The organism is Noviherbaspirillum sp. (assembly GCF_035254685.1).
GTDB lineage: Bacteria > Pseudomonadota > Gammaproteobacteria > Burkholderiales > Burkholderiaceae_D > Noviherbaspirillum.
The window spans coordinates 1-54,681 of record NZ_DATFAI010000043.1 but is presented as its reverse complement, the minus strand read 5'-3'; the positions used below and the strand labels follow the sequence as shown (position 1 = coordinate 54,681).

Here is a 54,681-nt window from a genome sequence, read left to right as displayed (position 1 = left end):
AGGCGCAAGGCTTCATCCGCTTCCGCATCCAGAGCGGCACGCATCCGGCGCGCATCTATGAAGTGGACGACCTGCCGAAGCTGAAGAAGACCGAGAAGCACACCATTGACGTGGTCGTCGATCGCCTCAAGATCAAGGCTGACGTAAAGCAGCGCCTTGCGGAGAGTTTCGAGACCGCCCTGCGCCTGGCAGAGGGCCGCGCAATCGCGCTCGAAATGGATAGCGGCAAGGAGCACCTGTTCTCCAACAAGTTCGCCTGCCCAACCTGCGGCTATGCGCTGCAAGAACTCGAGCCACGCCTGTTCTCCTTCAACAATCCGATGGGCGCCTGCCCCGAATGCGACGGCCTGGGCCACATCGAATTCTTCGACCCGAAGCGCATTGTCGCCTTCCCCAATCTCTCGCTCGCCAGCGGCGCAATCAAGGGTTGGGACCGCCGCAATCAGTTCTACTTCCAGATGCTGTCGAACCTGGCGGAGCACTATGGCTTTGACCTTGACACCCCCTTCGAAAAGCTGCCTGAACAGGCGCAGCATGCGGTGCTGTACGGATCGGGCCGCCAGGCGATTCCGTTCACCTATATCAATGAACGCGGCCGCGCCGTGGTGCGCGAGCATACCTTCGAAGGCGTGGTGAACAACCTGCAGCGGCGCTACCGCGAGACCGATTCGATTGCGGTCAAGGAAGAACTGGCAAAGTTCATCAACCAGAAGGAATGCCCGTCCTGCAAGGGTGCGCGCCTGCGCATCGAGGCGCGCTATGTGAAGGTCGGCAGCGGCAAGCAGCAGCGTGCGATCTTCGAGGTTGCGGCGACGCCCCTGCGCGACACGCTCGAATTCTTCGAGAAGCTGAAGCTGACCGGCGCGAAGAAAGAAATCGCCGACCGCATCATCAAGGAAATCGTGTCGCGCCTGAAGTTCCTGAACAACGTCGGCCTCGACTACCTATCTCTTGAGCGCAGCGCCGATACGCTGTCCGGCGGCGAGGCGCAACGCATCCGCCTCGCCTCGCAGATCGGCTCCGGCCTCACCGGCGTGATGTATGTGCTGGACGAGCCGTCGATCGGCCTGCACCAGCGCGACAACGACCGCCTGATCAATACGCTCAAGCACCTGCGCGACATCGGCAACAGCGTGCTGGTGGTCGAGCATGACGAAGATGCGATCCGCTGCGCCGACTTCATCGTGGACATGGGCATCGGCGCAGGCGTGCATGGCGGCGAAGTGATCGCCAAGGGCCCGCTCAACGATATCCTGAAGAACAAGAAATCGCTGACGGCGAAATACTTGAACGGCACACTCACCATCCACATGCCGAAGAAGCGCACGCCGCCCGATCCCGAACGGCAACTCGTGATCACCGGCGCTGCGGGCAACAACCTGAAGAACGTGACACTTGATTTGCCGGTCGGCCTGCTGACCTGCATCACCGGCGTCTCCGGCTCAGGCAAGTCGACCCTGATCAATGACACGCTCTATAACGCTGCCGCGCGGCACCTGTATGGCTCGCAGACGGAACCTGCGACCTATGAATCCATCAGCGGGCTGGAGCATTTCGACAAGGTGATTGCGGTCGACCAGGCGCCGATCGGACGCACGCCGCGCTCCAATCCGGCGACCTACACCGGCGTGTTCACGCCGATCCGGGATTTGTTCGCCACCGTGCCGACCGCGAAGGAGCGCGGCTACAGCGCCGGCCGCTTCTCGTTCAACGTCAAGGGCGGCCGCTGCGAAGCTTGCCAGGGCGACGGCGTGATCAAGGTCGAGATGCATTTCTTGCCGGATGTGTACGTGCCCTGCGACGTTTGCCATGGCAAACGCTACAACCGCGAGACGCTCGAAGTGCAATACAAGGGCAAGAACATCCACGAAGTGCTGGACATGACCGTCGAAGATGCGCATGAATTCTTCAAGCCGGTCCCGGTCGTGGCGCGCAAGCTGCAGACACTGCTTGATGTGGGCCTCGGCTACATTCGCCTCGGCCAGAGCGCAACCACGCTCTCGGGCGGCGAGGCGCAGCGCGTAAAGCTGTCGCTGGAACTGTCGAAGCGCGACACCGGTCGCACGCTCTATATCCTGGACGAACCGACCACCGGCCTGCACTTCCATGACATCGACATGTTGCTGAAAGTGATACATCGCCTGCGCGACCAGGGCAACACGGTCGTGATCATCGAGCACAACCTCGATGTGATCAAGACGGCGGACTGGATCGTCGATCTCGGCCCCGAGGGCGGTGCGGGCGGTGGCCAGATCATCGCCGCCGGCACGCCGGAAGATGTCGCGAAGAGCCCAGTCAGCTTCACCGGCCAGTATCTCGCGCCGATGCTGAAGAAGAAATAAGCCCGGGAGGCAACATGGCCAGACATCTGCGAATCATCGGACTGGTGCAGGGTGTGGGCTATCGCGCCTCCTTCGAGCGTCAGGCGCGGGCATTGAATCTGTCGGGCTGGGTGCGCAACCGCACCGATGGCTCGGTGGAAGCGATGGTGAATGGCAGCCCGGACGCAATCGAGAAAATCATTGCCTGGGCCGGCCGCGGCCCCGCGGTTGCGCAGGTGCGGGAAGTCGTCGTCAACGATGCTGATGATGGCGACGTGGTGGACGGCTACTTCGAAGTGCGCTCCACGGTCTAGCGCAAGCCCATCCACAGCCCGGCCGGCACGAAGGCCAGTGCCGCAAGATTGCCCAGCAGGACGATCGACGCCACCTTGTCGGGCTCCTGCTTGTACTGCTCCGCCACCATGAAGCACAGCACCGCTGGCGGCAGTGCAGCGAAGAGATACATCTGTCCGCGCTGCATCGGCGTCAGAGTCAGAACGCCATCGAGCAGCCAGGCGACCGCGAGGCCCGATACCGGGCAGATGATGGCGCCGGCCAGGCCAATGTGCCAGCTCTTGAAATTCACGTCGAGCATGCGCACGCCAAGCGCAAACAGCATGATGGGAATGCAGGCATCGCCGAGCATTTTCAGCGCCTGCATCAGCGGCCCTGGCACGCCGATGTGGAAGATGGCGAACAGCATACCGAGCATCATCGACAGCATCATCGGGCTGACCAGGAAGCGCCACATCGGCGTATGCTGGCTGCGCCCGCTTTCGATGATCTTGATGCCCACCGAAAAGTAGATCAGCGTGCTGGCCATGAACAGGGCCACGGCCGCCGGCAGCGCCGTGCTACCGAATGCCAGCACCGCAAGCGGCAGCCCCATGTTGCCGCAGTTGTTATACATCATCGGCGGAAGAAAGCTGCGCGCATCGTATCCGAGCAGGCGCGCGACCGGCCACGCGAGCAGTCCGGAGCCGAGCGAAATCAGCACACCGGCCAGGATCAGGGTTGCGTTCTGCACGACATCAAAATCCTTCGATGCCAGCGCGGTAAACACCAGCAACGGGCACAGCACATCCATGCTGACACGATTGACCGCGCCCATGTCCGTCTTGACGCGTTCGCCGCGCAAGCGTGCATATCCGTAACCAAGGCCGATGATGATGAATACCGGCAAGATGATGCCGAGGATGCGTTCAAACACTTGCATGGGGGATTACTTTCGGGAGATGCGTGCCTGCAGCATTGTAGCGAGTAATGCGCAATCGCGTTTTCCGGGCGGGAAAGCATGGCGAACCGAGGGTTTGCCAGTGCCGCGGCAGCCCGCCACCGACTGCAGCGATGTCACTTCAGCAAACGCTCCTCCGCACGCACCACGCTTTCGCTGGCGCCGCGCAGCACCACGATATCGCCGGGCTGCATGACCGTCTCCGGCATGACCTCGATGCGCCGCTTGCCACGCCGTACGATGGTCACCTCTGCGCCGAGGTCGCCCAGCTTGAGGGCGCCAAGCGTCTTGCCGATTGCCTTCGCGCCGTCGGGCAAGGTCACGGAATGCAGGCGCACGTGCATGTGCTCGGCATCCTCCGGCGCGTCGCTGGCGCCATGGAAATAGCCGCGCAGCGAAGCATAGCGTTCGTCGCGTGCCGCCTGTACCCGATACACGACGCGCCGCAGCGGCACGCCCAGCATGACCAGCGCATGCGAGGCCAGCATCAGGCTGCCTTCAATCGCTTCCGGCACCACCTCGGCCGCCCCGGCTTCGCGCAGCTTGTCGAGGTCGGAATCATCATGGCTGCGCACGATGACCGGCAGCGTTGGCGCCAGCTCATGCGCAAAGTGCAACACCTTCAATGCAGATGGCGTGCTTGCATAGGTGATCACCAGTACGGCCGCGCGATGGATGCCGGCAGCCACCAGGCTTTCCCGGCGCGCGGCGTCACCGAATGACACATGCGCCCCCGCCGCCTGCGCCTCGCGCACGCGGTCGGGATCGAGGTCCAGTGCGTGGTAAGGAATGTGCTCCTCTTCCAGCAACTTCGCCAGGCTTTGCCCGGTACGACCGAAACCGGCGATCAGCACATGCTTCTGCGTGCTCATGGTGCGCGATGCGATCTGCGTCAGCGTGAGCGACTGCATCATCCACTCGTTGGCCGACAGCTTGAGCACGATGGCATCGGACTTGGCGATGATGAAGGGCGCGGCCAGCATCGACAGCACCATCGAAGCCAGGATCAGCTGGATCAGCAAAGGATCCATCAGTTTCAGCGCTCCGGCCTGGTTCAGCAGGACGAAACCGAATTCGCCAGCCTGCGCGAGCGCGAGACCAGTGCGCAAGGCCACGCCGGTGGACTGGCCGAACAGCTTTGTCAGCATTGCGATCAGGCTGAATTTCAGCAGCACAGGGCCAACCAGCAATAGCAGCACCAGCCACCAGTTCTCCTGGACCAGGCGGACATTGAGCAGCATGCCGACCGTAATGAAAAACAGGCCGAGCAGGACATCGCGGAACGGCTTGATGTCTTCCTCCACCTGGTGCTTGTATTCGGTTTCGGAAATCAGCATGCCGGCCACGAAGGCGCCGAGTGCAAGCGAGAGGCCGGCCTGCTCCGTGATCCATGCCGAACCGAGCGTGATCAGCAGCAGGTTGAGCATGAACAATTCCTGCGAGCGGCGCTTGACGACCACATGGAACCAGCTGCGCATCAGACGCTGCCCGATCACCAGCAGCAGGACCAGCACAACGGCCGCTTTCATTCCAGCCAGCGCCAGTTCGGCAAGCATGTCCTCGGCATTGCGCGCCAGCGCCGGCACGAGGATCAGCAGCGGCACCACGGCAAGGTCCTGGAACAGCAGGATGCCCACGATCTGCCGGCCGTGCTGGCTGTCCAGCTCCAGCCGCTCGGTGAGCAGTTTCGAAACAATGGCGGTGGAAGACATCGCCAGGGCGCCGCCAAGCGCGAAGGCGGCGCGCCAGCTGATGTTCGATAATTGTGGCAGCAGGTGCGCGGTGAGCCAGCCGAAGACCATGGTTGCCGCCAGCGTCAGCAGCACCTGCGCCATGCCGAGGCCGAAGACCGTCTTGCGCATGGAAGACAGTTTGGGCAGCGAGAATTCCAGGCCGATCGAAAACATCAGGAACACAACACCGAACTCCGCCAGCCTGTTGGTGGTCTCGTTTTCATGGACGATGCCGAAGCCGTACGGTCCGACCACCACGCCGACCAGCAGGTAGCCGAGCATGGGCGGAAGGTGCAACATGCGAAATGCCACCACGCCGAACACGGCGGCGGCCAGCAGGATGAGCGTAAGTTCGAGAGCGGAGAACATTTATGAGCAGGGCATCGAATTGCCGCGCACGCTTGCCGTTTTGACAGGCAAGGCGCAGATTTTTGTTATGACTGGCAGGTTTTTTGCTTTCACAATTCGTTTATACTTCCCGCATGAGTGTAACCGATGCAAAATCCCCGCCGAAAGCTTTTGATATAAAAAGTGCACAACGTGCGCTGGATCTGGCTTGCGAAACGCTGCAGATCGAAGCGGACGCCATCCTGGCACTGAAAGATCGGCTTTCCGGCAAACCGGGCGACGTCTTTGCGCAAGCCGTCGCGTTATTGTTGCAATGCAACGGGCGTGTCGTGGTATCCGGTATCGGCAAGTCCGGCCATATCGCGCGCAAGATTGCCGCCACACTGGCCTCGACCGGCACCCCCGCCCTCTTTGTGCATGCCGCGGAAGCCCTGCATGGCGACCTCGGCATGATCACGCAGAACGATGTACTGATCGCCATTTCCAACTCCGGCGAAGCGGCCGAGTTCATCGCCATCATCCCCATCATCCGGCGCATGGGCGCCAAGCTGATTGCCATTACCGGCAACGAGGCATCGCGCCTCGCGCAGCTTGCCGACATCCATCTGGATGCGCGCGTCGAAAAGGAAGCCTGCCCGCTGAATCTCGCGCCGACCGCGAGCACCACCGTCACGCTCGCACTCGGCGATGCGCTCGCCGTGGCCTTGCTGGACGCGCGCGGTTTCCGTGAAGAAGACTTTGCCCTTTCGCATCCCGGCGGCGCGCTCGGCCGGCGCCTGCTCACGCATGTACGCGACGTGATGCGCAGCGGCGACGCCGTTCCTTCTGTCACGCCTGACATTTCCCTGCCGGCCGCCTTGCTCGAAATCACCAAGAAGGGCATGGCGATGACTGCCGTGGTGGACGACGCGGACAAGGTCATCGGCGTGTTCACCGACGGCGACTTGCGGCGCCTGATCGAAAACGTGCAGGACTTCGGCAAGCTGAAGATGTCGGACGTGATGCACCACAATCCGCGCACCATCGGCCCGGACCAGCTGGCAGTGGAGGCCGTCGAAGTCATGGAGCAGTTCCGCATCAACCAGCTGCTGGTGGCGGATACCGATGGAAAACTGGTCGGCGCGCTGCACATCCACGACCTGACCCGGGCCAAGGTGATCTGATGCGAGACGATGCGGTCGCGAGAGCCGCGCGCATACGGCTCATGATTTTCGATGTTGACGGCATCCTCACCGACGGCAGCCTGCATTACGGCCCGAGCGGTGAAGTGATCAAGACCTTCAACGTGCTCGACGGACACGGCATCAAGCTGCTGCAGCGCTCCGGTGTGGCGACGGCGATCATCAGTGCACGCAAATCGGATATCGTCGAAAAGCGCGCCGCCGACCTTGGCATCCAGCATGTTTACCAGGGCGTGCACAACAAGCGCGCCGCGTTCGAGAAATTGCTGGCCGACACCGGCACGCCGCAGGAGTCTTGCGGGTTCATCGGCGACGACGTAATCGACCTGCCCATCCTGCTGCGCTGCGGCTTTGCTGCGAGCGTGCCGAACGGGCATGCAGAAGTGCGCGCCCGCGTCCATCTTGTCACCCAGGCTGGCGGCGGACGCGGCGCAGCGCGCGAACTCTGCGATTTCATCCTGCGTGCGCAGGGCAACTACGAGGCGGTGCTTGCGCCGTACCTGGAATGATGAGCGGACGCACGGGAATCCGCTTTCGCGTGCTGGCCATCGCTCTGCCAGTCATCGCGCTGGCGCTCGGCAGCTTCTGGCTGCTGGAAGCAATGCGCCGGTCCGCCAGCGATTACATTCCCGACCGGCAGCGCAGCGAGCCAGACTTTTACGTCGAGAAATTCAGCTACGTGAAACTGGGAAAGACGGGCAAGGTGCAATACCACTTTTCCGGCGCAAAGCTGACGCACAATCCGCTCGATGATTCGTATGACATCACGCTGCCTGTCATCAACAGCATCGGCGAAGCGCAGGTGCCGATGACGATGCGCGCCGAGCGCGCACACGTCAACAGCGACAACAGTCGGGTGCAACTGTTCGACAACGTGCAGCTCGATCGTCCGGAATCACCCACGACGCAGCACCTGCACGCGACATCCAATTACATGCTGGTGCTGCCCGACGACGAAATCATGAAGACCGACAAGCCGGTGGAGATCCGCCTCGGGTCTTCGACGCTCAATGGCGTCGGCATGTTCGTTGATAACGCGAAGCGCGAATTCCGCCTGACCAGCAATGTTCATGGCACGTATCAAGCTCCGCTACGATAAATCCGGATATAACTGACGCACCACTTTCGAGACCATTCATGAAACAGATTTTCTCCTTGCTACTGTTGACACTCATGGCAACTGTCGCAGGCGGCGCCCATGCGGAGAAAGCGGATTCCGAGAAACCGACCAACGTCGAAGCCGACCAGATGCTCTACGACGACGTCAAGCAGGTCAACACATTCATCGGCAATGTGGTGCTAACGCGCGGCACGCTTGTCATGCATGCCAACAAGCTGATCGTTTCGCAAGATCCGGCCGGTTACCAGCATGCAACGCTGCTGGCACCGCCGGGCGGCTTGGCGACCTTCCGGCAGAAACGCGATGCCGGCCCCAACCAGTGGGTGGAAGGACAGGCGGAGCGTATCGAGTACGACGGCAAGACGGAGATGGTGAAACTGTTTTCGAAGGCGAAGATGCGCAGGCTGGAAGGAACGAAGCCGACCGATGAGGTCGAAGGTGAATTCATTTCGTACGACAGCCGCGCCGAGTTTTTCACGGTCAACAACACACCCTCCGGCGAGAACAAGCCGGGCGGCGGGCGCATCAAAGCTGTAATCCAGCCACGCACGGAATCAAAGGAAAAATGACGATGGCAAGTACTTTGGTCGTCCGCGGTCTGCAGAAAAGTTATGGTGCGCGCCAGGTGGTTAGCGACGTCTCGCTGGAAGTGGAGAGCGGTGAAGTGGTAGGACTGCTCGGCCCGAACGGCGCCGGCAAAACCACATCGTTCTACATGATCGTGGGCCTGGTGCCGTCCGATGCCGGCGAGATCGATCTGAACGGCGTCGGGATTTCCCGCCTGCCGATCCATCGCCGTGCGGTGCTCGGTCTGTCATACTTACCGCAGGAAGCATCAGTATTCCGCAAGCTGAGCGTGGAAGATAATATCCGCGCCGTGCTGGAATTGCAGCGCGTCAATGACAAGCCGCTGTCGCGGGCTGAAATCGAAAAGCGGCTGAATACACTGCTCGCCGATTTGCAGATCGAGCGCTTGCGCGAAAACCAAGCGCTCTCCCTGTCGGGCGGCGAACGGCGGCGCGTCGAGATTGCGCGCGCGCTGGCGACCAATCCGCGCTTCGTGCTGCTGGACGAACCATTCGCCGGCGTCGATCCGATCGCGGTGATCGAGATCCAGCGCATCGTGCGTTTCCTGAAGGAGCGCGGCATCGGCGTGCTGATCACGGACCACAACGTGCGCGAAACGCTTGGCATCTGTGATCGCGCGTATATCATCAACCAGGGTTCCGTACTCGCCAGCGGCCGGCCGGACGACATCATCGCCAACGAGTCGGTGCGGCGGGTCTACCTTGGCGAACACTTCCGGATGTAAGGGAAGCTTGGCAAACAAATGAAACAGACTCTCCAACTTCGAATCTCGCAACATCTTGCGCTGACGCCCCAGCTGCAGCAATCGATCCGACTGCTGCAGCTGTCGACGCTCGAGCTGCACCAGGAGCTGGAACAGATCCTTTCCGATAACCCGATGCTTGAACGCATCGATGATCCGCTCGACAATTCCGTCCGCCTGCTGGCGGACGGCGCCATCAGCGCGACGCCGGCGGCATCAAGCGCAAGCACTACGGAAACGCCGGCCGCCGAGGCAGGATCATCATCCGGTCCGGAAGAATCCGAAGGCGGATTTGAAGGCGGCGACAGCGGCGATGGCGCCTCGTCCGGCGAAAGCGACTGGAGCTTTGACGACGTGGCCCGGACATCCAAGGCGCCGGAAGACGATGACTCGCGTCCGCAACTCGAAGCGCACGAAACGACGCTGCGCGAGCATCTGCTGGAACAGATGCGCCTGACCGTGCATGAGGCGCGCGACCGGGCGCTCGTCGAATTGATCATCGACGCCTTGAATGACAACGGTTACCTGGACGAGCCGCTGGAAGAAATCCATGCGCGGCTCCCGGAAGAACTTGAAATCGACATCGAGGAGTTGCGCGTCGCGCTGAAATTGCTGCAGAGTTTCGATCCTGCCGGCGTCGCCGCGCGCAATGCGTCGGAATGCCTGTCGATCCAGATCAGGCGCTTTCCGAAGGTGCCGCTCGTCACACGCCGGCGCGCGCTCGACATCGTCGAGAATCACCTCGCGCTGTTCGCGCAACGTGACTTCAACAAGCTGAAGAAAATCCTGGATTGCGACGATGAAGACCTGCGCGAGGCACAACACGTGATCAAGCGCTGCAATCCGCATCCCGGCGCGCTGTTCGCCTCCGACACATCGGATTTCGTCGTGCCCGATGTCATTGTCAAGAAAACAAAGAACGGCTGGCAGGTGATGCTCAATCACGATGTCATGCCGCGGCTGCGCGTGAATGCGATGTATGCCAACATCCTCAAGCAGAGCAAGGGTGAGGGATCGCTCACTTCTCAGCTGCAGGAGGCCAAATGGCTCATCAAGAACATGCGGCAGCGCTTCGACACGATCTTGCGCGTTGCACAAGCCATTGTCGATCGGCAACGCAACTTTTTCTCGCACGGCGCGGTCGCCATGCGCCCTCTTGTGCTGCGTGAAATTGCTGATACACTTGGTTTACACGAGAGCACTATTTCTCGTGTAACAACTCAAAAATACATGCTCACTCCTCACGGCATGTTCGAGTTGAAGTACTTTTTCGGTAGCCATGTCGCCACCGAAGCGGGAGGAGAAGCGTCTTCGACGGCGATACGTGCACTGATCAAACAGTTGATAGGAGCAGAAGACCCCAAGAATCCATTTTCAGACAGCAAAATCGCGGATATGTTGGGGGAACAGGGCATGGTCGTGGCACGGCGCACAGTCGCGAAGTATCGCGAGGCTCTGAAAATCCCTCCAGTGAATCTGCGCAAATCCCTGTAGTTCTTGTGTTGTAGTGTTGTCTTCGTTGCTGTGTTCCGGCGTACCCTGCTACGCGAATGCAGGCATGTTGGGAACCTCCGGCGACACCAATCTTAGGAGCGCGTATGAATCTCACAATCAGTGGACATCATCTCGAATTGACCCCCTCCATTCGTGAGTATGTGCAGACGAAGCTGGAGAGGATCAAACGCCATTTCGATCATGTCATTGATGTAGCGGTCATCCTGGCCGTGGAAAAGCTCCCCGAAAAAGAAAAGAGACAGAAAGCCGAAATCAACGTACGTCTGCGAGGAAATGTCATTCACGTGGAAAGCATCTCGGAAGACCTCTATGCCGCGATCGACACGCTGATCGACAAGCTGGACCGCCAGGTCCTCAGACATAAAGCCAGACTTCAGGATCATCAGCACGCAGCGATCAAGCGCATGCCGGAGACGCAGCCGGCAGCCTAGATTTGCCGCCTCCTCCGTCGGGCAAGCCGGCGGAAATGATGAAGGGCGCACATGCAAAGGGTGCGCCCTTTTTTATTGGCCTCCTGCCTCGCGATCTGCACACGGCGGGCTTCGTGCTGCGGACGAATGTCGGCGCAGTGACTGAAACGTTTTTGCAATGCCGCTAAAATACGACGACCATTCACCATCAATGCCGTCATGACTGAATTCGTCCGCTTCGCCGTCACCAACAACATCGGCTTCATCACCCTTGATCGCCCCAAGGCACTCAATTCTCTCTCGCTCGACATGATCCGTACGATCACGGCCACGTTGCTGGCATGGCGCAGCGACGAAGGGGTACGTACAGTTCTGATCCACGGCAGCAGCGAAAGGGCATTCTGCGCCGGTGGCGATATCCGCTTCTTTCATGACGCAGGCCGCAGCACGCCGCAGGGCGGCAGCGCGCTCCTCGAAGACTTCTTCACGGAAGAATACGCGCTCAACCATCTCATCCATCACTATCCGAAGCCGTACATCGCGCTGATGGACGGCATCGTGATGGGCGGTGGGATGGGCGTCGCGCAGGGCGGGGCCAGTAATCGCCTGCGCATAGTCACCGAGCGTACGAAGATGGCGATGCCGGAAGTGAATATCGGCTTGTTCCCGGATGTCGGCGGCAGCTACTTCCTTTCGCGCGCACCCGGTCAGCTCGGCGCTTATCTCGGGGTCAGCGGCGAAGTGGTCGGCGCAGCGGACGCGCTTTACGCGGACCTGGCCGATGTCTATGTCCCCTCTGCGCAGCTTCCCGCGCTCGTCGCCATGCTGCAGACAACGCAGGCGCCGGACGTGCGCGCGGCGGTTCGCGCATTCGCGGCGGAATTCACGGAACAGGCTGATCCTGCGCGCAGCATGCTTGCACAGGAACGCGCCGCCATTGACCGGCACTTCGCGCATGATGCGGTCACCGCGATTGCCGCCTCGCTCGCGACCGACGCGAGCGACTTCGCGCAGAAAACGCTCGAGACGATGAAGAAGCGCTCGCCGCTGATGATGTGCGCGACGCTAGCCCAGGTGCGCCGCGGCGCAACCATGAGCGTGGCGGAGTGCCTGCGCATGGAACGCACGATGGTCCGCCGCTGCTTTGAACAGGGCGAAGTGCTGGAAGGTATCCGCTCGGTGGTCATCGACAAGGACAACGCACCGAAATGGTCGCCCGCGACCTGGGCGGAAGTCACGGCAGACATGATCGAGCGCTTCTTTGAACCGGCATGGCCGGCTCACGCGCACCCGTTGCGCGAGCTCGCTTGACCAAGTCAGATCTCGTCGATCCGGAATAGTCGCCGGTGTTCGCGGATCGCGTAACGATCCGTCATGCCGGCGATGTAATCAGCCACTTTGCGGGCCTGCGCGCGGGCCTTGTCCTCACCATCACCCACCACAACCTGGTAGTCGGGCGGCAGCAGGCGCGGCTCCTGCATGAATGCATCGAACATCTCGTGCACGATGCGGCGGGCCTTGCTGGTCATGCGGTTCACCATGTAATGGCGATACAGGTTCTCACGCAGAAATCGCTTCAATTGCGCCGCCTGCGCCTGCATGTCGTCGGAGAACGTGATCAGGGCGGGCGAATTGCGCACATCGTCCACCGTCTTCAATCCGGCCTCCTGGATGCGCGCCTGCGATGCATTGATCAGGTCGACGATCAGCGCATTGATCATGCGCCGGATGGTTTCATGGATCGCGCGCCGTCCGCTGATGCCGGGATACACTGTCTCCACCTCCCTGCGATGCTGCGCGTAGAATTCGATTTCATCGAGCTGCGCGGTGGTCAGCAGGCCTGAGCGCAATCCGTCGTCGACATCATGGTTGTTGTAGGCGATTTCATCGGCAAGGTTCGCTAGCTGCGCTTCCAGCGTCGGCTGCTTGCGCTGGAGGAAGCGCAGGCCGATGTCGCCGAGCTGCGAGGCATTCGCATGCGAGCAGTGCTTGAGGACGCCCTCGCGCGTTTCGAACATCAGATTCAGGCCGTCGAACGCGCCGTAATGCTCCTCCAGTTCATCGACCACGCGCAGGCTTTGCAGGTTGTGCTCGAAACCACCGTAGTCCTTCATGGCGGCATTGAGCGCTTCCTGACCAGCGTGGCCGAAGGGCGTGTGCCCCAGGTCGTGGGCGAGCGAGATTGCTTCGACCAGGTCTTCATTCAGGCGCAGGTTCCGCGCGATGGAGCGTCCGATCTGCGCGACTTCAATGCTGTGCGTCAGGCGCGTGCGGAACAGGTCGCCCTCGTGATTGACGAACACCTGCGTTTTGTATTCGAGCCGCCTGAATGCCGTGGAGTGGATGATGCGGTCGCGATCGCGCTGGAATTCGCTGCGGGATGCGGGCGGCGGTTCGGGGAAACGCCGTCCCCGCGATGCCTCTGGCCGAGCGGCGTAAGGTGCGAGGTTGGCGTCGTGTTTCATCTATCTGACACAGGCATCCAGGGTTGCCAGCAGCACGTCCTGCGGCGCCGGCATGATGACCGACGAACCGAGAGGCTTGAGCAGGATGAACTTGATCTGTCCGCCTTCATTCTTCTTGTCGACCTGCATGAGTTCCAGCCACCGCTCCTTGCCGAGATCCGGCGCCACGACGGGCAGGCCGGCGGCCTTGACCAGCGCGGCCACACGCTCTTTCGTGGATGCATCGATAAAGCCAAGGCGGTGCGACAGATCAGCGGCCATCACCATGCCGCAACCGACCGCCTCGCCATGCAGCCATTCGCCATAACCAAGGCCTGCCTCGATGGCGTGACCGAAAGTGTGGCCGAAATTAAGGATGGCGCGCAGCCCTCCTTCACGTTCGTCCTGCCGCACGACATCGGCCTTGAGCTCGCAGGAACGCTTGATGGCGTATGCCAATGCATCCGCATCCCTGCCAGCCAGCTTCGCGATGTTTGCTTCGATCCAGTCGAAAAACGCCACATCAATGATGGCGCCATACTTGATGACTTCGGCCAGGCCGGCGGACAGCTCGCGCGGCGGCAAGGTATCCAGCGTCGACGTATCCGCAATCACCGCGCGCGGCTGGTAGAACGCGCCGATCATGTTCTTGCCCAGCGGATGGTTGATGCCGGTCTTGCCGCCGACGGAAGAATCGACCTGCGACAGCAAGGTGGTCGGTACCTGGATGAAGGGCACGCCGCGCATGTAAGTGGCCGCGGCAAAACCGGTCAGGTCGCCGATGACGCCGCCGCCCAGCGCCACGAGGGTGGTCTTGCGGTCGCATTTTTCCTGGAGAAGCACATCGAAGACACGCATCAGGCTGGGCCAGTTTTTCTCCTCTTCGCCGTCGGGCAAGACGATCGTCGTGACCTGCTTGCCTGCGTTGGAAAGCTCGCGCACCACCTTGTCGAGGTAGAGCGGACCAACCGTGGTGTTGGTCACAATCGCAGCACGCTTGCCTGCGACATGGCGGCTGATGAAGTCAGAATCGGACAAAAGCGATTGTCCGATGAAAATCGGATAGCTGCGATCCCCGAGGTCGACATGCAAGGTAATCGGGGAAGCGTGTTGCGTCATCATCAAAAAGTGTCAGGAAGTTGGGTTCGTCTTATCCTCGCCCCGGCCCTTGGTCACCGTTTCCAGCTGGGTCAGGATGGTCTGCACCAGTGATTGTACGTTAGGACGGCCGGTATCGATGACAAGATCGGCAACTTCCATGTAATAAGGCTCCCGTTCCCTCGCCAGCTGTTCGAGCCGCTGGCGCGGATCGGCGGTCTGCAGCAAGGGGCGGTTCTTGTCGTGGCTGGTGCGCTGGAGGATGGCGTTGACGCTCGCCCGCAGGTAAATCACGGTCCCGCGTGTTTTCAGGTATTCGCGATTTTCCGGACGCAGGATCGCTCCGCCGCCGGTAGCAAGAACGATATCGTTCAATTGTGTCAACTCGCGGATCACTTCCGATTCGCGCTGGCGAAAACCGGCTTCCCCCTCGATTTCGAAAATCAATGGAATGGCAGCGCCGGTGCGCGCCTCTATTTCATGATCGGAATCGATGAAGCGTTTGTCGAGTTTTTTGGCGAGGGCACGGCCGACCGTGGTCTTGCCGGCGCCCATCAAGCCTACGAGAAAAATATTAGACACTAGTACGCCACGTCACATGTACCAATCCCATATGGACTCGGACTGCCCGGCGGGGGAACAGTTTGATTCTGCAGGTCGGAAGCAAGAACCGGCAGGAAATAAGCCTGTGTGCTGTAGGTCGCCTCTGTACCCGCAACACTGCCCCGGACCGTCAGCATTGACTCGGTCCAGTTTCCCCTATCTTTCGGGTACAGGATGGAAACCACTGCAACACCGTTGGCATCGGTTTGACCACTCGATGTGACATTCACCGGCGTCCTCGGGTCGAGGATGCCATTCTGGTTCGTATCCTCGCCCGGGTCCAGGATTCCGTTCAGATTGACATCCTCATTGGCGCAGGTGGATGTATTTACCACGCCCCACCCTGCCTGGCTTACCAGCCCGGCGGTAACGTCGTCCGTCGTGTAATAGTGGTATTGACCCTTGCGATACCTGGTCACGCGAATCGATGCGGTAACAGTAACATTAGGCACAGGATTGCCTGAGGCATCCGTCACGAATACCGAATAGTCTTGCCTGTAGGTCGTCGAACTCGGTGCTTCGAGTAAATTGCCTGTGCCTGCAGTAATGAACAGGGATTTCCTGGACACAGTCAGCGTAGCCGTCGCAAGCTTGCTCGTGCCCTGGATTTTTGCCTGGATCTGGACACCATTTGTCTCCGTGGTGGCAGAGCCGGCAATGAAGTCGACCGTTGCGGTGCCGTCGCTTGCCGTAGTAGCCACCGGGTTGGACAGACTGCCGCCGCTGCCATCCTTGACGATGGTAAATTCGATAACTGCATCCTTTACCAGGTTGTTATACGCAGTACCGTCCCGCACGACTGCAGTCAAGCGGCTCCGCTCGCTCTGGGTAGTTGCATTGGTTCCGATGACTGCGGGATCGGCCTGCAGGGTAATCGTTGCGGTCGACGTCAGCGGGGCGGCAAATTCCAGGGTCGTTTGTGCCGTCGGGCCATTGACGATCGTGGCAATAATGGTTGCAACACCGGCCGTCTCCGATTTGATATACGCCTCTGCACTGCCTGCAGTCACAGGTACTCCGCTGCTCGACAGTACCGAGGAGCAGGCGCTGTCCGAATACAGGGTGCCACGGGAAGCGGTGATATTGACCGTGCCGGATTGCGGTACGCCGGCATTGGCATAGCTTGTCACAAGCTTGGTGCAGATCCCGGTGCTGGTTTGTGCATTGCCGCTGCTGTTTACAGTCGTTCCAACTGTGGCGACGGTCAGGCTGACCGAATTTACGGTAAAGGACAGTGATTTCGTTGCGCCTTGAGAGGCAATCGACAGCGTATCAGTGCCAGCTTGCGAACCAGAAACACGGATGGCTACTTGCCCCAGCGAGCTGGTAAGTGGCGCAGAGGTACTTCCGCCACCCGAAGAGGTGATTGCAATCGCATTTCCCTTCGCGGAAGAAATCGTCACAGGAACATTGGCCACTGCGACGCCGGCCGAGTCCTTCACGGAAATCACGAAATCGCCTGTGCCGCCACCAGTGACCGTTGTCGGCCCAGTCGCCGTAACGGCGGTTCCGCTGACGGTCACGGTTCCGGTCGTGGAAACATTTCCGGCCTTCGCAGTAACCGTTATGGTGCGATTGGTCTTGTCACCCGAAGTGCCAAGCGTTGCTGTCGCCTTTCCGCTCGTATCGGTCGAACTCGACACATTGCTCAAAGCGCCAGAAGAAGCGGAGAAGGTAACCGGGGTCGAGGCAATCGTATTGTTGCTCGCATTCTTTACCACTGCCGTCACGGTCACTTCCGTACCGCTCGCGCCGGACGAAGGAAGTTCGGGCGTGCTGAACAGCAGGGAAACCGACGTCGGCGTTGTATTCGTGGATCCGCTGCTGCCGGCAACGGTTCCTGGTGATCCTCCGCCCCCTCCACAAGATACGAGCATGAACGCCGCAAACCCGGTCACTCCCATGCGGGCTGCATTTCTGAAGACGCTTGTTATCGAGCCAAATGTCATTTTTCTTCCCTGATTTTATTTATTGGATCTTGTTGTTCTATTGGATATTGTCGTCAATCACCGCGTCGCAAGGCGGTCGTTCACGATCTTCGGCGTGATGAATATCAGCAACTCTGTCTTGTCGTTTGTGCGAGTGGTTGTCTTGAAGAGATGTCCTAGCACCGGCACATCGCCCAGCAAAGGCACTTTCGCTTCGGAATCACGTTGGGTCTGCTGGAAGATACCACCAAGCACGACCGTTCCGCCGTTTTCGACCAGCACCTGTGTCTTGACGTGCTTGGTGTCAATGGCGAAGCCCGCACGGGTTTCGACACCGACGCTATCCTTGTTCACATCCACGTCGAGGATGATGTTTCCGTCGGGCGTGATCTGCGGGGTCACTTCAAGCTTCAGGTTCGCTTTGCGGAAGGCAATGGATGTTGCGCCACTCGACGTAGCCACCTGATAGGGCAGTTCAGTGCCTTGCTCGATGAGCGCTTTCAGCTGGTCCGCCGTGACAACGCGCGGGCTGGAAATGATCTTTCCTTTGCCATCCGCTTCGAGTGCCGACAGTTCCAGGTTCAGGAACCGGTTGGCGGCCGCAGAGAAAAGGCTGACCGCAAGGCTCGGAGCCGTCAATCCATTAATGCCGGCTGCCGGGAGATTCACGAACTGCGTGTTGTTGAAAGCGCTTCCCGAATCCTGCGCCTGGCCGGTCTGTTCACCGATACCGATGTAGTTCCCCGTCACGGCAGCCCGCGTATTGCCATTGAGCTGGTACCCCGCATCCCCACCGCGGAGATTGCGCATGTCATTGAAGCCGAGTTTCGCGCCAAGGTTCTTGCTGAACTTGTCATCGGCTTCAACGATCCGCGCCTCGATCAGCACCTGTTTCGACGCAATATCAGTCTTTTGAACGAGCTTTCGTACCTCCTCGAGCTTGGATGCGATGTCGGTCACGAAGAGCTGATTGGTCCGCGGATCGATGACTGCGCTGCCCCTCTTGGAGAGAATGCTCTTCTTGGTGTCACCGCCGGTATCCAGGCCAAACACCTGCTTGAATGCTTCCGCCTTCTGATAGTTGAGCTGGAACGTCTCGGTCCGCAGCGGCTCCAGCTCGGCGATTTGCGATTTCTGCTCCAGTTCCAGCTTTTCCTTGGTCAGCAGTTCATCCTTCGGTGCAATCCAGATCACCGAGCCGTTCTTGCGCATGTCGAGGCCCTTGGCCTGCATCACGATATCCAGGGCCTGATCCCACGGAACGTCCTTCAGGCGCAGGGTAAGGTTGCCACTGACCGAGTCGCTGGTGATGATGTTCAGGCCGGTGAAGTCGGCAATCACTTGCAGGACCGCGCGCACTTCGACATTCTGGAAATTCAGCGAAAGTCGCTCGCCGCGATAGCCCTGTGTCCCCTGTACCAGCTTGTTCGGGTCTTCCTTGATGGGCTTCACTTCCACGACGAGTTGCGTATCGCTTTGATAGGCGCTGTGCTCCCACAGGCCCTTCGGCTCGATCACCATGTGCACGTTCTCGCCCTTCGGCGTAGTCGTAATGGTCTGCACCGGAGTGCCGAAATCGGTCACATCAAGTCGGCGGCGCAATACCTCCGGCAGCGAAGCCTTCAGGAAATCGACGACAATCGCCTGTCCCTGCTGGCGCACGTCGACGGCCACTTGGTTGCTCGGCAGGTCGACGACAATTCGCCCTTCTCCATTCGGTCCACGGCGGAAATCGATATCACGCAGGGCCTGTTTGCCAGTATCCGCAACTTTGGGCGAAATCGGGACGCCGGCCGCATTCACTGGCGTCGCCACGCCGCCTGATCCGTCGATCGTCACGATCACCAAATTGCCTTCCACTGCGGTGGCGTAGTTCAGCGGACGCAGCAGGTTGAACACCAGCCGCGAGCGTTCGCCCGCCTGCACCACATTGACATTGCGCACATCGCCCAGGCCGATGTCCTGCGCAGACTTCCCAGTGGCATTGGCTGTGCCGGCGAAATCCAGCGCAATGCGCGCAGGACTCGTGATCGAAAAACCGATCGGTGGCTTCTTGACCGGGTTCTTCAGCATCACCTTGACGATGACGTTTGCGCCCTGCTGATTCGCGCTGATCGACTCGATGGCATTTTCCTGTGCCAAAGCCGCGCCGCATGCCATCAGCAGGCATGCGAAGACGAATCTCCTCGATGCGCCATTCACAGTTGCGCCCAAGCGTTGGAAGTGTTGTTTGACCGCGTTCATTTTTTATTCTCCTGCAACTCTAACTTGGCTTTGCGCTCGGACCATTCCCCTGCCGCATCGCGGACGATTTCCTTCAGTTCGACTTCCGTTTCCGTGATTTTCGTGATCATCCCAAAATTCTGACCGATGTAATTACCGGCCTTGACCTGGAACACTGATTTGTCGACCTGCAAGAGGGCGTAGCTCAAGCCGGGCTTCTCCAGTGTCCCGACCATCTTGATGCTGTCGAGGGGGAAGTTTTCCAGCGGCTCCTTGCGGCGTTCAAGATCCGGCTTGATCCCGCTGCCTGAACTCGCCTGCATCTTGGCAAGCGCCGTCGAGAGCTTGAGCGGACTGAACGGATCGACCTCATCCTTGGCGTTATAGACGAACGGCGTGAATGTCTTGGGTTCCGGAAGCTTTTGCACAGTGACCGGCGTATGGCGCTGCACGTCTTCCATCCACTGCTTGACTTCCTGCAGGTCGCCGTCGCCGCAACCGGCGAGAATTCCCGTGACGATGAAAGCGGCAAGAGCTGCCCTGACGCGAAGACTTTTCATTTTTTCGCTCCCGCCTTCTTGGCTTTTTCAGCCGCCAGCTTGCGTTGCTCGCTGACTTCGTCCTTGTCCAGGTAGCGGAATGTCTTGGCGACCGCATCCAGCGTCAGGCTGCCGTCCTTGCCCGCAACGAGGTTCATGTTGTTCAGGGTCACGATCCGGGGCAGGTTCGCGATGTCGCTGGTGAAGGAGCCTACGTCGTGATAGTTTCCGGTCACCTTGATATCGATCGGCAGCTCCGCGTAATAATCCTTCACGACGACCTGGCCAGGCTTGAACAACTCGAACTGCAGTCCGCGGCCCAGACCCGCCTGGTTGATGTCGGACAGGAGCGCGTCCATTTCCGCCTTGCTGGGCAACTGCTTCTCGAGCGTCGACACATACTCGCCGACCTGCTCCTTCTGCTTGCGCAGGCTGGCGAGGTTGATCGCCTGCTGCACCTTCAGCTTGTAGTCGTCGCGCAGCTTTACCTCTTCCTGCTTGCCCTGATCGAGTTCGTCCATTTCGCCGTCCAGGTACAGGAACCAGCCAAGCAGCACAACAACCGCCAGCGTGCCGAGTCCGCAGGCCATGCGCGGAATCAGCGGCCACTGGCCCGGATGCCTTCCGTTCAGGCCGCGGAACTGCGCGGCGACCTTGTCACCGATTTGCTTCAGATCTGCCATAGTGAGTCTTTCATGTCAGGGGCGCTTGGGCGCCGCGCCAGCTGCCTTGCCCGAAGCCGCCTGATCCTTCTCGCGGGGGCGCTTGATTCCTACGTTGACAGTGAAATCGAATACCCTCTTCGCGTCCTTGCCCTGGCCAACGTTTGCCGAGCGGATCTCGATCAGGTCCGGACGTTCAAGCCATGGCGAGTTATTGCTGAGGTTGCGCAACAGTTCGGACACGCGCTCATTGGATTGTGCAAATCCGGCCAGCACCACGCGCTGGTTTTCCTGCTTGAAGGAGCGCAGGTAGATCCCTTCCGGCACCTGCTTGACCAGTTCATCCATCAGGTAGACAGGCTGGTTGCGGTCGCTCTGCAGGTCTTCCACCGCCTGCTGGCGTGCCTTCAGGCCGTCGATTTCCTGCTTGAGCGTCGCGATTTCCTTGATCTGCGCATCGAGCTTGGCATTCTCTGCCTTGATGAAGGTGTTGCGCTGGTTCTGGTTGGCGATCTGGGCACCGATAATGCCGCCGACCACGACCACCATGGCAAGCCCCATCAGGCCTGACATGGCCAGCAACCTGTAGAAGCCGATCTTGCGCTGCTTGCGCGCTTCTTCGCGGTGAGGAAGGAGGTTAATGCGAATCATCGGTCGAACCTCCGCATCGCCAGCCCGCAGGCCACGAGATAGGATGGCGCCTCGGCGCGCAACTGCTTTTCACGCACCGAAGACGCCAGTTGCATGCCTTTGAAAGGGCTGACGACGGAAGTGGAAATCTTGGTGCGTTCCGCAACCAGTTCCACCATTCCGGGGATGACCGCGCATCCTCCGGCGAGGAAGATCTGGTCGATATGGGTGTACGGTGTGGACGTAAAGAAGAACTGGATGGCGCGCGTGACTTCGAGCGCAGCGTTTTCCAGGAAAGGCTCGAGCAGTTCGCGCTCGTAGCCATCCGGCAGGTCCGCCGCCTTCTTCTTTGCTTCCGCATCCTCGAACGACAGCCCGTAGGCGCGCACGATATCCTGGGTCAGCTGGTTGCCGCCGAAGGGCTGCTCGCGTTCGTAAATGGTTTGGCCGTCCAGCAGTACCGACACCTGGGTGACCTGTGCGCCGACCTGGAACAGGGCGACGATCTGTCCCTGGCCACCCTTGGGCAGTTGCGCCGTGATGCGATCGATGGCAGTGCGTGCGGCATACGATTCAATGTCCATGACGCTTGGCTTCAATCCGGCCGCTTCCGCCACGGCGACGCGATCCTCCACCTTTTCCTTGCGCGTGGCCGCAATCAGCACCTCGACGTCTTCCGGCGCATTCTGGGCTGGGCCGATAACGTCGAAATCCAGGCTCACTTCATCCAGCGCAAAGGGGATATATTGGTTCGCTTCGCTTTCCACCTGCATTTCCAGCTCGTCCTCGGACAAGCCTGCAGGCAGGATGATTTTCTTGGTGATCACGGAAGCTGGCGGCATGCCTAGCGCAACATGCTTCGCACGCGAGCCGCTTTTTTTCCAGACGCGGCGCACCGCTTCCGTCACTTGTTCGATGTTTTCGATGTTGCCGTCCACGACGGCGCCGCGCGGCAAGGGCTCGCTTGCGAAACGCTCCAGCCGAAGTTCATTTTTGCCCGCTTCAGACAGTTCAACGAGTTTGACGCCCGAAGTGCTGATGTCCAGGCCGATCAGCGGCGGATTCTTCTTTCCCAGTAACAATCCGAGATCAATGGCCAAGGGTAACTCTCCCCAAAATGTGGTTTATTGCGTGAACGCACCACTTATCTGAATGTCGAATGAAGGGATAAAATCATCGACTCACGAAAAACTCGTTTAAAAACCAATATTTAGGTGATAAATATCCAACGTTACATTAAATCCTAGCAATAAGCCTGAACCAGTGTAAAGCGATTTCCTACCAGTAATTTGTAACCGCGTTGCCAAAAGCCCACGTTACCTTTTAGTAATGATTGGTTTTCCATTAATTTCGGACAGCGATGTGCGCCGTTATAATTCTGCGTTCCTGTCCCCACTCGTTTTCTCCGAATGACTCGTCCAAATCCTCCCGGCGACACCCCGAAAGAAGCGGCGCCCAAACGCCGGTACCCACTGTTAGTGCGTCTCACACTCGGCCTCTTTGGAGGAATCGTCGGACTGGCCCTGGTCGGCGTGCTGCTGCTCGGCTTTGCCCTGACCATGGCCTACCCGAATCTGCCGTCGCTGGAGGCCATTACCGACTACCGCCCAAAGATTCCGCTGCGGATCTATTCGGCGGACAACGTGCTGATCGGCGAATTCGGCGAAGAGCGCCGCAATCTCGTACATATCAAGGATGTGCCCGACATCATGAAGAAGGCGGTGCTCGCGATCGAGGATGACCGCTTTTATGATCACGGCGGCGTGGATTACATGGGTATCCTGCGGGCTGCCGTCCACAACCTGACCAGCCACTCGAAGCAGGGCGCATCCACCATTACCCAGCAGGTTGCACGCAACTTCTTCCTCTCCAGCGAGCAGACGCTCAAGCGCAAGATCTACGAGGCGCTGCTGGCATGGAAGATCGAGCAGAACCTGTCGAAGGACCAGATCCTCGAGCTGTACATGAACCAGATTTACCTGGGACAGCGCGCCTATGGCTTCTCTTCGGCGGCGCAGATCTACTTCGGCAAAAAGCTCTCGGACATCACCGTGGCGGAAGCTGCGATGCTGGCCGGCCTGCCCAAGGCGCCTTCGGCCTACAACCCGGTCGCCAACCCCAAGCGAGCCCGCGCGCGGCAGCAGTACATCCTGGAGCGCATGTTCCAGCTCGGCTACATCACGCAGGATCAATACCAGGAAGCCAAGGACCAGGTCCTGAAGATCAAGACCGACAGCAGCGAATTCGGCATCCACGCCGAGTACGTGGCGGAGATGACGCGCCAGCTCGTTTACGACCAGTTCAAGGAAGAGGCATACACGCGCGGGCTGAACGTGTACACAACCATCACCAAGGCCGACCAGGACGCTGCCTACCTGGCATTGCGGCGTGGCGTGCTGGATTATGAAAAGCGGCACGGCTATCGCGGCCCGGAAGGCTACATGGAGATTCCGAACGCGAAAGAGGAAGCCGAAAGCGCCATCGAAACCGAACTCGCCGAACACCCCGACAGCGACGACATCGTCGCGGCCGTGGTACTGGAGGCAGCGCCGAAGAGCGTGAAGGCGGTCCTGTCTTCCGGCGAGGAAATCACGATCACCGGCCCAGGCCTGGCGATTGCGACGAATGCGCTGAGCGAAAAAGCGGCACCAAACCGTCGCATCAAGCGTGGCGCGATCATCCGCGTCACCCAAGAGAACAAGGCGTGGAGCATCACGCAAATGCCGGACGTCGAATCGGCCTTCGTGGCAGCCAACACCACCGACGGTGCGATCCGTGCCTTGGTCGGCGGCTTCGATTTCAACCGCAGCAAATTCAATCACGTCACTCAGGCATGGCGCCAGCCCGGCTCCTCGTTCAAGCCGTTCATCTATTCAGCGTCGCTGGAAAAGGGCTTATCACCATCCACCATCATCAACGACGCGCCGATCAGCTTCGACGCCGGCCAAACCGGCGGGCAGGCGTGGGAACCGAAGAACTACGACGGCAAGTATGAAGGCCCGATGACGATGCGTAAGGGTCTCACCAAGTCGAAGAACATGATTTCGATCCGTATCCTGCACAGGATCGGGGCGAAGTATGGACAGGAATACACCACTCGCTTCGGCTTCGATGCGGACAAGAACCCGCCCTACCTGACACTGGCGCTCGGTGCCGGCGCGGTTACACCGTTGCAGCTGGCCGGGGCCTACGCGGTATTCGCAAACGGTGGCTACAAGATCAGTCCGTACATCATTTCGAAGATTACCGATTCGAATGGCAATGTGCTGTCCGAGGTTACGCCGGACAAGGCAGGCGATGAATCCAATCGTGTGATCGACGAACGCAATGCCTTCCTGATGGACAACATGCTGAAGGACGTGGTCAAGTACGGCACTGCGACCCGTGCGCTGGTGCTGAAGCGCCCGGACATCGCCGGCAAGACTGGCACCACGAACGACTCGGTCGACGCCTGGTTCGCGGGCTACATGCCGAAGATGGTCGGCATCGCCTGGATCGGCTTCGACCAGCCTCGCAATCTCGGCAACCGTGAAACCGGCGGCGGCCTCGCGCTGCCGATCTGGATCAGCTACATGCAGAAGGCGCTCAAGGATGTACCGATCGAAGACCGCCCGGTACCGGAAGGCATCATCCAGGTGAACGGCGAATATTATTACGCCGAGAATCCGCCAGGCACCGGCGTGCACAGCCTGGGACTGGGCGAGAAGCAGGCGACGGATGAAGAGAAGTCCAAGGACGAGGTGAAGAACGAATTGTTCTGACACTCAAGGGAGTTGGCGCTCCGGGGTAAAAGCCAAAGCCGAACCTGCACCTGCGAGTTCGGCTTTTTTCTTTATTTCGCGCCGTGCAGCACCAGCGGTACGCCGCCCTGCTCGCTCACCATGCGCGACAAGGCCGAGAACAACTCGGACTGGTCGCGGGTATTGATCCAGCGCCCGCCCTCATAGCGGTAATGGAAGCCGCCCGAACGTGCTGCCACCCACATCTCCTGCATCGGCGCCTGGCTGTTGACGATGATCTTTGAACCATTGTCAACAAATTCGATTTCCAGCACATTGCCACTGCGGCTGCATTCGACGTCCAGGTCGCTGTCGTCCGCGGCACGCTCGAGTGCGGATTCGATCACGCCTAGCGTCTGCTCGGCCAGTGCCAGGAATTCGGATTCAGTCATGCTACACTCCAATCAATTTTCTTAAACCGTGATTCTAATCGTGAAGTCCGCTTCGGTTCTTGTCGTCGTTACCATGCTTGCGTGTGCCGTGGCCGGATGCGGGCAGAAGGGGCCGCTTTACCTGTCGGCAAAACCCGCGCCGATCCCGACGTCTTCCGCACCGACTTCCCCGGCCCCTGCGGACAATCACGCACCTGCTTCCAAATAGCCTTCCGCCTTCCCATGTCGCATTTCCATTACAAGAACGGCGTGCTGCACGTCGAAAACATCCCGCTGACCGACATCGCCAAACAGTTCGGCAGCCCGACCTACGTCTACTCCAAGGCGGCGCTGGTCGAGAATTTTTCCGCCTATGCCAACGCCTGCAAGGAAAACCGCCGGGACGAAACGACGGCGCTGGTCTGCTACTCGGTGAAATCCAATTCCAACCTCGCCGTGCTGAACCTGCTCAGCCGCATGGGATCAGGATTCGATATCGTATCGGGCGGCGAACTGCGGCGCGTGATTGCCGCCGGCGGCGATCCGCACAAGGTGATCTTTTCCGGCGTGGGCAAGACGCACGAGGAAATGCGGCTTGCGCTGTCGCACGACATCCTCTGCTTCAACGTCGAGTCGACCGCCGAGCTGGCCCGCCTGAATGAAGTCGCCGGCGAAATGGGCAAGCAGGCGCCGATCTCGCTGCGCGTGAACCCGAACGTCGATCCGAAGACCCATCCGTACATCTCGACCGGGCTGAAGGAAAACAAGTTCGGCATTGATTATGACGAAGCGCTGAACGCCTATCGTGTGGCCGCGACGCTTCCCAACATCCGTATCGTCGGCATCGATTGCCATATCGGCTCGCAGCTGCTGGACGATGCGCCGCTGCTCGAAGCGCTCGACCGTCTGATCGAACTGGTCGACCGTCTCGCGCAGGAAGGCATCCGCCTGCATCACCTGGACATCGGCGGCGGCATCGGCATCACTTATGACAAGGACAAGCCTGTCGCGGTAGGCGACTATCTGACGCGGTTGTTTGCAAAAATCGACAAATGGCGTCTGACGAATCACAAGGGTGCGCCCATCCAGGTGATGTTCGAACCCGGACGCTCGATCGTTGGCAATGCCGGCGTGCTCCTGACCGAAGTGGAATACCTGAAGCATGGCGCGGTGAAGAACTTCGCGATCGTCAACGCGGCGATGAACGATCTGATGCGTCCGGCCATGTATGAAGCATGGCACGGCGTGCAAGCCGTGGTGCAGCGCGCTGCATCACCGAAGGTCTACGATGTGGTCGGCCCGGTATGCGAATCGGGCGACTGGCTGGCGCGTGAGCGTGCGCTGGCGATCGAGCAGGGCGACCTGCTGGCGATCATGTCGGCCGGCGCGTACGGCATGACGATGTCATCCAACTACAATACGCGCGGCCGTGCGGCAGAAGTGATGGTGGACGGCGACAAGGTGCACCTCATCCGCAAGCGCGAAACGGCGGGTGACCTGTTCGCGCTGGAATCGCAGCTTCCCTGACCCACTAACCTCCTCAACCAGGCGCCGGCTCCGTCCGGCGCTTTTGCATTCTGGAATTGATTCCGCGCGTCAGAAGCAGCAGGCCGACGATGCTGCCATACAGGATGGGCTGCGCGAAATCATGCTTACCCGCCTTCATCCACCAGAAGTGCAGGATGCCAAGGCTGGCGATCAGATACACGAGGCGATGCAACGACTGCCAGCGCTTGCCGCCAAGACGGCGAATCATGCCGTTCGTGCTGGTAATGGCGAGCGGAAGCAGCAGCAGGAACGCCGTGAAGCCTACCGTGATGAAGGGCCGCTTCGCCACGTCGCGCAGCATTTCGTCGACATCGAAGAAGTGGTCGAACCAGAAAAAAGTGGTGAAGTGCAGCGTCGCGTAAAAGAATGCAAACAGGCCCAGCATGCGCCGCAGCTTGATCAGCCAGTGCCATTTGCTCAGGCGTCGCAAGGGCGTGACCGCGAGCGTAAAACACAGAAAGTACAACGTCCAGTCACCGGTATTGCGCGTGATGAATTCGATCGGATTGGCGCCGAGACGATCGGTGAATGCGAACAGCACGAGGCGCGTGAACGGCAGCAGCGCAGCAACGAAGATTACGGTCTTGATCGACGCGATCTGGCGTGGAGTCGGATTGAACACGGAATTCCCCTGCGTCCTCAGAAAAACTTCTTCAGGTCCATGCCGGAATACAGCGATGCCACGTCGCTGTAGCCGTTGAACATCAGCGTCTTGCGCTTGCGAGCGAAGAATCCGTCTTCCCCGATGCGTCGCTCGGTCGCCTGCGACCAGCGTGGATGATCGACCTCGGGATTAACGTTCGAATAGAACCCGTATTCCTGCGGCGCCGCAATGTTCCACGCGGTCCGCGGCTGGTCCTTGACAAAGCGGATCTTGACGATCGACTTCACCGACTTGAACCCGTACTTCCATGGCACGACCATGCGCAGCGGCGCGCCGTTCTGGTTTGGCAGCACTTCGCCATACATGCCGAACGTCAGCAGCGCCAGCGGATGCTTCGCCTCATCCAGCCGCAAGCCTTCAACATACGGCCATTCCAGCACCGGGCTGCGCACGCCCGGCATCTGCTTCTTGTCGGCGAGCGAAATGAATTCGACAAACTTCGCATTGCCGGTCGGCTCAACTTTTCTGATCAGTTCGGAGAACGAGTAGCCCGTCCATGGAATCACCATCGACCAGCCTTCCACGCAGCGCAGGCGATATACACGTTCTTCCAGCGGCGCCAGCTTCATCAGGCTGTCGATGTCAATCGTCATCGGCTTCTTGACCTCGCCTTCGATCGCAACCGTCCACGGCCGCGTTTTCATGGCGCCGGCGTAGCGCGAAGGATCGGTCTTGTCGGTGCCGAATTCATAGAAGTTGTTGTAGGTGGTGGCGTCCTTGTACGAGGTCGGTTTGTCCATCACGACAAACGCAGTGTCCCTCTTCGCCGCGAGTTTCTGCGCACCTTCTGACTGTGCGAAGGCCTCGCGGGTAAGCATGTCCATGAGCGCGCCGCCGGCAATCGAGCCGACCGCAAGCTGCCGGATGAAGCTGCGGCGAGATTCAAAAATGTGGCGTGGAGTAATTTCAGAACTGAATGGAATGTCGATTCCGTTGGGATTGCGCTTGAACAACATGGCTGCTCCATGATTTCGTCGAGGACTGGGACTTGGTCTTTGCAGCACCTGCCAACCTTACATCAATTTTGAACCGGATGAAGCTGGAGGTAGACCACACGGGCGATATCCAGCAACCTGCGCTTGTCGATGCCGCCGGACAAGGCGTAACCATAGTCGCTGTCGATCCAGTAGAACGCCCTGGTGCCGCCCTGCTCCATTACTTTGAAACCGGTCTCGGGCTGCGGTTGCACAGCGTGGCGCACGGTCAATGTCAGGCGCTCGCCCGTATCCGATTCATACATCAACTGTGCCAGCGGGCCGTCTTTTCCGGGCAACAGACGGCCACCTAGCAGGGAGAAGCCCTGCTCCCGCAGGTTGGGCGCGTGGATCGGCGCGCTCAAGCGTTTGGACAGCCATGCCACCAGGTGCGCTTCCTGCTGCGCCGGAACCTCGACCGGATGGCGCTGCTCGGCCGAGTACAGTACATGCGCGGCCAGCGCCTCTCGAGCAAAGGCACGCGGCTGTTCGATTGGCTGCATCATGCCATGCGCCAGCCAGCCGGCGACGAGTCCGCAACTCAGCCACGCGAATCCCGCGACCAGGCCTTGCGGCCACCGCTTCCGCTGCAAGGCGGCGGAGAAGCGCAGCGGCACCGGCTCGTTGAGTACGGGATCGAACACGTCGTGCAACAACTGATTCTGCGTCCGCCAGGCATGGACTTCGGCGACCGCCTCCGGGTGCGCTGCCAGGTAAGCCTCGACCTCGGCGCGACGCGCCGCATCGAGCTGACCATCGACATAGGCATGCAAATCGATTTCAGTGATCGGTGAGGCGGACATATCACTTGACCCGTGTTAAATGCGTCGACGAGCCGGACGCGGGCTGGCCGGAAAGCAGTTCGCGCAGGTGAGCTCGCGCACGCGCAAGCCGGGACATGACGGTGCCCAGCGGGACGTTCAGCACTTCAGCCACCTCCTGGTATCGCAGTTGCTCGAGGCCGACCAGCACGATGACGGCGCGATGCTCCGGACTCAGGCTGGCCAGCGCGCGCCGCACGTCGAGCTGCTGGCCGGGTTCGCCTGGCGCAACCGCCTCGGGCAATTCCTCGATCGGCACGGCGACAAGTTGACGGCGCGGCGCCTCGTTCAAATACAGGCGGTGCAACATCGTCAACAACCATGCGGTGAGGTTGCTGTTGATCCGGAACAGCCAGCGTCGCTGCAAGGCGCGCTCCAGCGTATCCTGCACCAGGTCATCTGCCCATGACGCATCATGCGTCAACGCGCGCGCATAGCGCCGCAGGCGCGGGATCTGCGATGCGAGCTCGTCGGCGAAATCGGCCATGGACAGATCGGCAGGTCAGGGCTTGGCAGCGTGCCAGACGTTATTGAAACCGTCGCCGGTCTTGTCGCCCGCTTTCTGGTCTTTCTTCCAAGTATAGAGCGGCTTGCCCTTGTAGGCCCACTGCTTGCTGCCGTCATCGCGGGAAATGATGCTGTAGTCGCCGCTGGCCTTGTCGTCGGCCTTGGCCATCAGCGGCGGCCAGTTTGCAGCGCACTGTCCGGTGCAGGCGCTCTTGCCACCCGAATCCTTGTCAAACGTGTACAGAGTCATGCCGGCCGAATCGGTCAGGACACCATCGCTGGTCTTGACCGGTGCCTCTGCGAAGGCCAGGGAAGCGCTGCCGGCCAGAAGGACGGCGAGCAACGACGATGTCAAAGGGATACGGATTTGCATAATGTCCTCGCTAAGCTGGTTAATCAGGCGTGCCCGTGGTGCGCACATGAGGTAAACAGCCGCGACGGATCTTTTATTCCCTCCGCCGGTGCAATTTCTTGATTTTTCTAAAGCGCGCCGTATGAATGCAATCCGGAAGGGAACATATTAACGCCGAGGAAGGCAAGTATCGTCACCGCACTCGCCTGATTCGCCATGGGCTCGTTCTGCTTCGGTGCCACGCAGATCACGGAGGCGATGCCGATCAGTGTCAGGAGGCTGGTCGCGAAGCGCATCGATGAAACCGGCCCAACGAATTCTCCCAGCCGGCATCGCCCGGTGTTCAATCGCCGCCAGGAGGTAGCGCCAGCGCTCATGAGCGTGTTCTACAAAAACAAAGGGGGTGGCATCTGCCACCCCCTTCTTCTGTTTGGGTATCTACCGGAATCTAGTCTGCCGATTACTTCAGTCCGGCAACGTAATCCGCCACAGCCTGGATTTCATCGTCCAGCATGCGCTTGGCAATCGTCGTCATCTGGACGCTGTTGTTACGCGTGCCAGCGCGGAAATTGGTCAGCTGGGCGATGGTGTACTCCTGGTGCTGGCCAGCGAGACGGGGGAATTGCGCCGGAATACCGTTGCCTGTAGCGCCATGGCACCCTGCGCAGGCCGGAACGTTCTTCTCCGGAATACCCCCACGATAGATCTTCTTGCCCAGTTCGACGGTATCCTTGTTCTTCGCCGCGCCCGGGGCCGGCTTCTGGGCACTCAAATAGGCAGCAACGTTCTTCGCATCCACATCCGAAACGGTCTTGGCAATGGCGCTCATCACCGGATTGGTACGCTGCGGCGTCTTGAAGTCGGCGAGCTGCTTGACGATATACTGTTCGACCTGACCAGCGAGTTTCGGATTCTGCACGATGGTGGAATTGCCATTGGGGCCATGGCAGCCGATGCAGGCCATGCTGGTGAACACCGCCTCACCCTTTGCAGGATCAGCTTTTGGCGCTTTGCTCTCTTCAGCTGCATAAGCAACCGAGGAAACTGCCACCATTGCGACGAACAAGGACTTTACATACGGAAGAAAAGCACGGTTCATTCAAACACCCTGGACTTGATATTAAAATTCTGGCCTGGCGGCGATCTTGTTGCGCTGCGCAGCTTTTGCGGCGCAGCAATACATAACCTCTTATTGTACAATAGCTTTTCAGCATTTTCGCTGGTTTTTGCTGCATTTTCTCTCTCTATGTCCCTACTCTGGCAAGCCCGCTTCTTCACCACGGTGAACCATCTTCGCGACTTGCCAAAAACGCAAGTCCCCGAAATCGCCTTCGCTGGCCGGTCGAACGCCGGCAAATCGAGCGCAATCAATATCCTGTGCAACCAGAAAAAGCTGGCCTTCGCCTCGAAGATCCCCGGCCGGACACAGCACATCAATTACTTTTCCATCGGCGGCGCACACGTCGGCCAGCACCGGAACGATCCGACGAGGGTCGACGAAATCCGTGCGATGCTGGTCGACCTGCCGGGTTACGGCTATGCCGAAGTGCCAGGTGAGGCGAAACTGCACTGGAACGAACTGCTCGGCACCTACATCCAAAATCGCAAGCAGCTCGCGGCACTGGTCCTGATCATGGATTCGCGCCGGCCTTTCACCGACCTCGACGTGCAGATGCTGGAATGGTTCGCCCCCACCGGCAAGCCTGTGCACTGCCTGCTGACCAAGGCCGACAAGCTGAACCGAAGCGAATCCACGAATGCGCTGCGCCTGGCGCGCACGGTACTGGGCAGCTATGTGGATGAGCAGGGAAAACCGTTTCCGTTTACGGTGCAGCTATTCTCGGCGCTCAAGCGCATCGGCGTTGATGAGGCAAATCAACGAATCCTTGATTTGCTTGGCTTGTCAGAGGTGCCGCCGGAAGGTAATGATGATATTGATCCGCACTGAAGCAATTCTCCAGGCAAAAAAAACCCTGGAGAAAGGGGAAGATCTCCAGGGCAGTAACGCCTTATCGCTAATGCCACGATAGGCCCCGCTCAGGGAGGAGAAGCGGGAGGTGAGTGATCACCTATTGTTAAGATTGGGCTCGCCCTGAAAAGTTTCAGGAACCTGTCACAATTCTGCTTATTGCGCCCTATTGTCCGTTTATTGCGTTTACTTCATTCATTTACCGCCATGTCCAATTCTCTGCCCGCCTCGCACTTTCCCGCCGTTCGTATGCGCCGCATGCGCAAGGATGCCTTTTCCCGTGCCATGATGCGCGAGAATGTACTCACCGCCGCGGACCTGATCTACCCGGTCTTCATCGTTGACGGCAAGAACCAGCGCGAAAAAGTTGCGTCCATGCCCGGTGTGGAGCGGCTGTCGGTGGACCTGCTGCTCGGTGTGGCCGAAGAGTGCGTTGCTCTCGGGATTCCGGTCATGGCGCTTTTCCCTGTCATCAATCCCTCGATCAAGACACCAGACGGTATCGAAGCCATCAATCCCGAAGGCCTGGTCCCGCGCGCCGTGCGCGAGCTGAAAAAGCGCTTTCCGGAACTTGGCGTCCTGACCGACGTAGCGCTCGATCCTTATACAAGCCACGGACAGGACGGCGTGCTCAACCCGGACGGCTACGTGCTCAACGACGAGACCAGCGCCATCCTGGTGAAGCAGGCGCTGGCCCAAGCGGAAGCGGGTGTCGACATCGTGGCCCCGTCGGACATGATGGATGGCCGCATCGGCGCCATTCGCGCTGCCTTGGAAGCGCGCGGCCACATTTATACGCGCATCATGGCCTATTCCGCGAAATACGCCTCAGCCTACTACGGCCCGTTCCGCGACGCAGTAGGCTCCGCGGCAAACCTCGGCAAGGGCGACAAGTCCACCTACCAGATGGATCCGGCCAACAGCAATGAGGCACTGCGCGAAGTCGCACTCGACCTCGCCGAAGGTGCGGACATGGTCATGGTCAAGCCAGGCATGCCCTACCTCGACATCGTGCGCCGCGTGAAGGACGAATTCAAGGTCCCGACCTTCGCCTACCAGGTCAGCGGGGAGTACGCGATGATCAAGGCAGGCGCGCAAAACGGTTGGCTCGATCATGACAAGGCGATGATGGAAGCCATGCTATCGTTCAAGCGCGCCGGCGCGGATGGCGTGCTGACGTATTTCGCCCGCGATATCGCCCGCCGGTTGAAGCTCGGCTAAGCGTATCGTCCTGGCGCCTGCATCGCCGCGGGCGCCGCCTCTCCCCGCGTGCTTCGCGGCGTCCCGGGCATCTCATCTCCCCGCATATCGGCTACCATTGCCGGATCAAATGCCGGCGTCGTTCCGTTACCGGATCTGCGCACCGTTTCATTTCGCCCGCGGAAGTCCATGGATATCTATCACGTCAATAATGGCCAGGTTGCACCCGTGCCTTCACCAATCGCGCAGGCGCCGACGCAAGGATTCCTGTGGCTGGATGCAACGCATGATGAAGTCGCCGCAGATACCGGCGCGTGGCGCGAGGCCGTGGAACGCACGACCGGTGTGCATATCTACGACCCGCATCTGACGGATGTCACTAACCTGAGCCACCCGTCGTATTTTGATTCCACGCAGGACTATGCGATGGTCGTATTCAGGAAGCTTGCGCTCGACGGCAACGGCGAACCGGAAACGGCGGAGGACATGGTGCGGAAACGCAAGATACCGCCGGCATTGACCAGGCTTGCCACCAGGCCGGTGAGCTTCCTGTTGATGGAGAATGCGCTCGTGACGGTACATGCGACGAACAGCCGCACCATCGAAGCTGCACGCAACCGTCTTCTCGAGCACAGGAACAAGCGTGACGGTGCCCATGCGAGCCGCCCGCCGGGATCTCCCTATGAACTCATGCTGCGCCTGCTGAATGCCATGGTCGATCAATACCTCGCCTTGCGCCAGCCCCTGACCGGCCAGATCGACCGGTGGCAGCGCGCACTGCTCAATCCGCGCAATCCGTTCAATGACTGGTCCGCATTGCTGGATGCGCGCATCGAACTGCGCAAACTCGACCACTTGTGCGAAGGACAGCGCGACGCGATGCAGGAGTTGCGCGACCATTTCGTCGATAGCATCGATGACTCCCCCAACAGTCGCGCGAAGGACCTGATGCTGGTGCGCGTAAACGACATCATGGAGCACATTACGCGCGTGCTCAACCATGCGCAGCGGCTGGAGGCAACCATCGAATCCGCCGTACAGATCCACTTCTCCGCAATGGCCCACCGCACGAGCGAAATCATGCGCACCCTGACGGTGATCACTGCCCTCTTCATGCCGCTCACCCTCATCACAGGCATCTTCGGGATGAACTTCATCGACATGCCCCTCATCAAGGACAAAGCCGGCTTCTGGATCACGATGGGCATGATGGCAGTCATGGTCGTTGTCCTGCTGTTTTTCTTTCGCCGCAAGCGTTATCTTGACGACCAGGGACGCGATGGCGAGCGATAAAAAAAGCGCTCATGATGGTGAGCGCTTCGTGGTTTGACCGTCTTGGCGTTATTTTTCCGGCAGCGTGGCTATGGTCGATGATGCTTGCGCCGTTGCCCGCGCCAGTGACTGCAGGAACCTGTCCGCGTCCTGGTAGCCGATCACGCGCGATCCCTGCACCTCGCGGCCCTGCGCATCGAAGAAGATAATTCCCGGCGGTCCGAAAAGCTGGAAACGCTTCAGCAATGCCTTGTCATCGTCGTTATTGGCAGTCACGTCCGCCTGCAGCAGTACCATATTGGCAAACTGCGCCTGCACACGCCGATCGCTGAAGGTAAGTTTTTCCATTTCCTTGCAGGACACGCACCAATCGGCGTAAAAATCGAGCATCACGGCTTTGCCGCTCGACTTGGCCAGCATGTCATCCAGTTCAGCCGTTGTCTTGACACGCTTGAAATTCGTCTTGTGCACGCCACCAACCAAGTGCGACAAAGGCGACAGCGCATCCGTGCCGCCGGTTGCTGCGCCGACCAGCTGCACGAGCCCCAGGCTCACCACGGAGAGGCCGATTGCCTTGGAAATCCAGCCCCAGCGCTTGCCCCTCATCAGATAGATCCCATAACCAATGCCAAGAGCGGCCCACCCCAGCATCGGCACCCAACCCGGAATCACCGGCGTAACGATCCACAACGCCATGCCGAGCATCACGACGCCGAAGAAGAACTTGACAGATTCCATCCATGCACCTGCGCGCGGCAGCAAGGCGCCCGCGGACACGCCGACCATCAGCAGCGGCAAGCTCATGCCGATTGCCATTGCGAACAGTGCACTGCCGCCAATAACGATATCGCGCGTCTGGCTGATGTAGAGCAGTGCGCCGGCAAGCGGGGCCGCGACGCACGGTCCGACGATCAGTGCAGATATCGCTCCCATCGCGAACACGCCAAACAGCTTCCCGGTGGCCTGGCGTTCCGAAACCATCGTCAGCCTGGTCTGGATCGCCGCCGGCATCTGGATCTGATATACGCCAAACATCGACAGCGACAGCAGCACCATCAGGAGCGCAAATGTCGACAGCACCCAAGGGTTCTGCAAGGCTGCCGCGAGGCCCTCGCCGATCAGGCCAGCGGCGACACCAAGCAAGGTGTAGACGAGCGCCATCCCCAGCGAATACGACGCAGACAAGGTGAAACCCCTGCTGCGGCTGACATGCGTTCCCTCCCCGACAATGATCGAAGACAGGATCGGAACCATCGGTAGGACGCATGGGGTGAACGCCAAGCCAAGGCCGAGCAGTAGGAACAGCGGCAGGATTGCAACTAGCTTTCCGCTGCGAAGCGAGGCCTCGATACGGCCCATTTCAGGATCAGACGAGGAAGCTGCTACGCTGCTGATGCCTGCAGCTGCCCCCCCTCCGACAAGCCCCGTCGGTGCAGCGCTTCCCGCTTCTGCAGGCGACAGCATTGCCACCGATTCCATCGGCGGATAGCATAACCCCTGATCGGCGCACCCCTGCCCCGTAGACTTGAGTGTGAAATTGCCGGACGCCTCGACTGGAATAGTAATGGCGACCGACTTGCGATGGGTCTCAACGTCCTTCTGGAAAGTCTCGTCGAACTTCACCTTGCCTTTGGGGATTGACGGCTGCCCCAGCTTCGCGCCGTCGGCCTTGAAGGCAAAGCGATCGTGGTACATGTAGTACCCTTCCGCGATGTCGTAGGTGACTTCCGCCGTCTTTGCATCCAGCATGCGTGCCGAAAACCGGAATGCTTTCTCAGGCTCGAGAAAATTGTCGCCAGCCTGCGAAAGCGGCGCCACAAAACAGGCGATGGCGGCAAAAATTGCCGTGAGAAGACGGATATGAGCCGTCCTGTCCGCCCACCGCCTTAATAAGCTAAACATTTGTGTCCTTCCTGGTTTCCGATGCAATCCACCCGAGATATGCCGGCAATCCGGCAACGATTGGAAGTGCAATGATTTCCGGCACTTCATATGGGTGCCCTGCTCTGATTTCAGCCTCTAATTCTGGATAACGCGACGGCGTCGTCTTAGCCAGCATCGTCACTTCAACGGCCTCCTCGATCGCACCCTGCCACTGATAGATGGAGCGCACTGCAGGCAGCACATTAACGCAAGCGGCAAGCCGACGCTCCACGAGCCGGTGCGCGAGCGCATGCGCAACGGCTTCATCCGGAATGTTGGTCATGACCAGTAACGTCTCGTGCATAGTCGAAGTCCAGCCAGAAAGCTGACAATCATTTCAACAGCCGGCGGCGCGTCAGTATCGTGGCGACATAAAAGCCACCCACGCAGTAAGTGAGCAGTATGCCAATTTCCCCCCAAGGCGCGGCAGGCAACTCGCCAAGTACCAGCGGGCGGATCAGGCGCACTGCGGCACCGAGCGGAAGTACTTTCGCGAATGCCTGCAGCCATGTCGGCAGCTGTGCAGTAGGATAATACACGCCCGACAGGAAAATCATCGGCGTCAACACCAGCGTGAAGTAGTAGGTAAAGAAATCATATCCGCGCGCCAGCGCATTCACGATCAAACCTATCGATGCAAAAGTCATGCCGATTAGAAACAGCAATGGCGGCACCAGGAGGATATGCGGATGAAGCCCAATCCCGAGCATGAAAATCACCAGCAGGATCGCCATGCCGGAAATCAACGACTTGCTTGCCGCCCATAACATTTCAGCAAAGACGACGTCGTCAAGCGCCAGCGGCGCGTTCAGCAGCGCGTCCCACGTCTTCTGCACGTGCATGCGTGAAAACGCCGAATAGAGCGTTTCGAACGAGGCTGCCATCATGATCGACATGCAGATTGATCCGGACGCCAGGAAATGGATGTAAGGTATTCCATTGACGGTGTGCAGCAGGCTGCCCAATCCGTAGCCGAACGCGACCAGGGTAATCAGTGGGTCCGCAATGTTGCCGAGGATGCTGGCAAACGCGAGCTTTTTCCAGACCAGGAAGTTGCGACGCCAGATCGGGAAAAAGCGGAGGGAAAAACCCGGCAAGGCATACACCGATGCGCTCATGTCAATCCCTCATCTCCCGGCCCGTCAGTTTCAAGAACAAATCCTCCAGGTTCGCCGGTCGATGCAAATAGCGCACTCCGGACATGTCATGCAGGCTCGCCAGCAAGGGCTGAGCATCGTTCGTGTAGCAGAACACCGTCTCGCCGCTGACCTCGATGCGCGCGGATTTCTGCCTTCCTTCGCTGTTACCCCATGTCCGCGCGTTATCGCCATACACTTCGACCACCTCGGCCTCAATATGTTGCCCGATCAGATCACGCGGCGATCCTTCTGCGATCATCTTGCCATGGTCGATCACGGCCAGCCGGTCGCAAAGACGTTCCGCTTCGTCCATGAAGTGCGTCGTCAGCACAATGGTCTTTCCTCCTGCAAGGAGAGTTTTCAATCGATCCCATATCATGTGGCGGGCCTGCGGATCCAGTCCGGTCGTCGGCTCATCCATAAAAATCAGGTCAGGATCGTTGATCAAGGCGCGGGCAAGCGTCAGGCGCCGTTTCATGCCGCCCGACAGTTCGCCGATGTTGGCATCTTTCTTGGCTGTCAGGTTTGCGAACTCAAGCAGCCGGGGAATGCGTCTCAGTATCTCGTTATCGATCATTCCGAAGTATCGGCCGAACACCAACAGGTTTTCTGCGACGGTGAAATCGGGATCGAGATTGTCGCTTTGCGGCACCACTCCCACCCGCAGCCGCGCCGGCCGGGCATCTTCGGGAATGCGTCGGCCCACCAGGAAGATTTCGCCGCTATCTGGCGCGGTTAAACCAAGACACAGGCGCAGCGTCGTCGTCTTCCCTGCACCGTTTGGTCCGAGCAAGCCATAGCATTCTCCTCGCCGAAGACTGAATGACAAGCCATCAACGACCATACTCCGCGATGCCCCGTTGCCATACGATTTGCGGAGCTCAACAACGGACAGAATGGCGGATTCAGGCATATGAAATCTTCATTGCAACGAAAACGTACATCTTGCCATAGATAAAAATTCGATTCCCAGGCGCTGGGCACTCTGGCACGCAGTGCAATGCCTGATTCGCAAAGAGTTTTCGCCTAGAAAGCAAAAAAAGCCAGGCAGTGCCTGGCTTTTTTCTACGCAAGCAGACAACCGCGGCATTACTCCGCGGTCGGTACTTCAGCAGCATCGCTGATTTCCGGACGATCAACCAGTTCAACAAAGGCCATCGGCGCATTGTCGCCTTGGCGGAACCCCATCTTCAGAATGCGGATATAGCCGCCGTTACGGGTGGCATAGCGCGGGCCGAGTTCCGAGAACAGTTTGCCCACGATTTCACGATCGCGCAGGCGATTGAATGCCAGACGCTTGTTGGACAGGTTATCAGTCTTACCAAGAGTGAGGATCGGTTCGACTACGCGACGCAGTTCCTTTGCCTTCGGCAAAGTGGTCTTGATTGCTTCATGGCGCAGCAGGGAAACGGTCATGTTGCGCAGCATCGCGAGGCGATGTGAAGACGTACGGTTCAGTTTGCGGAGGCCGTGGCGGTGACGCATGGTATTTCCTTTCAGGTTTCTGTTTTAGGTCCAGCTCTTCTATCGATCGGTGCTAACCTCTCGCGGGCCGGTAATTCATGTTGTTAATGCTTTCAGTTTGCACTGCAGATTCAACCGGGAGCGGCATTCCCCCGCTCCCGCAGAGAATTACTTCTCGAGACCAGCCGGCGGCCAGTTTTCCAGCTTCATGCCCAAAGTCAGACCGCGGGATGCGAGTACTTCCTTGATCTCGTTGAGCGACTTGCGACCGAGGTTCGGGGTCTTGAGCAATTCGTTCTCGCTGCGCTGAATCAGGTCGCCGATATAGTAAATGTTTTCGGCCTTCAGACAGTTTGCGGAGCGAACCGTGAGCTCCAAATCGTCCACCGGGCGCAGCAGGATCGGGTCCACAGACGGTGCACGCGAGGGTGCTTCAGCAGCGGCCTCGGTACCTTCGAGTGCGGCAAACACATTCAACTGGTCAACGAGCACTCGCGCAGATTGGCGAATCGCTTCTTCCGGCGAAATCACGCCGTTTGTCTCGATGTTCATGACGAGCTTATCGAGGTCGGTCCGCTGTTCGACACGGGCAGACTCGACAGCATAGGAAACGCGACGCACCGGCGAGAAGGACGCATCAAGGACAATACGGCCGATGGTCTTGTTCGCGTCTTCGGAAAGACGCCGCACATTGCCCGGTACATAACCGCGTCCCTTTTCAACCTTGATTTGCATATCCAACTTGCCGCCGGCGGTCAGATGTGCGATCACGTGATCGGGATTGATCAGTTCCACGTCGTGCGGAAGATCAATATCCGAGGCAAGTACTGCGCCTTCCCCTTCCTTCTTGAGGGTCAGCGTTACCTCATCGCGATTGTGCAGCTTGAACACTACCCCTTTCAGATTCAACAGGAGGTCCACCACGTCTTCCTGAACACCGTCCAGCGACGAATATTCGTGCACCACACCGCCGATCGTCACTTCAGTCGGCGCGTAGCCGACCATTGACGACAACAATACTCGCCGCAGCGCATTACCCAGTGTGTGGCCGTAACCGCGCTCAAACGGCTCCATCACGACCTTCGCGTGGCCGGAGCCAAGTGCCTCAACTTCGATAATTCGGGGTTTCAACAGGTTGTTTTGCATGAAATGTCCTTTTCAATACCCTCGGCTCGTTACACCGATAAGGCTGATGGCATTACAAAGAAACCTGCCCCGCTCTACGGGGCAGGAGATATCGATATTAGCGCGAATACAATTCAACGATCAGGGATTCGTTCACATCGTTGGCGATCTCGCCGCGATCAGGCATTGCTTTGAACGTACCTTCCATCTTCTTGCCATCGACGGATACCCACGAGGGCATACCGGTTTGCTCCGCGAGCGACAATGCTTCAACGATACGCGTCTGCTTCTTGGCCTTCTCACGCACTGCCACCACATCACCAGCCTTCACTTGGAAGGAAGCAATATTGACTACACGGCCATTCACAGTAAGAGCCTTGTGGCTTACGAGCTGGCGCGCTTCGGCACGCGTGGAGCCAAAGCCCATGCGGTACGCAACATTATCAAGACGCGATTCAAGCAGCTTCAGGAGGTTTTCACCCGTGTTGCCTTTGCGGCGGTCCGCTTCCGCAAAATAACGGCGGAACTGGCGTTCAAGAATACCGTACATGCGCTTGACCTTCTGCTTCTCACGCAGCTGGTTACCGTAGTCCGAAGTACGTGCCCCAGACGTCCGGCCATGCTGACCCGGCTTGGAGTCAAGTTTGCACTTCGAGTCCAGCGAGCGGCGTGCGCTCTTCAGAAAAAGATCAGTCCCTTCACGACGGGACAGTTTAGCTTTAGGTCCAATGTAACGTGCCACGTTGATTTCCTTATTTAAATGACGCCCCGTCCAGATCCGTATAAATCGGCATCTGCCAGGCGCTAGTCTGATTGACCTTCAACCAGACGGTGGTCTTAAGAACAAAGCCCGCCAAGATCGTTGGCGGGCAACTTACTCCAATACTTGGTGCGTAACCCGTACGCCTCTAGATCCGACGGCGCTTCGGCGGACGGCATCCATTATGCGGCACAGGTGTCACGTCCTGAATCTGAGTGATTTTGATGCCAAGCGCGTTCAGTGCGCGCACCGCGGACTCGCGGCCAGGGCCAGGTCCTTTAATGCGAACCTCGAGATTCTTCACACCGCATTCCATCGCCACCTTGCCGGCGGCTTCTGCCGCGACCTGCGCCGCAAACGGAGTCGACTTGCGTGAACCCTTGAAACCGGCGCCGCCCGATGTTGCCCATGACAGCGCATTTCCCTGGCGATCAGTAATAGTAATGATGGTGTTGTTGAAGGACGCGTGAATATGCGCGATGCCTTCGGCAACATTCTTTTTAACTTTCTTGCGCACGCGTGCTGCTGCGGCGCTATTCGGGGCTTTTGCCATTTTGATTTCCTTGAATCCGACTACGAGTCAAACTGCGCTGGCTTATTTCTTCAGCGACTGCGCTGCCTTGCGCGGCCCCTTGCGGGTGCGGGCATTCGTACGTGTACGCTGACCACGAACGGGTAGGCCCTTGCGGTGACGCAGGCCACGATAGCAACCCAGATCCATCAGACGCTTGATGTTCATCGAGACTTCACGACGCAGGTCACCTTCGACGACGAACTTGCCAATCGCGTCGCGCAGTTTCTCCAGCTCGTTATCGTCCAGATCCTTGACCTTCTTCGTGGTCGGAACACCCGTCTGCTCGCAGATGTTCTGCGCGCGCGGACGGCCAATACCATAAATCGCGGTCAAGCCGATAACGGTGTGTTGGTGATTGGGGATATTCACCCCTGCAATACGTGCCATTCGTTATTCCTCGATCAATAACGTTAATTAACCCTGGCGCTGCTTGTGGCGCGGCTCCGTGCAGATGACACGGACAACGCCCTTGCGCTTGATGATCTTACAGTTGCGGCAGATCCGCTTCACTGATGCGAGCACTTTCATTTTTGCCCTCTTTCTTTCAGCTCTGGTTACTTTTTACTTACTTCGTGCGGAACACAATACGTGCCCGGCTTAAATCATAAGGCGTCAATTCCACCGTGACTTTATCCCCTGGAAGAATACGGATATAGTTCATTCGCATCTTTCCGGAAATGTGCCCGAGAACAACATGCCCGTTTTCCAACTTGACTCGAAATGTTGCATTCGGAAGATTCTCGAGAACCTCGCCCTGCATTTGAATTACGTCGTCTTTTGCCATTCGCTCTGCTCGTTTTTCTGGGCTACCCACGGTCAGCGCATGGGAATGCCACCCTTGAAATTCGCTTTACGTAGCAGCGATTCATATTGCTGCGACATCACGTAATTCTGTACTTGTGCCATGAAATCCATCGTCACTACGACAATGATCAGCAGCGACGTACCACCGAAATAGAAAGGCACTTTCCACCGTGCGATCAAAAATTCCGGGAGCAAGCACACCAACGTGATGTATACCGCGCCGACCAAGGTCAAACGCATCAAGATCTTGTCGATGTACCGGGCAGTTTGCTCACCTGGACGAATCCCGGGCACGAATGCACCACTCTTCTTCAGGTTGTCAGCCGTTTCCTTGCTGTTAAATACGAGTGCCGTATAAAAGAAGCAGAAAAAAACGATTGCGATAGCGTACAACAACGCATGAATCGGTTCACCTGGCGCCAGCGATGCTGCTAGATCCTTTAAAAAACGCACGAACGAATTCGACGTATCGCCGGACGTAAACCAACTTGTTATTGTCGCAGGAAACAATATGATCGACGACGCAAAAATCGGCGGGATAACACCGGACATATTCAACTTCAGCGGCAGATGGCTGCTCTGTCCGCCATAAATCTTGTTGCCCACTTGCCGTTTCGCGTAGTTCACGAGAATCTTCCGCTGCCCACGCTCAATGAACACCACCAAGAAAGTCACCGCTGCAACAATCACGCAAATCAAAATCGCCGAGAGTGCGTTCATCGATCCTGTGCGCACAAGTTCAAGCAAACCGCCAATAGCATTCGGCAAACCGGCGGCGATACCGGCGAAAATAATAATCGAGATGCCGTTACCCAATCCGCGCTCGGTAATTTGCTCACCCAACCACATCAGGAACATTGTTCCTGTCACCAGAGTCACCACAGTGGTGAACCGAAATGCGAGCCCAGGGTCAAGTACCAACCCTGGTTGGGACTCCAGCGCGACAGCAATGCCTAATGCTTGGAAGGTTGCAAGAACCAATGTTCCATAGCGTGTGTACTGCGTAATTTTACGCCGACCTGCCTCGCCTTCCTTTTTCAACGCTTCAAGCTGTGGCGACACAATCGACATCAGCTGCATGATGATCGAAGCCGAGATATACGGCATGATCCCAAGCGCAAAAACAGTAAAGCGCGATAATGCACCGCCAGAGAACATGTTAAACATGCCAAGGATGCCTCCTTGGTTCTGTTTGAACAGCTCAGCCAACTGGGTTGGGTCAATACCAGGAACCGGAATGTGTGCTCCGATGCGATATACAACCAACGCGGCAAGCAGGAACCACAGGCGACCCCATGGGAAGCCGCTTGCTGCACTCTTAGCTAGTTGAGGTGTCGTCGCCAATTATTGCTCCGAACAAAGCGGGAAGGCGTTAAGCAATCGAGCCACCGACGGCTTCGATTGCCGCCTTGGCGCCCTTGGTCGCGACAAGTCCCTTGACCGCTATTTTCTTGGTGATTTCGCCTGCCTTGATAATACGAACGATACGGGCCAGTTCGGGAACGAGACCGGCCTGCTTCAGAGCGAGCACATCGATTTCTGCAACGGGCAGCTTATCAAGATCACCCAAACGTACCTCTGCCTTAAATGGCGCAGCCAGTGACTTGAACCCGCGCTTTGGAAGGCGGCGTTGGAGCGGCATCTGCCCGCCTTCAAAACCGACTTTGTGGAAACCGCCTGAACGCGATTTCTGTCCCTTGTGACCACGGCCGGCAGTCTTGCCAAGACCCGACCCAATACCGCGTCCGACACGGCGCTTTGCATGCTTGGCGCCGGTTGCCGGTTGAATGTTGTTCAATTCCATGATTTACTCCGTTCGCAAGCTTGATGCTTACGAAACCACTTTCACGAGATACGAAACTTTGTTGATCATGCCGCGGATAGCCGGCGTGTCTTGCAGTTCCGAGACCGAGTTCACGCGACGCAGACCAAGACCGCGTACAGTTGCGCGATGGTCCTGACGGGTTCCGATCAAGCCTTTGACCAGTTTCACCTTGATAGTGTTTGCCATTCGGATCACCTTAACCGAGAATTTCTTCAACCGACTTGCCGCGCTTGGCTGCGATTTCCGACGGAGTGCTCATGTTGGCCAACCCATTCAAGGTTGCGCGCACCATGTTATAAGGATTCGTCGATCCGTACGATTTTGCGACCACGTTCGTCACGCCCATGACTTCAAAAATAGCGCGCATCGGTCCGCCAGCAATTACCCCAGTACCGTCCTTCGCCGGCGAAATCATCACCGTTGATGCGCCATGCTTGCCCGTAACCGTATGCTGGAGAGTGCCGTTCTTCAGGGTTACTTTAATCATCTTGCGGCGCGCCTCTTCCATCGCCTTCTGTACGGCAACTGGCACTTCCTTGGACTTGCCCTTCCCCATACCGATACGGCCATCGCCGTCGCCCACTACTGTAAGTGCAGCAAAACCCATGATACGGCCGCCCTTGACCACCTTGGTCACGCGATTAACCGCGATCATTTTTTCGCGCATACCGTCGTCGCGCTCTTCGCCCTGCTGCGTCTTTGCTTGCATTTTTGCCATGACGATTCTTCCTTAGAACTTCAGACCGGCTTCACGTGCCGCCTCAGCGACCGCCTTGACGCGGCCGTGATAGCGGAAACCGGAGCGGTCGAATGCGACCTCGGAGATCCCGGCCTTCAGAGCCTTCTCTGCCACCCGCTTACCAACAAGCGCCGCCGCTGCAGCGTTACCGCCCTTGCCCGACTTGCCAGCCAATTCCTGACGAACTTCCGCTTCCAGCGTCGAAGCGGAGGCGAGTATCTTGGCGTCTGGGCTGATAATGTTTGCGTAGATGTGCAGGTTGGTACGATGCACGGCCAGGCGATTTACCTTCAACTCTGCGATCTTGGCGCGGGTTTGGCGTGCGCGGCGCAGACGTGATTGTTTCTTGTCCATCGTCAACCCCTATTACTTCTTCTTGGTTTCTTTGAGTGTTACCACTTCGTCCGCATAGCGAACGCCTTTACCTTTATAGGGTTCAGGAGAGCGGTAAGCGCGAACTTCAGCGGCGGTCTGTCCAACGCGTTGCTTGTCGACACCCTTAATCAGAATTTCTGTCTGAGTAGGAGTCTCGCACTTAACGCCTGCGGGCATCTGATGAACCACCGGGTGCGAGAAACCGAGCGAAAGGTTCAACTTGTCGCCTTGTGCCTGGGCGCGGAAGCCGACGCCTACAAGCGAGAGTTTCTTCTCGAAGCCCTTGGTAACACCGATCACCATGTTGTTGACCAACGCGCGAAGGGTACCAGACATCGCATTGGCCTCACGACTTTCGTTGGCCGGCGAGAAATTCAGCGTTCCGTTTTCGTTTTCCACTTTAACCAGGCCATTCAAGCCCTGGCTAAGCGTGCCCAGCGGGCCTTTTACAATAATCTGCTCTGCACTGATGGTCGCTTCCGCGCCATTCGGCAGTGCAATCGGCATTTTACCTACACGAGACATCTTGCACTCCTTAGGCCACGTAGCAAATGACTTCGCCACCGACACCGGTTGCGCGCGCTTTGCGGTCCGTCATGACACCCTTCGGCGTCGACACGATTGCCACACCGAGACCATTCATCACTTGAGGAATAGCACCCTTGCCCTTGTAGATGCGCAGACCAGGCCGCGATACCCGCTCAAGGCGTTCGATAACCGGGCGTCCGGCATAATACTTCAGGCCAATTTTCAACTCGGCTTTGCCGTTTGCTTCGGACACGGCGAAATCCTCAATATAGCCCTCATCTTTCAGGACGTTGGCAATAGCCACTTTAACTTTAGACGACGGCATTGCAACCGAGGTCTTCTGCACGCCTTGGGCATTGCGGATGCGGGTCAGCATATCGGCGATAGGATCGCTCATACTCATTGCTTGTTCTCCTATTACCAGCTAGCTTTAGTCATACCCGGAATCTCGCCGCGCATAGCGATCTCACGGAGCTTGATACGAGCCAATCCGAACTTCCGAAAAGTTCCACGCGGACGACCAGTCAAAGTACAACGGTTGCGTTGGCGGGTCGGATTCGCATTACGCGGCAGCGCCTGTAGCTTCAGACGCGCCTCATAACGCTCTTCTTCCGATTTCGTTTGATCGTCGATGATTGCCTTCAACTCGGCGCGCTTGGCTGAATATTTCTTTACCAGCTCGGCGCGCTTTTGTTCACGGTTAATCAGTGCCAGTTTTGCCATGGCATCCTCAGTTTCTGAACGGGAATTTAAATGCGGCGAGGAGCGCTTTCGCTTCGTCGTCGGTCTTCGCGGTTGTGGTGATGCTGATATTCATACCACGCAGTGCGTCAATCTTGTCGTACTCGATTTCGGGGAAAATGATTTGCTCTTTCACACCGATGTTGTAGTTTCCACGACCATCAAACGCACGGCCGGAAACACCACGGAAATCGCGAACGCGGGGAAGCGCAACCGTAATCAGGCGATCCAGGAACTCGTACATGCGAGCGCCACGCAGAGTGACCATGCAACCGATCGGATAACCCTCACGAATCTTGAAGCCGGCAATCGCCTTCCTAGCCTTGGTCACCACAGGCTTCTGGCCGGCGATCTTGGTCAGATCCCCGACGGCATGCTCAATAATCTTCTTGTCCGCAACAGCCTCAGACAAGCCCATGTTAAGGGTGATCTTGGTCAGACGCGGGACTTCCATCACTGACTTGTAACCAAACTTCGTGGTCAGGTCAGCGACGACTTTATCTTTATAGAATTGTTGGAGACGGGCCATGATGTCCTACACCTTAACGACTTCGCCATTGGACTTAAAGACGCGAACCTTCTTACCGTCCACCTCTTTGACCGTTACACGATCTGCCTTACCAGCTGCCGCGTTAAACAAGGCAACGTTTGAGACATGAATTGGCATCAATTTGTCAACGATACCGCCAGTTGCACCGGTCATCGGGTTCGGACGCATCGCCTTCTTGGCGACATTGACCCCCTCAACTACAACGTATTCAGCACCAACCCGCTGCTTGACCACGCCGCGTTTGCCCTTGTCCCTACCAGTCAGGACGACGACTTCGTCGTTTTTCCGAATCTTATCCATGACGACTCCTTACAGAACTTCAGGCGCGAGCGAAACGATTTTCATGAAGCGCTCCGTGCGCAACTCACGCGTCACCGGCCCAAAAATACGCGTGCCGATTGGCTCAAGCTTATTATTCAAGAGCACTGCCGCATTGCCGTCAAACTTAACCAACGAACCATCTTGGCGGCGCACACCCTTGGCCGTGCGAACGACCACGGCATTATAAATTTCACCTTTTTTCACGCGACCGCGCGGCGCAGCAACCTTGACCGTCACCTTGATAACGTCACCAATGCTTGCATAACGGCGCTTGGAACCACCCAGCACCTTAATGCACATGACTTCACGCGCACCCGTGTTGTCGGCTACCTCGAGCCGGCTTTCAGTTTGAATCATAGTATTTTCTTTCCCAACTTAATCCGCTCAACCGCCCAGGCGGGCTTGCGGTCAGTCTTGGTCCCGTCAGCCCGACTTAACGTAGTCGCGCTGATTAGGTGGACGGTTACAAAAACTGCTGCAGCGCTATTTATTGCCGCGCCATTCTTCGAACTGCAAGGGCACTACCTAGTTCGTCGCCGTTGCGAGAACCAAGCCCAGCATTATGACACCAAAATGCCGGGCTCGCAACTACAATCTTTAGACGATCTGCGCGACCTGCACCACGCGGGTCACAGACCATGCCTTCGTCTTGGAGATTGGGCGACCCTCCTGGATCTCTACGGTATCGCCTTCCTTCGCCTGATTCGCCTCGTCGTGCGCGTGATATTTGTTCGAACGGACAACGATCTTGCCGTACAGCGGGTGCTTGACGCGACGCTCGACCAGAACGGTCACGGTCTTATCCATCTTGTCAGAGACCACCTTGCCAATCAGGGTGCGCTTGAGCGACTGCTTCACTTGATCGTTCATTACTTGGCGTCCTTCTGATTGATGACCGTTTTCACGCGCGCGATATCGCGGCGCACCTTCTTGAGTTGAGCGGTATTGTTCAGCTGCTGCGTCGCGATTTGCATACGCAGGCTGAACTGCGCCTTGAGCAACTCGTTGAGCTCTTTTTGAAGAGCCGGCTGATCCTTGCCGCGGAGTTCAGATGCTTTCATATTTCACTCCTGTTATTGACCGACTTGGCGAAGCACAAACGTGGTCGCAAGCGGCAACTTGGCAGCCGCCAGGCGGAAGGCTTCTCGAGCCAGTGCTTCGTCGACGCCGTCCATCTCGTACAGCACCTTACCGGGCTGGATTTCTGCCACATAGTACTCGGGATTGCCCTTGCCATTACCCATGCGGACTTCGGCAGGCTTTTGCGAGATCGGCTTGTCCGGAAAAATACGAATCCAAATACGCCCACCCCGCTTGATGTGACGGGTCATGGCACGACGCGCCGCTTCGATCTGGCGTGCGGTAATGCGCCCACGAGCCACTGCTTTCAGGCCGAATTCGCCGAAGGACACAGCCGTGCCGCGCTCATGCGAAATACCCTTGTTGCGACCTTTTTGCTCTTTACGATATTTTCTGCGTGCTGGTTGCAGCATGTTTATTCTCCTGCTTTCTCAGCCGGTGCAGCGCCATCAGCCTTCTTGGGGGCACGAACACGCTTGCCAGCCGATGTTGTGGCCGAAGCGCCATCGGAGCCCTCAGCCTTCTTGGCGCGCGGACGTCCGCCCGGCTTTCCGTCATCACGGCGGGGACCGCGACGCTTTTTCTCTTCATCGGCCGGAGCCTCGATAGTCGGCGCCTCGCCGCTTGCAAGACGGTCGCCTTTATAGACCCAGACCTTGATGCCGATGATGCCATAAGTCGTTTCCGCTTCCCCGAACCCGTAGTCGATATCTGCACGCAGGGTGTGCAGAGGCACACGGCCTTCGCGATACCATTCTTTGCGAGCAATTTCGATGCCGTTCAAGCGTCCCGAGGACATGATCTTGATGCCCTGGGCCCCTAGGCGCATTGCATTTTGCATTGCACGCTTCATGGCACGACGGAACATGATGCGCTTTTCGAGTTGCTGCGCGATTGAGTCAGCGATCAATTGCGCATCAACTTCTGGTTTGCGGATTTCTTCGATGTTGACGTGTACCGGCACACCCATGAGCTTGGTCAGGTCGGACTTCAGCACTTCGATGTCCTCGCCCTTCTTGCCGATAACAACGCCCGGACGTGAGCTGAATATCGTAATGCGTGCGTTCTTCGCAGGACGCTCGATCACGATACGGCCAACGGATGCGTTCTTCAGCTTCTTCTTCAGATAAGCGCGAACATCGAGATCCTCGTTGAGCATGGTAGCGAAGTTGCTGTTTCCAGCGTACCAGCGGGATGCCCAGTTGCGCGTAACCGAGAGACGGAAGCCGGTTGGATGAATTTTCTGTCCCATCGTGACTCCTTAGTTACCGACAGTCACGTAGATGTGACAGGTTTGCTTCGAGAAGCGATCACCACGGCCCTTAGCGCGTGCAATGAAGCGCTTCATAACCGCACCTTTTTCGACGTAAATCGTCTTGACTTTCAGCTCGTCGATATCCGCGCCATCGTTGTGCTCTGCGTTCGCAATCGCGGATTCGAGCACTTGTTTGATAACGACCGCGCCCTTCTTGGGGCTGAAGGCAAGGATGTTCAACGCTTGATCAACTTTTTTACCGCGGATCAGGTCGGCGACAAGGCGGCCTTTTTGAGCCGACAGGCGCGCGCCACGGAGGGTAGCTTTAGTTTCCATATCGGACCTTATTTCTTAGCCTTCTTGTCAGCGGCGTGACCCTTGAAGGTACGGGTCAGCGCAAATTCGCCGAGCTTGTGACCAACCATGTTCTCGGAGACATACACCGGCACGTGCTGCTTGCCATTATGTACAGCGATTGTCAGGCCGATAAAGTCTGGCATGATCGTCGAACGGCGAGACCAAGTCTTTATCGGCTTCTTGTCTTTCGACGCTTGAGCAGTCTCGACCTTCTTGATCAGGTGGGCGTCACAAAACGGCCCTTTTTTCAATGAACGTGTCATGTGTTACCCCTTATTTCTTGCCACGGCGAGAGACGATCATCGAAGTCGTACGCTTGTTGCTCCGAGTCTTCTTGCCCTTAGTCTGCTGACCCCATGGAGATACCGGGTGGCGACCTGCAGAGGTACGGCCTTCACCACCACCGTGCGGGTGATCGATCGGGTTCATTACCACGCCACGGACCGTCGGACGAATGCCACGCCAACGCGTCGCGCCCGCCTTACCGATCTTGCGCAGATTATGTTCGCCATTACCAACCTCACCGACAGTTGCACGGCACTCGATGTGTACGCGGCGAACTTCGCCGGAGCGCAGGCGGACCTGCGCGTACGAGCCATCGCGAGCCATCAGCACGACGCCGGCGCCCGCGGTACGCGCGATCTGCGCGCCCTTACCGGGCAACATCTCAACGCAATGCATTGTTGTGCCGACAGGGATGTTGCGAATCGGCAGGCAGTTGCCGGACTTGATCGGCGCCTCTGCGCCATTCATCAGTTGGTCACCGACAGCAACACCTTTCGGAGCGATGATATATTTACGCTCACCGTCGGCATAGCACAAAAGTGCGATATGTGCGCTGCGATTCGGATCGTATTCGAGACGTTCGACCTTCGCCGGGATACCGTCCTTGTTACGACGGAAGTCAACGACACGATAGTGATGCTTATGACCACCGCCGATATGACGGGTAGTGATGTGACCGTTATTGTTACGGCCTGCAGTCTTCGATTTCTTTTCGACGAGAGCGGCAAACGGACGGCCTTTGTACAGATCGGGATTAACGACCTTGACCATGCCGCGGCGGCCTGCCGACGTCGGCTTCATTTTCACGAGTGCCATTATTTAGCCTCCTCGGTGAAGTTGATTTCCTGGCCCGGCTTCAGGCATACATAGGCCTGACGGGTGTGGTTGCGGCGACCAGTGAAACGGCCGGCACGCTTCTGCTTGCCTTGGCGGTTCACCACTTGCACCGATTCCACTTGGACCTTGAACAGCAACTCAACAGCCGCCTTGATCTCCGGCTTGGTTGCATCAGGAGCGACGCGGAAAACAACTTGCTCATTTTTCTCGGCGACAAAGGTTGCTTTCTCCGAAATAACCGGAGCGAGCAGCACTTTCATCAGACGCTCTTCGCTGTGCTTGACAATCGCGTTCATGCCAGCATCTCCTCAATCTTCGCCAATGCCGGCTTGGTGATCAGGACCTTCTTGTAGAACACCAGCGAGACAGGATCGGCATGACGCGGCTCGACAACCAGTACGTTCGGCAGATTGCGCGAAGCGAGCAACAGGTTTTCGTCGAGGTTATCGGTAATGACGAGTACAGAATCGAGCCCCATACCCTTCAACTTCTGCGCGAGGAGCTTGGTCTTGGGCGCATCGACGGAAAGCGTTTCCACGACCGACAAACGATCCTCGCGAGCCAACTGCGACAGAATCGAGCAGACACCTGCGCGATACATCTTCTTGTTGACTTTGTGCGAAAAATTTTCGTCCGGAGTATTCGGGAAAATGCGACCACCACCACGCCACAGCGGAGAGGATGACATACCGGCCCGGGCACGACCAGTACCTTTCTGACGCCACGGCTTCTTGGTCGTGTGACTCACTTCCTCACGGTCTTTTTGCTTGCGGTTGCCGCTACGAGCATTCGCCTGGTAGGCAACCACGACCTGATGAATCAACGCCTCGTTGTAATCACGGCCGAAAATAGTATCCGGCGCCGCAACATTAGAAGCCGCTTGACCCTGGTCATTCAGGAGCTTCAGTTCCATCGATTAGGCTCCCTTCTTTGCTTTGACTTTGACAGCTGGGCGAACGATCACTTGGCCGTTCTTTGCACCCGGCACAGCCCCCTTGACCAGCAGCAGTTGACGTTCAGCGTCGACGCGGGCAATTTCAAGGTTCTGTACTGTGGTGACGACGTCACCAAGGTGACCGGTCATACGCTTACCCGGGAAAACGCGACCCGGATCCTGGGCCATACCGATAGAGCCAGGAACGTTGTGCGAACGCGAGTTACCGTGTGTTGCGCGGCCGGAGCCGAAGTTATAGCGCTTGATCGTACCGGCGTAGCCTTTACCAATCGAGACGCCTTGCACGTCCACTTTCTGGCCGGCTTCGAACAAGCTGGCAGCAATGGTATCGCCAGCTTTCAGTTCGGCAGCCTTGGCTGTATCGATACGAAATTCCTTGAGAACGGTACCAGCTTCCACGCCCGCCTTTGCGAGGTGGCCGGCTGCCGCTTTGTTGACGCGGGATGCGCGACGCTGACCGAAGGTGACCTGAACGGCGGTGTAGCCATCCGTTTCGTCTGTTTTGATTTGTGTCACGCGGTTGTTAGACACGTCGAGCACAGTAACAGGAATTGTATCCCCATCATCCGTGAAGATGCGCATCATACCAACCTTGCGACCAACAAGGCCCAGGCTCATTGTTTTCTCCATTCCCGCCTGCGATTGGGCGGGGCTGATGTTTGTACTACCAAAACGTATTGGGACGGCGTTCCATGCCAATACCGAAGCCGAGCATTATAACCCGCATTTTTTCATTTCACAATCCACTTTTTCGAGAAATTGTGGTATGTGCGAGCTATAACACTTGGTGCATTACTGCAGCTTGATTTCTACGTCCACGCCGGCCGGCAGGTCCAGTTTCATTAGCGCATCGACGGTCTTGTCGGTCGGATCAACGATATCCATAAGGCGCTGATGAGTGCGGATTTCGAACTGGTCACGCGAAGTCTTGTTGACGTGCGGGGAACGCAGTACGTCGAAGCGCTGAATGCGCGTCGGGAGCGGAACGGGGCCCTTGACCACTGCGCCGGTTCGCTTTGCAGTGTCGACGATCTCGAGTGCGGACTGATCAATCAAACGATAGTCAAAAGCTTTGAGGCGGATGCGGATTTTCTGGTTTTGCATGGCTTTTCCTTAAAAGAGCAGGCCGCGAGTCGGCAGCAACTCGCGGCATTGTTTAGTCAAAGAGCGGAAGTCAATCCTGCAACCGGATTACTCAATGATCTTGGCAACGACGCCGGCGCCGACGGTACGGCCACCTTCGCGGATCGCGAAGCGCAGGCCTTCTTCCATCGCGATCGGGTTGATCAGCTTCACCGTGATCGAAACGTTGTCACCCGGCATCACCATTTCCTTGTCCTTCGGCAGCTCGATCGCGCCCGTCACGTCCGTGGTACGGAAGTAGAACTGCGGACGATAGTTGTTGAAGAACGGGGTATGGCGTCCGCCCTCTTCCTTCGACAACACGTAGATCTCGCCAGTAAAGTGGGTGTGCGGGGTGATCGAACCCGGCTTGGCCAGCACCTGGCCACGCTCGACGTCTTCACGCTTGGTGCCGCGCAGCAGCACGCCGACGTTGTCGCCTGCCTGACCCTGGTCCAGCAGCTTGCGGAACATTTCCACGCCCGTGCAGGTGGTCTTCTGGGTGTCGCGGATGCCAACGATTTCGATTTCGTCGCCGACCTTCACGATGCCGCGCTCAACACGACCGGTCACCACGGTGCCGCGGCCGGAGATCGAGAACACGTCTTCCACCGGCATCAGGAAGGCGCCGTCGATGGCGCGCTCCGGCGTCGGGATATAGCTGTCCAGCGCTTCGGCCAGCTTCATGATCGCCTGCTCACCCAGCTCGCCCTTGTCGCCTTCCAGCGCCAGCTTGGCCGAACCGCGGATGATCGGCAGGTCATCGCCCGGGAATTCGTACTTCGACAACAGTTCACGCACTTCCATCTCGACCAGTTCGAGCAGTTCGGCATCGTCCACCATGTCGCACTTGTTCAGGAACACGATGATGTACGGCACGCCGACCTGACGGGCCAGCAGAATGTGCTCGCGGGTTTGCGGCATCGGGCCGTCTGCGGCCGAGCACACCAGGATCGCGCCGTCCATCTGCGCGGCGCCCGTGATCATGTTCTTCACATAGTCCGCGTGGCCGGGGCAGTCGACGTGCGCATAGTGGCGGTTGGCGGTCTCATATTCGACGTGCGCGGTGTTGATCGTGATGCCGCGCGCCTTTTCTTCCGGCGCCGCGTCGATTTCGTCATATTTCTTCGCCTCGCCGCCAAACTT

68 protein-coding genes and 1 pseudogene (1 of these 69 only partly in view) are annotated in these 54,681 nt (G+C 58.3%); 16 read left to right on the top strand and 53 right to left on the bottom strand.

The window, feature by feature from the left end; translation table 11 throughout:
• On the top strand, positions 1-2,342 hold the 3' portion of the coding sequence (gene uvrA / locus VJ698_RS20425) for an excinuclease ABC subunit UvrA (RefSeq protein WP_324104652.1). The gene continues 511 nt to the left of window position 1, outside the view; 2,342 of the gene's 2,853 nt are visible here — the last part of the coding sequence; its start codon lies off the left edge, out of view; its stop codon occupies positions 2,340-2,342.
• Between the two features lie 14 nt (positions 2,343-2,356).
• Positions 2,357-2,635, top strand: a complete 279-nt coding sequence (locus VJ698_RS20420; protein WP_324104651.1) for an acylphosphatase — start codon at positions 2,357-2,359, stop codon at positions 2,633-2,635.
• On the opposite strand, the gene VJ698_RS20415 is transcribed toward VJ698_RS20420, so the two are convergent.
• Both VJ698_RS20415 and VJ698_RS20410 read right to left on the bottom strand, forming a co-directional pair.
• Positions 2,632-3,537, bottom strand: coding sequence for an AEC family transporter (locus VJ698_RS20415; RefSeq protein ID WP_324104650.1), 906 nt, complete (start codon positions 3,535-3,537; stop codon positions 2,632-2,634). The two genes, VJ698_RS20420 and VJ698_RS20415, sit on opposite strands and share 4 nt — an antisense overlap.
• Positions 3,538-3,671: 134 nt before the next feature.
• Positions 3,672-5,657: a monovalent cation:proton antiporter-2 (CPA2) family protein gene (locus VJ698_RS20410; RefSeq protein ID WP_324104649.1), complete on the bottom strand. Its 1,986-nt coding sequence runs from the start codon at positions 5,655-5,657 to the stop codon at positions 3,672-3,674.
• A gap of 113 nt (positions 5,658-5,770) precedes the next feature.
• On the opposite strand from VJ698_RS20410, the gene VJ698_RS20405 reads away from it, so the two are divergent.
• The 7 genes from VJ698_RS20405 to hpf all read left to right on the top strand — a co-directional run bounded on the left by VJ698_RS20405 (position 5,771) and on the right by hpf (position 11,213).
• Positions 5,771-6,799, top strand: a complete 1,029-nt coding sequence (locus VJ698_RS20405; protein ID WP_324104648.1) for a KpsF/GutQ family sugar-phosphate isomerase — start codon at positions 5,771-5,773, stop codon at positions 6,797-6,799.
• Positions 6,799-7,326 carry an HAD family hydrolase gene (locus tag VJ698_RS20400; RefSeq protein ID WP_324104647.1) on the top strand — a complete coding sequence of 176 codons (528 nt, stop codon included), beginning with the start codon at positions 6,799-6,801 and terminating at the stop codon, positions 7,324-7,326. The genes VJ698_RS20405 and VJ698_RS20400 overlap by 1 nt, the downstream gene beginning before the upstream one ends.
• Positions 7,323-7,916 (top strand): LPS export ABC transporter periplasmic protein LptC, encoded by a 594-nt coding sequence (lptC, locus tag VJ698_RS20395; protein ID WP_324104646.1) that lies wholly within the window; start codon positions 7,323-7,325, stop codon positions 7,914-7,916. Before VJ698_RS20400 ends, lptC begins: the two co-directional genes overlap by 4 nt.
• A 38-nt stretch (positions 7,917-7,954) precedes the next feature.
• Complete coding sequence (lptA, locus tag VJ698_RS20390) at positions 7,955-8,506, top strand: lipopolysaccharide transport periplasmic protein LptA (protein ID WP_324104645.1); 552 nt, start codon at positions 7,955-7,957, stop codon at positions 8,504-8,506.
• A gap of 2 nt (positions 8,507-8,508) precedes the next feature.
• Complete coding sequence (lptB, locus tag VJ698_RS20385; RefSeq protein WP_324104644.1) at positions 8,509-9,249, top strand: LPS export ABC transporter ATP-binding protein; 741 nt, start codon at positions 8,509-8,511, stop codon at positions 9,247-9,249.
• A gap of 18 nt (positions 9,250-9,267) precedes the next feature.
• The gene (locus VJ698_RS20380; RefSeq protein ID WP_324104643.1) at positions 9,268-10,761 is read left to right on the top strand and encodes an RNA polymerase factor sigma-54; all 1,494 of its coding nucleotides are present in this window, start codon (positions 9,268-9,270) and stop codon (positions 10,759-10,761) included.
• A gap of 104 nt (positions 10,762-10,865) precedes the next feature.
• Positions 10,866-11,213: a ribosome hibernation-promoting factor, HPF/YfiA family gene (gene hpf, locus VJ698_RS20375; protein WP_324104642.1), complete on the top strand. Its 348-nt coding sequence runs from the start codon at positions 10,866-10,868 to the stop codon at positions 11,211-11,213.
• On the opposite strand, the gene VJ698_RS20370 is transcribed toward hpf, so the two are convergent.
• Positions 11,210-11,413 (bottom strand): hypothetical protein, encoded by a 204-nt coding sequence (locus VJ698_RS20370; RefSeq protein ID WP_324104641.1) that lies wholly within the window; start codon positions 11,411-11,413, stop codon positions 11,210-11,212. The genes hpf and VJ698_RS20370 overlap by 4 nt on opposite strands.
• On the opposite strand from VJ698_RS20370, the gene VJ698_RS20365 reads away from it, so the two are divergent.
• Positions 11,412-12,503 (top strand): enoyl-CoA hydratase/isomerase family protein, encoded by a 1,092-nt coding sequence (locus VJ698_RS20365; RefSeq protein WP_324104640.1) that lies wholly within the window; start codon positions 11,412-11,414, stop codon positions 12,501-12,503. The two genes, VJ698_RS20370 and VJ698_RS20365, sit on opposite strands and share 2 nt — an antisense overlap.
• 5 nt (positions 12,504-12,508) lie before the next feature.
• Here the strand turns inward: VJ698_RS20365 and VJ698_RS20360 are convergent, their stop codons facing one another.
• The 8 genes and pseudogenes from VJ698_RS20360 to VJ698_RS20325 form a co-directional block, all read right to left on the bottom strand.
• Positions 12,509-13,657 (bottom strand): deoxyguanosinetriphosphate triphosphohydrolase, encoded by a 1,149-nt coding sequence (locus tag VJ698_RS20360; protein WP_324104639.1) that lies wholly within the window; start codon positions 13,655-13,657, stop codon positions 12,509-12,511.
• A pseudogene (aroKB, locus tag VJ698_RS20355) lies at positions 13,658-15,289 on the bottom strand (bifunctional shikimate kinase/3-dehydroquinate synthase AroKB).
• A gap of 26 nt (positions 15,290-15,315) precedes the next feature.
• A complete protein-coding gene (locus VJ698_RS20350; RefSeq protein ID WP_324104638.1) occupies positions 15,316-17,286 on the bottom strand; it encodes an Ig-like domain-containing protein in 1,971 nt (656 codons plus the stop codon).
• Positions 17,287-17,343: 57 nt separating this feature from the next.
• On the bottom strand, positions 17,344-19,509 hold the full coding sequence (gene pilQ, locus VJ698_RS20345) for a type IV pilus secretin PilQ (RefSeq protein ID WP_414691195.1): 2,166 nt from the start codon (positions 19,507-19,509) through the stop codon (positions 17,344-17,346).
• Positions 19,506-20,048: a pilus assembly protein PilP gene (locus VJ698_RS20340; protein ID WP_324104637.1), complete on the bottom strand. Its 543-nt coding sequence runs from the start codon at positions 20,046-20,048 to the stop codon at positions 19,506-19,508. Before VJ698_RS20340 ends, pilQ begins: the two co-directional genes overlap by 4 nt.
• Positions 20,045-20,710 (bottom strand): type 4a pilus biogenesis protein PilO, encoded by a 666-nt coding sequence (locus VJ698_RS20335; RefSeq protein WP_324104636.1) that lies wholly within the window; start codon positions 20,708-20,710, stop codon positions 20,045-20,047. The genes VJ698_RS20340 and VJ698_RS20335 overlap by 4 nt, the downstream gene beginning before the upstream one ends.
• Positions 20,711-20,725: 15 nt before the next feature.
• On the bottom strand, positions 20,726-21,340 hold the full coding sequence (locus VJ698_RS20330) for a PilN domain-containing protein (RefSeq protein ID WP_324104635.1): 615 nt from the start codon (positions 21,338-21,340) through the stop codon (positions 20,726-20,728).
• Positions 21,337-22,419 (bottom strand): pilus assembly protein PilM, encoded by a 1,083-nt coding sequence (locus VJ698_RS20325; RefSeq protein ID WP_324104634.1) that lies wholly within the window; start codon positions 22,417-22,419, stop codon positions 21,337-21,339. Before VJ698_RS20325 ends, VJ698_RS20330 begins: the two co-directional genes overlap by 4 nt.
• Before the next feature lie 309 nt (positions 22,420-22,728).
• On the opposite strand from VJ698_RS20325, the gene VJ698_RS20320 reads away from it, so the two are divergent.
• Positions 22,729-25,080 carry a penicillin-binding protein 1A gene (locus VJ698_RS20320; RefSeq protein ID WP_324104633.1) on the top strand — a complete coding sequence of 784 codons (2,352 nt, stop codon included), beginning with the start codon at positions 22,729-22,731 and terminating at the stop codon, positions 25,078-25,080.
• Positions 25,081-25,151: 71 nt separating this feature from the next.
• Here VJ698_RS20320 and cyaY read toward each other — a convergent pair whose 3' ends face one another.
• A complete protein-coding gene (cyaY, locus tag VJ698_RS20315) occupies positions 25,152-25,490 on the bottom strand; it encodes an iron donor protein CyaY (protein ID WP_324104632.1) in 339 nt (112 codons plus the stop codon).
• A gap of 73 nt (positions 25,491-25,563) precedes the next feature.
• Here cyaY and lptM point away from each other — a divergent pair, with 73 nt between their 5' ends.
• On the top strand, positions 25,564-25,698 hold the full coding sequence (gene lptM, locus VJ698_RS24640) for an LPS translocon maturation chaperone LptM (protein WP_414691197.1): 135 nt from the start codon (positions 25,564-25,566) through the stop codon (positions 25,696-25,698).
• Positions 25,699-25,712: 14 nt separating this feature from the next.
• Entirely contained in the window at positions 25,713-26,996 is a 1,284-nt protein-coding gene (lysA, locus tag VJ698_RS20310) for a diaminopimelate decarboxylase (RefSeq protein WP_324104631.1), read from the top strand.
• Positions 26,997-27,009: 13 nt separating this feature from the next.
• Here the strand turns inward: lysA and VJ698_RS20305 are convergent, their stop codons facing one another.
• The 7 genes from VJ698_RS20305 to VJ698_RS20275 form a co-directional block, all read right to left on the bottom strand.
• On the bottom strand, positions 27,010-27,639 hold the full coding sequence (locus VJ698_RS20305; RefSeq protein WP_324104630.1) for a protein-methionine-sulfoxide reductase heme-binding subunit MsrQ: 630 nt from the start codon (positions 27,637-27,639) through the stop codon (positions 27,010-27,012).
• A gap of 17 nt (positions 27,640-27,656) precedes the next feature.
• Positions 27,657-28,637, bottom strand: coding sequence for a protein-methionine-sulfoxide reductase catalytic subunit MsrP (gene msrP, locus VJ698_RS20300; protein WP_324104629.1), 981 nt, complete (start codon positions 28,635-28,637; stop codon positions 27,657-27,659).
• 62 nt (positions 28,638-28,699) lie between these two features.
• A complete protein-coding gene (locus VJ698_RS20295; protein ID WP_324104628.1) occupies positions 28,700-29,458 on the bottom strand; it encodes an anti-sigma factor in 759 nt (252 codons plus the stop codon).
• A 1-nt stretch (position 29,459) separates the two neighbouring features.
• Positions 29,460-29,963 (bottom strand): sigma-70 family RNA polymerase sigma factor, encoded by a 504-nt coding sequence (locus VJ698_RS20290; protein ID WP_324104627.1) that lies wholly within the window; start codon positions 29,961-29,963, stop codon positions 29,460-29,462.
• A 15-nt stretch (positions 29,964-29,978) separates the two neighbouring features.
• Positions 29,979-30,356 (bottom strand): hypothetical protein, encoded by a 378-nt coding sequence (locus tag VJ698_RS20285; protein WP_324104626.1) that lies wholly within the window; start codon positions 30,354-30,356, stop codon positions 29,979-29,981.
• Between the two features lie 107 nt (positions 30,357-30,463).
• Positions 30,464-30,712 (bottom strand): hypothetical protein, encoded by a 249-nt coding sequence (locus VJ698_RS20280; RefSeq protein WP_324104625.1) that lies wholly within the window; start codon positions 30,710-30,712, stop codon positions 30,464-30,466.
• 83 nt (positions 30,713-30,795) lie between these two features.
• Positions 30,796-31,434, bottom strand: a complete 639-nt coding sequence (locus VJ698_RS20275) for a c-type cytochrome (protein ID WP_324104624.1) — start codon at positions 31,432-31,434, stop codon at positions 30,796-30,798.
• Positions 31,435-31,581: 147 nt separating this feature from the next.
• On the opposite strand from VJ698_RS20275, the gene yihA reads away from it, so the two are divergent.
• The 3 genes from yihA to VJ698_RS20260 all read left to right on the top strand — a co-directional run bounded on the left by yihA (position 31,582) and on the right by VJ698_RS20260 (position 34,797).
• On the top strand, positions 31,582-32,283 hold the full coding sequence (gene yihA, locus VJ698_RS20270) for a ribosome biogenesis GTP-binding protein YihA/YsxC (RefSeq protein ID WP_324104687.1): 702 nt from the start codon (positions 31,582-31,584) through the stop codon (positions 32,281-32,283).
• A gap of 228 nt (positions 32,284-32,511) precedes the next feature.
• A complete protein-coding gene (gene hemB / locus VJ698_RS20265; protein ID WP_324104623.1) occupies positions 32,512-33,525 on the top strand; it encodes a porphobilinogen synthase in 1,014 nt (337 codons plus the stop codon).
• 168 nt (positions 33,526-33,693) lie between these two features.
• Positions 33,694-34,797, top strand: coding sequence for a magnesium transporter CorA family protein (locus VJ698_RS20260; RefSeq protein ID WP_324104622.1), 1,104 nt, complete (start codon positions 33,694-33,696; stop codon positions 34,795-34,797).
• Between the two features lie 48 nt (positions 34,798-34,845).
• Here the strand turns inward: VJ698_RS20260 and dsbD are convergent, their stop codons facing one another.
• The 34 genes from dsbD to tuf form a co-directional block, all read right to left on the bottom strand.
• Complete coding sequence (gene dsbD, locus VJ698_RS20255; RefSeq protein ID WP_324104621.1) at positions 34,846-36,678, bottom strand: protein-disulfide reductase DsbD; 1,833 nt, start codon at positions 36,676-36,678, stop codon at positions 34,846-34,848.
• On the bottom strand, positions 36,671-36,982 hold the full coding sequence (cutA, locus tag VJ698_RS20250; RefSeq protein WP_324104620.1) for a divalent-cation tolerance protein CutA: 312 nt from the start codon (positions 36,980-36,982) through the stop codon (positions 36,671-36,673). Before cutA ends, dsbD begins: the two co-directional genes overlap by 8 nt.
• 49 nt (positions 36,983-37,031) lie before the next feature.
• A complete protein-coding gene (locus VJ698_RS20245; RefSeq protein ID WP_324104619.1) occupies positions 37,032-37,817 on the bottom strand; it encodes an ABC transporter permease in 786 nt (261 codons plus the stop codon).
• A 1-nt stretch (position 37,818) separates the two neighbouring features.
• On the bottom strand, positions 37,819-38,751 hold the full coding sequence (locus tag VJ698_RS20240; RefSeq protein WP_324104618.1) for an ATP-binding cassette domain-containing protein: 933 nt from the start codon (positions 38,749-38,751) through the stop codon (positions 37,819-37,821).
• A 176-nt stretch (positions 38,752-38,927) separates the two neighbouring features.
• Positions 38,928-39,323, bottom strand: coding sequence for a 50S ribosomal protein L17 (rplQ, locus tag VJ698_RS20235; protein WP_324104617.1), 396 nt, complete (start codon positions 39,321-39,323; stop codon positions 38,928-38,930).
• A 147-nt stretch (positions 39,324-39,470) separates the two neighbouring features.
• Positions 39,471-40,448: a DNA-directed RNA polymerase subunit alpha gene (locus VJ698_RS20230; protein WP_324104616.1), complete on the bottom strand. Its 978-nt coding sequence runs from the start codon at positions 40,446-40,448 to the stop codon at positions 39,471-39,473.
• Positions 40,449-40,545: 97 nt separating this feature from the next.
• On the bottom strand, positions 40,546-41,169 hold the full coding sequence (gene rpsD, locus VJ698_RS20225) for a 30S ribosomal protein S4 (RefSeq protein ID WP_324104615.1): 624 nt from the start codon (positions 41,167-41,169) through the stop codon (positions 40,546-40,548).
• 166 nt (positions 41,170-41,335) lie between these two features.
• The gene (rpsK, locus tag VJ698_RS20220; protein WP_324104614.1) at positions 41,336-41,740 is read right to left on the bottom strand and encodes a 30S ribosomal protein S11; all 405 of its coding nucleotides are present in this window, start codon (positions 41,738-41,740) and stop codon (positions 41,336-41,338) included.
• Positions 41,741-41,782: 42 nt separating this feature from the next.
• A complete protein-coding gene (rpsM, locus tag VJ698_RS20215; protein WP_324104613.1) occupies positions 41,783-42,148 on the bottom strand; it encodes a 30S ribosomal protein S13 in 366 nt (121 codons plus the stop codon).
• A 27-nt stretch (positions 42,149-42,175) separates the two neighbouring features.
• Positions 42,176-42,289 (bottom strand): 50S ribosomal protein L36, encoded by a 114-nt coding sequence (rpmJ, locus tag VJ698_RS20210; RefSeq protein ID WP_014004415.1) that lies wholly within the window; start codon positions 42,287-42,289, stop codon positions 42,176-42,178.
• A gap of 37 nt (positions 42,290-42,326) precedes the next feature.
• Positions 42,327-42,545 carry a translation initiation factor IF-1 gene (gene infA, locus VJ698_RS20205; protein WP_010812378.1) on the bottom strand — a complete coding sequence of 73 codons (219 nt, stop codon included), beginning with the start codon at positions 42,543-42,545 and terminating at the stop codon, positions 42,327-42,329.
• A 32-nt stretch (positions 42,546-42,577) separates the two neighbouring features.
• Complete coding sequence (gene secY, locus VJ698_RS20200) at positions 42,578-43,909, bottom strand: preprotein translocase subunit SecY (protein ID WP_324104612.1); 1,332 nt, start codon at positions 43,907-43,909, stop codon at positions 42,578-42,580.
• 28 nt (positions 43,910-43,937) lie between these two features.
• On the bottom strand, positions 43,938-44,369 hold the full coding sequence (rplO, locus tag VJ698_RS20195) for a 50S ribosomal protein L15 (protein WP_324104611.1): 432 nt from the start codon (positions 44,367-44,369) through the stop codon (positions 43,938-43,940).
• Between the two features lie 27 nt (positions 44,370-44,396).
• A complete protein-coding gene (rpmD, locus tag VJ698_RS20190; protein ID WP_225984454.1) occupies positions 44,397-44,576 on the bottom strand; it encodes a 50S ribosomal protein L30 in 180 nt (59 codons plus the stop codon).
• Between the two features lie 10 nt (positions 44,577-44,586).
• Positions 44,587-45,108, bottom strand: a complete 522-nt coding sequence (rpsE, locus tag VJ698_RS20185; RefSeq protein WP_324104610.1) for a 30S ribosomal protein S5 — start codon at positions 45,106-45,108, stop codon at positions 44,587-44,589.
• A gap of 12 nt (positions 45,109-45,120) precedes the next feature.
• Positions 45,121-45,483: a 50S ribosomal protein L18 gene (rplR, locus tag VJ698_RS20180; protein ID WP_324104609.1), complete on the bottom strand. Its 363-nt coding sequence runs from the start codon at positions 45,481-45,483 to the stop codon at positions 45,121-45,123.
• Between the two features lie 12 nt (positions 45,484-45,495).
• Entirely contained in the window at positions 45,496-46,029 is a 534-nt protein-coding gene (rplF, locus tag VJ698_RS20175) for a 50S ribosomal protein L6 (protein ID WP_324104608.1), read from the bottom strand.
• A gap of 10 nt (positions 46,030-46,039) precedes the next feature.
• Positions 46,040-46,435, bottom strand: a complete 396-nt coding sequence (gene rpsH, locus VJ698_RS20170) for a 30S ribosomal protein S8 (protein WP_324104607.1) — start codon at positions 46,433-46,435, stop codon at positions 46,040-46,042.
• A 14-nt stretch (positions 46,436-46,449) separates the two neighbouring features.
• Complete coding sequence (rpsN, locus tag VJ698_RS20165) at positions 46,450-46,755, bottom strand: 30S ribosomal protein S14 (RefSeq protein ID WP_324104606.1); 306 nt, start codon at positions 46,753-46,755, stop codon at positions 46,450-46,452.
• A gap of 7 nt (positions 46,756-46,762) precedes the next feature.
• Entirely contained in the window at positions 46,763-47,302 is a 540-nt protein-coding gene (gene rplE, locus VJ698_RS20160; protein WP_088710702.1) for a 50S ribosomal protein L5, read from the bottom strand.
• Positions 47,303-47,308: 6 nt separating this feature from the next.
• The gene (gene rplX, locus VJ698_RS20155) at positions 47,309-47,623 is read right to left on the bottom strand and encodes a 50S ribosomal protein L24 (RefSeq protein ID WP_324104605.1); all 315 of its coding nucleotides are present in this window, start codon (positions 47,621-47,623) and stop codon (positions 47,309-47,311) included.
• A 9-nt stretch (positions 47,624-47,632) separates the two neighbouring features.
• Positions 47,633-48,001, bottom strand: a complete 369-nt coding sequence (gene rplN / locus VJ698_RS20150; RefSeq protein WP_040039188.1) for a 50S ribosomal protein L14 — start codon at positions 47,999-48,001, stop codon at positions 47,633-47,635.
• A 240-nt stretch (positions 48,002-48,241) separates the two neighbouring features.
• Positions 48,242-48,514 (bottom strand): 30S ribosomal protein S17, encoded by a 273-nt coding sequence (gene rpsQ, locus VJ698_RS20145; protein WP_057289731.1) that lies wholly within the window; start codon positions 48,512-48,514, stop codon positions 48,242-48,244.
• Positions 48,514-48,705 (bottom strand): 50S ribosomal protein L29, encoded by a 192-nt coding sequence (gene rpmC / locus VJ698_RS20140; RefSeq protein WP_324104604.1) that lies wholly within the window; start codon positions 48,703-48,705, stop codon positions 48,514-48,516. The genes rpsQ and rpmC overlap by 1 nt, the downstream gene beginning before the upstream one ends.
• Before the next feature lie 12 nt (positions 48,706-48,717).
• The gene (gene rplP, locus VJ698_RS20135; RefSeq protein WP_324104603.1) at positions 48,718-49,137 is read right to left on the bottom strand and encodes a 50S ribosomal protein L16; all 420 of its coding nucleotides are present in this window, start codon (positions 49,135-49,137) and stop codon (positions 48,718-48,720) included.
• A gap of 2 nt (positions 49,138-49,139) precedes the next feature.
• Entirely contained in the window at positions 49,140-49,976 is an 837-nt protein-coding gene (rpsC, locus tag VJ698_RS20130; RefSeq protein ID WP_324104602.1) for a 30S ribosomal protein S3, read from the bottom strand.
• A 9-nt stretch (positions 49,977-49,985) separates the two neighbouring features.
• On the bottom strand, positions 49,986-50,315 hold the full coding sequence (gene rplV / locus VJ698_RS20125; protein WP_324104601.1) for a 50S ribosomal protein L22: 330 nt from the start codon (positions 50,313-50,315) through the stop codon (positions 49,986-49,988).
• An 8-nt stretch (positions 50,316-50,323) separates the two neighbouring features.
• On the bottom strand, positions 50,324-50,599 hold the full coding sequence (gene rpsS / locus VJ698_RS20120) for a 30S ribosomal protein S19 (protein WP_163962785.1): 276 nt from the start codon (positions 50,597-50,599) through the stop codon (positions 50,324-50,326).
• Between the two features lie 10 nt (positions 50,600-50,609).
• Positions 50,610-51,437 (bottom strand): 50S ribosomal protein L2, encoded by an 828-nt coding sequence (gene rplB, locus VJ698_RS20115; protein WP_324104600.1) that lies wholly within the window; start codon positions 51,435-51,437, stop codon positions 50,610-50,612.
• Complete coding sequence (rplW, locus tag VJ698_RS20110; RefSeq protein WP_324104599.1) at positions 51,437-51,754, bottom strand: 50S ribosomal protein L23; 318 nt, start codon at positions 51,752-51,754, stop codon at positions 51,437-51,439. Before rplW ends, rplB begins: the two co-directional genes overlap by 1 nt.
• Positions 51,751-52,371: a 50S ribosomal protein L4 gene (gene rplD, locus VJ698_RS20105; RefSeq protein ID WP_324104598.1), complete on the bottom strand. Its 621-nt coding sequence runs from the start codon at positions 52,369-52,371 to the stop codon at positions 51,751-51,753. The genes rplW and rplD overlap by 4 nt, the downstream gene beginning before the upstream one ends.
• A gap of 3 nt (positions 52,372-52,374) precedes the next feature.
• Positions 52,375-53,031: a 50S ribosomal protein L3 gene (gene rplC, locus VJ698_RS20100; RefSeq protein ID WP_324104597.1), complete on the bottom strand. Its 657-nt coding sequence runs from the start codon at positions 53,029-53,031 to the stop codon at positions 52,375-52,377.
• 174 nt (positions 53,032-53,205) lie between these two features.
• Positions 53,206-53,517: a 30S ribosomal protein S10 gene (gene rpsJ / locus VJ698_RS20095; RefSeq protein ID WP_089400500.1), complete on the bottom strand. Its 312-nt coding sequence runs from the start codon at positions 53,515-53,517 to the stop codon at positions 53,206-53,208.
• Between the two features lie 87 nt (positions 53,518-53,604).
• A partial coding sequence (tuf, locus tag VJ698_RS20090) for an elongation factor Tu (RefSeq protein ID WP_324104596.1) occupies positions 53,605-54,681 on the bottom strand: 1,077 nt, incomplete at its 5' end.

Coding starts and splice junctions, on each gene's coding strand:
- VJ698_RS20275 (WP_324104624.1), bottom strand. CDS start 31,434: ATGAACCGTGCTTTTCTTCCGTATGTAAAGTCCTTGTTCGTCGCAATG.
- rplR (WP_324104609.1), bottom strand. CDS start 45,483: ATGGACAAGAAACAATCACGTCTGCGCCGCGCACGCCAAACCCGCGCC.
- rplC (WP_324104597.1), bottom strand. CDS start 53,031: ATGAGCCTGGGCCTTGTTGGTCGCAAGGTTGGTATGATGCGCATCTTC.
- VJ698_RS20370 (WP_324104641.1), bottom strand. CDS start 11,413: ATGACGGCATTGATGGTGAATGGTCGTCGTATTTTAGCGGCATTGCAA.
- lptC (WP_324104646.1), top strand. CDS start 7,323: ATGATGAGCGGACGCACGGGAATCCGCTTTCGCGTGCTGGCCATCGCT.
- dsbD (WP_324104621.1), bottom strand. CDS start 36,678: ATGTTTAGCTTATTAAGGCGGTGGGCGGACAGGACGGCTCATATCCGT.
- rpsC (WP_324104602.1), bottom strand. CDS start 49,976: ATGGGACAGAAAATTCATCCAACCGGCTTCCGTCTCTCGGTTACGCGC.
- cutA (WP_324104620.1), bottom strand. CDS start 36,982: ATGACCAACATTCCGGATGAAGCCGTTGCGCATGCGCTCGCGCACCGG.
- VJ698_RS20410 (WP_324104649.1), bottom strand. CDS start 5,657: ATGTTCTCCGCTCTCGAACTTACGCTCATCCTGCTGGCCGCCGCCGTG.
- rpsJ (WP_089400500.1), bottom strand. CDS start 53,517: ATGCAAAACCAGAAAATCCGCATCCGCCTCAAAGCTTTTGACTATCGT.
- hpf (WP_324104642.1), top strand. CDS start 10,866: ATGAATCTCACAATCAGTGGACATCATCTCGAATTGACCCCCTCCATT.
- VJ698_RS20240 (WP_324104618.1), bottom strand. CDS start 38,751: ATGCCTGAATCCGCCATTCTGTCCGTTGTTGAGCTCCGCAAATCGTAT.
- rpsM (WP_324104613.1), bottom strand. CDS start 42,148: ATGGCACGTATTGCAGGGGTGAATATCCCCAATCACCAACACACCGTT.
- rpsK (WP_324104614.1), bottom strand. CDS start 41,740: ATGGCAAAAGCCCCGAATAGCGCCGCAGCAGCACGCGTGCGCAAGAAA.
- VJ698_RS20335 (WP_324104636.1), bottom strand. CDS start 20,710: ATGGCAGATCTGAAGCAAATCGGTGACAAGGTCGCCGCGCAGTTCCGC.
- yihA (WP_324104687.1), top strand. CDS start 31,582: ATGTCCCTACTCTGGCAAGCCCGCTTCTTCACCACGGTGAACCATCTT.
- VJ698_RS20405 (WP_324104648.1), top strand. CDS start 5,771: ATGAGTGTAACCGATGCAAAATCCCCGCCGAAAGCTTTTGATATAAAA.
- lptM (WP_414691197.1), top strand. CDS start 25,564: ATGCTTGCGTGTGCCGTGGCCGGATGCGGGCAGAAGGGGCCGCTTTAC.
- rplV (WP_324104601.1), bottom strand. CDS start 50,315: ATGGAAACTAAAGCTACCCTCCGTGGCGCGCGCCTGTCGGCTCAAAAA.
- rpsQ (WP_057289731.1), bottom strand. CDS start 48,514: ATGAACGATCAAGTGAAGCAGTCGCTCAAGCGCACCCTGATTGGCAAG.
- rpsS (WP_163962785.1), bottom strand. CDS start 50,599: ATGACACGTTCATTGAAAAAAGGGCCGTTTTGTGACGCCCACCTGATC.
- VJ698_RS20290 (WP_324104627.1), bottom strand. CDS start 29,963: ATGGCCGATTTCGCCGACGAGCTCGCATCGCAGATCCCGCGCCTGCGG.
- cyaY (WP_324104632.1), bottom strand. CDS start 25,490: ATGACTGAATCCGAATTCCTGGCACTGGCCGAGCAGACGCTAGGCGTG.
- lysA (WP_324104631.1), top strand. CDS start 25,713: ATGTCGCATTTCCATTACAAGAACGGCGTGCTGCACGTCGAAAACATC.
- VJ698_RS20420 (WP_324104651.1), top strand. CDS start 2,357: ATGGCCAGACATCTGCGAATCATCGGACTGGTGCAGGGTGTGGGCTAT.
- rplB (WP_324104600.1), bottom strand. CDS start 51,437: ATGGCACTCGTGAAAATGAAGCCGACGTCGGCAGGCCGCCGCGGCATG.
- rplQ (WP_324104617.1), bottom strand. CDS start 39,323: ATGCGTCACCGCCACGGCCTCCGCAAACTGAACCGTACGTCTTCACAT.
- VJ698_RS20350 (WP_324104638.1), bottom strand. CDS start 17,286: ATGACATTTGGCTCGATAACAAGCGTCTTCAGAAATGCAGCCCGCATG.
- rpmJ (WP_014004415.1), bottom strand. CDS start 42,289: ATGAAAGTGCTCGCATCAGTGAAGCGGATCTGCCGCAACTGTAAGATC.
- VJ698_RS20320 (WP_324104633.1), top strand. CDS start 22,729: ATGACTCGTCCAAATCCTCCCGGCGACACCCCGAAAGAAGCGGCGCCC.
- VJ698_RS20380 (WP_324104643.1), top strand. CDS start 9,268: ATGAAACAGACTCTCCAACTTCGAATCTCGCAACATCTTGCGCTGACG.
- rplF (WP_324104608.1), bottom strand. CDS start 46,029: ATGTCTCGTGTAGGTAAAATGCCGATTGCACTGCCGAATGGCGCGGAA.
- rplO (WP_324104611.1), bottom strand. CDS start 44,369: ATGGAATTGAACAACATTCAACCGGCAACCGGCGCCAAGCATGCAAAG.
- VJ698_RS20365 (WP_324104640.1), top strand. CDS start 11,412: ATGACTGAATTCGTCCGCTTCGCCGTCACCAACAACATCGGCTTCATC.
- msrP (WP_324104629.1), bottom strand. CDS start 28,637: ATGTTGTTCAAGCGCAATCCCAACGGAATCGACATTCCATTCAGTTCT.
- hemB (WP_324104623.1), top strand. CDS start 32,512: ATGTCCAATTCTCTGCCCGCCTCGCACTTTCCCGCCGTTCGTATGCGC.
- lptA (WP_324104645.1), top strand. CDS start 7,955: ATGAAACAGATTTTCTCCTTGCTACTGTTGACACTCATGGCAACTGTC.
- rplN (WP_040039188.1), bottom strand. CDS start 48,001: ATGATTCAAACTGAAAGCCGGCTCGAGGTAGCCGACAACACGGGTGCG.
- VJ698_RS20245 (WP_324104619.1), bottom strand. CDS start 37,817: ATGAGCGCATCGGTGTATGCCTTGCCGGGTTTTTCCCTCCGCTTTTTC.
- rplX (WP_324104605.1), bottom strand. CDS start 47,623: ATGGATAAGATTCGGAAAAACGACGAAGTCGTCGTCCTGACTGGTAGG.
- VJ698_RS20230 (WP_324104616.1), bottom strand. CDS start 40,448: ATGCAAAACAACCTGTTGAAACCCCGAATTATCGAAGTTGAGGCACTT.
- VJ698_RS20340 (WP_324104637.1), bottom strand. CDS start 20,048: ATGAAAAGTCTTCGCGTCAGGGCAGCTCTTGCCGCTTTCATCGTCACG.
- rpsE (WP_324104610.1), bottom strand. CDS start 45,108: ATGGCAAAAATGCAAGCAAAGACGCAGCAGGGCGAAGAGCGCGACGAC.
- VJ698_RS20295 (WP_324104628.1), bottom strand. CDS start 29,458: ATGTCCGCCTCACCGATCACTGAAATCGATTTGCATGCCTATGTCGAT.
- infA (WP_010812378.1), bottom strand. CDS start 42,545: ATGGCAAAAGACGACGTAATTCAAATGCAGGGCGAGGTTCTCGAGAAT.
- pilQ (WP_414691195.1), bottom strand. CDS start 19,509: ATGAACGCGGTCAAACAACACTTCCAACGCTTGGGCGCAACTGTGAAT.
- rplD (WP_324104598.1), bottom strand. CDS start 52,371: ATGGAACTGAAGCTCCTGAATGACCAGGGTCAAGCGGCTTCTAATGTT.
- lptB (WP_324104644.1), top strand. CDS start 8,509: ATGGCAAGTACTTTGGTCGTCCGCGGTCTGCAGAAAAGTTATGGTGCG.
- VJ698_RS20285 (WP_324104626.1), bottom strand. CDS start 30,356: ATGCAAATCCGTATCCCTTTGACATCGTCGTTGCTCGCCGTCCTTCTG.
- VJ698_RS20330 (WP_324104635.1), bottom strand. CDS start 21,340: ATGATTCGCATTAACCTCCTTCCTCACCGCGAAGAAGCGCGCAAGCAG.
- rpmC (WP_324104604.1), bottom strand. CDS start 48,705: ATGAAAGCATCTGAACTCCGCGGCAAGGATCAGCCGGCTCTTCAAAAA.
- VJ698_RS20360 (WP_324104639.1), bottom strand. CDS start 13,657: ATGAAACACGACGCCAACCTCGCACCTTACGCCGCTCGGCCAGAGGCA.
- rplP (WP_324104603.1), bottom strand. CDS start 49,137: ATGCTGCAACCAGCACGCAGAAAATATCGTAAAGAGCAAAAAGGTCGC.
- VJ698_RS20415 (WP_324104650.1), bottom strand. CDS start 3,537: ATGCAAGTGTTTGAACGCATCCTCGGCATCATCTTGCCGGTATTCATC.
- rplE (WP_088710702.1), bottom strand. CDS start 47,302: ATGGCCCGTCTCCAACAATTCTATAAAGATAAAGTCGTCGCTGACCTG.
- VJ698_RS20260 (WP_324104622.1), top strand. CDS start 33,694: ATGGATATCTATCACGTCAATAATGGCCAGGTTGCACCCGTGCCTTCA.
- rplW (WP_324104599.1), bottom strand. CDS start 51,754: ATGAACGCGATTGTCAAGCACAGCGAAGAGCGTCTGATGAAAGTGCTG.
- rpsN (WP_324104606.1), bottom strand. CDS start 46,755: ATGGCAAAACTGGCACTGATTAACCGTGAACAAAAGCGCGCCGAGCTG.
- rpmD (WP_225984454.1), bottom strand. CDS start 44,576: ATGGCAAACACTATCAAGGTGAAACTGGTCAAAGGCTTGATCGGAACC.
- VJ698_RS20280 (WP_324104625.1), bottom strand. CDS start 30,712: ATGAGCGCTGGCGCTACCTCCTGGCGGCGATTGAACACCGGGCGATGC.
- rpsH (WP_324104607.1), bottom strand. CDS start 46,435: ATGAGTATGAGCGATCCTATCGCCGATATGCTGACCCGCATCCGCAAT.
- VJ698_RS20400 (WP_324104647.1), top strand. CDS start 6,799: ATGCGAGACGATGCGGTCGCGAGAGCCGCGCGCATACGGCTCATGATT.